A 54,229-nucleotide genomic window follows, 5' to 3' on the forward strand; every position below is an offset into this window, starting at 1 on the left:
GACCTTGCCGTCGACGTGGGTGACGTCCTCGTCGCGGAAGACGCGGGTCACCTGGCAGATGGCCGAGGACTCCCGGATGTGGGAGAGGAACTTGTTGCCCAGGCCCTCCCCCTGGGAGGCGCCGGCGACGATGCCGGCGATGTCGACGAACTCCACCGTGGCGGGCAGCACCTTGGCCGAGGAGAAGATCCCGGCGAGCACGCCGAGACGGCTGTCGGGCACCCCGACGACGCCGACGTTGGGCTCGATCGTCGCGAAGGGGTAGTTCGCCGCGAGCACGTCGTTCTTGGTGAGCGCGTTGAAGAGGGTCGACTTGCCGGCGTTGGGGAGTCCGACGATCCCGATGGTGAGGGCCACGGGCGGCGAGTCTACGAGCGCAGGGTCCGGGTCGCCGAATCGCCGCCGTACGCCCGGACGGGTGGGACCCGACCGGTGTGGCGCGCGTCACGACGGGGTAGACAAGGGGCATGACGAACCTGGCCGACAACCTGACCGCGACCGCCGAGCGGTTCCCCGACCGCCCCGCCATCAAGCTCGACGACCTGGTTCTGACGTGGTCCGACGTGCAGGCCGGGGCCCAGCGCGTCGCCGGGATGCTGCGCAGCAAGGGCATCGGGCCGGGCGACCGGGTCGGGATGGTGCTGCCCAACGTGCCGCCGTTCCCGGTGATCTTCTACGGCGCCCTCACGGTCGGCGCGGTCGTGGTCCCGATGAACCCGCTGCTCAAGGGCCGCGAGGTGAAGTACTACCTCGAGGACTCCGGCGCCTCGATCGTCTTCGCGTGGAAGGACATGGCCGAGGAGGCCGGCAAGGGCGCCTCGGAGGTCGGCATCGAGTGCGTCGAGGTCGGCACCGACTTCGCCGACGTGCTGGCCCAGCACGACCCCGTCACCGAGGTGGTCAGCCGCGAGGACGACGACGACGTCGTGCTGCTCTACACCTCCGGCACCACCGGGCAGCCCAAGGGGGCCCAGCTGACGCACCACAGCATGAGCACCAACGCCGCGACCAGCGCCGAGACCCTCATCGAGATCACCGAGGACGACGTCGTCATGGGCTGCCTGCCCCTCTTCCACGTGTTCGGGCTGACCTGCGGTCTCAACGCCTCGGTCCTCAAGGGCTCCTGCCTGACCCTGGTCCCGCGCTTCGACCCCGAGAAGGCGCTCGAGGTCGTGGGCCGCGACAAGGTCACCGTCTTCGAGGGCGTCCCGACCATGTACGCCGCGCTGCTGCACGCCAAGGGCGCGGACGCAGCCGACATGTCGAGCCTGCGCACCTGCATCTCCGGCGGCTCGGCCATGCCCGTGGAGGTGATGAAGAGCTTCGAGAAGAAGTTCGACTGCATCGTGCTCGAGGGCTACGGCCTGTCCGAGACCTCCCCGGTCGCCTCCTTCAACCAGCCCGGCCAGGAGCGCAAGCCCGGCTCGATCGGCACCGAGGTCCGGGGCTGCGAGATGAAGGTCGTCGACGACGACGGCAACGAGGTCCCCCAGGGCGAGAAGGGCGAGATCGTCATCAAGGGCGAGAACGTCATGAAGGGGTACTGGGGACGGGACGAGGCGACCGCCGAGTCGATCAAGGACGGCTGGTTCGCCACCGGGGACGTCGCCACCCGTGACGAGGACGGCTACTTCTTCATCGTCGACCGCAAGAAGGACCTCATCATCCGCGGGGGTTACAACGTCTACCCGCGCGAGGTCGAGGAGGCGCTCTACGAGCACGAGGCCGTCCGCGAGGTGGCCGTGATCGGCATCAAGGACGACTCGCTCGGCGAGGAGGTCGGCGCCGCCGTCGCGCTCAAGGAGGGCGCCTCGGTCGAGGTCGAGGAGCTGCAGGCCTTCGCCAAGGACCGGCTGGCCGCCTACAAGTACCCCCGCGCGGTGTGGATCGTCGAGGAGCTCCCCAAGGGCCCCACCGGCAAGATCCTGCGCCGCGAGGTCAACGCACCCGAGAACGGATCCTGATGACAGCCACGACCGAGAAGCCGGCCGTCGAGACCCCCGCGCAGCGGGCCTCCGAGGAGCAGCCGGCGCAGAAGAAGCCGGCGGCGAAGAAGTCCTCGCCGACCACGAAGGCAGCTGCGAGGAGGACGAGCCGGAAGGGCGCGGCCAAGGCGAGCGAGAAGGCGTCGGGGGCGGCGTCGGGGGCGGCGGAACGTCGGATGCACCGCCAGGACGAGTCGCAGGAGCAGGCCGAGACCTCGGCCAGCACCGCCCTCGCCACCCCCCTCGACCTGCTGCTGGCCGACGCCGGCACCGGGCCGCTGCGGCGGTTCGTGCCCGGGGTCTCCGGCATCAAGTTCACCGCGGGGCTCGCGCGCCACCCCGGCAAGGTCGTACGCCGCACCACCGGGCTCGCCGCCGAGCTGACCCGGGTCGGCCTGGGCCGCTCCCGGCTCGCCCCGGCCGAGAAGGACCGCCGCTTCACCGAGGAGGCGTGGGCCCGCAACCCGCTGTTCAAGCGCACCCTCCAGGGCTACCTCGCGCTCGGCGCGGCCGCCCGCGGCCTGGTCGACGACGCCGCGCTCGAGTGGGGCGACGACCAGCGGATCCGCTTCATCATGGACAACCTGGTCGAGGCGGCCGCACCCAGCAACAACCCCTTCCTGAACCCCAAGGTGCTCAAGCGGACCCTCGACACCGGGGGCGGCAACCTCGTCGAGGGCGGCCGTCGGCTGGTGCGCGACTTCGCGACCCCGCCGCGGGTGCCGTCGATGGTCGAGGCCGACGCCTTCGAGGTCGGCAAGGACATCGCCGTCACCCCGGGTGCCGTCGTGTTCCGCACCGACGTCTTCGAGCTGATCCAGTACACCCCGCAGACGCCCAAGGTGCGCGAGGTCCCGGTGCTGATCGTGCCGCCGACGATCAACAAGTACTACGTCATCGACCTCGCCGAGCAGCGCTCGCTCGTCGAGCACCTCGTGCAGTCCGGCCAGCAGGTGTTCTGCATCTCCTGGCGCAACCCCGACGTGCGTCACGCCGACTGGGGCCTGGACACCTACGGCCAGGCGATCCTGGAGGCGATGTCGGCCTGCGAGGACATCTCGCGCCAGGACAGGACCGCGATCTTCGGGATCTGCTCCGGCGGCATGATCGCCTCGATGGTGCTCGCGCACCTGGCCCGGACCGACCAGCTCGACCGCGTGGCGGCGTACAGCCTGGCGGTGACGGTGCTCGACCAGGAGCGCGCGGGCGTCACCAGCGCGCTGCTGTCGCACAAGTCGGCGGCCGCTTCGACGCAGGCGTCGAAGGAGAAGGGCTACCTCGACGGGCGCACGCTGGCGGAGATCTTCGCTTGGCTGCGGCCCAACGACCTGATCTGGAACTACTGGGTCAACAACTACCTGATGGGCCACGCCCCGAAGGCCTTCGACATCCTCTACTGGAACGCCGACCCGGTGCGGATGTCGGCGGCGATGCACCGCGACTTCATGGACCTGGCGATCCGCAACGCCCTGGTCGAGCCCGACGCGGCGACGATCCTCGACACCCCCGTGGACCTGTCCCGGGTCACCACCGACGCCTACGTCGTGGCCGGGATCGCCGACCACCTGTGCAAGTGGGAGTCGTGCTACCAGACGACCCAGCTGCTGGGCGGCGACACCAAGTTCGTGCTGTCGACCAGCGGGCACATCGCCGCCATGGTCAACCCGCCCGGCAACCCCAAGGCCAGCTTCCAGACCTCGCCGTCCGGAGGTGGCCAGCAGGGCACCGACAACCCGGCCGACGCCGCCGAGTGGCTCGACCGGGCGGTCAAGGTCAAGGGCAGCTGGTGGGACGACTGGACGGGCTGGCTGGCCGAGCGCACCGGCGAGGAGAGGGCCAAGCCCCGTCGCCTGGGCAACGCGTCCCACGAGCCGCTCGCGGACGCGCCCGGGACCTACGTCCATGACCGCTGAGCCGCCGCAGGGAGCCTCCGGCGACGGTGACGTGATGACGCCGCTCCGCCGCGACGTCGTGCGCCAGCTGACGGTGCGCGGCATCACGGCACGCGTGTCCGTGCGGCCCGGGGTCGGGTCCTACGCGAGCAAGCCGCCACTGCTGCTGTGCAACGGCATCGGGGTCAGCCTCGAGGCGTTGCAGCCGTTGGTCGACCAGCTCCACCCCGACCGCGGCCTGGTGCGCTTCGACGTGCCCGGCATCGGCGGGTCGGCGCTGCCGCCCACGCCGTACCCCATCGCCGCGCTGTCGTCGTGGGTCACCGCCCTGATGGCCAAGCTGGGGCACCGCCGCTTCGACGTCTTCGGGCTGTCGTGGGGCGGTGGCCTGGCCCAGCAGCTGGCGGTGCAGTCGCCGCGCAAGGTGCACCGCGTGGTGCTGGTCGCCACCGGCACCGGCTGCCTGATGGTGCCCGCCTCGCCGCGGGTGCTCGGCATCATGTCGACGCCGCGACGCCACCGCGACCCGGAGTACGCCGCTCGGGTGGCCCCCGAGATCTACGGCGGCTCGATGCGCACCGATCCCGAGCGTGGTGCCGCCCTGCTCCACGCCGCGACCCGGTCGGGCCCGAAGCGGGGCTACTACTACCAGCTCGCCGCGATGGCGGGCTGGACGAGCCTGCCGTTCCTCGGCCTGCTGCGGCAGCCGACCCTGGTGATGGGGGGCGACGACGACCCGATCATCCCGGCGGTCAACCCCCGGATGCAGGCGGCGATGATCCCGCGCGCCCGGCTGCACCTCTACCACGGCGGCCACCTCGGCATCCTGACCGAGGCCGACGAGCTGGCCCCGGTGATCGATGCCTTCCTGGACGAGCCCGACACCCTGAGGAGACCTGCATGAGCGAGCTCGACGGCCAGGTGGACGAGTCCCCCTTCTCCGACTTCCTGGGGTTCGAGCTGCTGCTCGAGGAGCAGGACCGCGAGCTGCTCAGCCGGGTGCGGGCGTGGATGACCCGTGAGGTCGAGCCGGTCATCAACGACTACTGGACCCGCGCGGAGTTCCCCCACGAGCTGCTGGGTGGCATGGCCGAGCTCGGCATCGCCGGCCTGGCGTACGACGGCCCCGGCTGTCCCGGCCGCGGCGCTCTCGTCGACGGCCTGGTCGCCATGGAGCTCGCCCGCGTCGACCCCTCGATGGGCACCTTCATGGGCGTCCACGGCGGCCTGGCGATGGGCTCGATCCAGCTCGGCGGCTCCGACGAGCAGCGCGAGCGCTGGCTGCCCGCGATGGCGCGGATGGAGCTGATCGGCGCCTTCGGCCTGACCGAGCCCGAGACCGGCTCGGCCATCTCGCAGGGCCTGGCCACCACCGCGACCCGCGACGGCGACGAGTGGGTCCTCAACGGCGACAAGAAGTGGATCGGCAACGCGACCTTCGCCGACCTGATCGTCGTCTGGGCCCGCGACACCGACGACGGCCAGGTCAAGGGCTTCGTCGTCGAGAAGGGCACCGACGGCGTCGAGCTGGTCAAGCAGGAGGACAAGATCGCCCTCCGCGTCGTCCAGAACGCCGAGATCCACCTGCGCGACGCCCGGGTCCCCGAGGCCAACCGGCTGCAGCGCGCCGAGTCCTTCCGCACCACCGCCGACGTGCTGCGCGTGACCCGGATGGGCGTGGCCTGGCAGGCCGCCGGGTGCGCCCGCGGCGCCTTCGAGCACGCGCTGCGCTACACCAAGCAGCGCGAGCAGTTCGGGCGTCCGATCGCCGGCTTCCAGATGGTCCAGGACCTGCTGGTCAAGATGCTGGCCAACGTCACCGCGTCCACCGCCATGAACGCCCGCGCCTCGCAGCTGCAGGACGCCGGCCAGCTGCGCGACGAGCACGCCTCGCTGTGCAAGGCCCACGCGACGGTCCGGATGCGCGAGGCGGTCGGCTGGGCCCGCGAGGTCCTCGGCGGCAACGGCATCCTGCTCGAGCACCACGTCGGCCGCTTCGTGGCCGACGCCGAGGCGATCTACTCCTACGAGGGCACCCGCGAGATCAACACCCTCATCGTCGGTCGGGCGATCACGGGCGAGAGCGCCTTCGTCTAGGGCTGGCCCCCCGCTGCGGTGGTGGGGCGAGCGGGGTGGCGTGGTGCGTCATGCGTCCTCGTCGTCCTGACGACCACCTCGTACGACGCTCCGAGGCCCCGCCGCCTCCCCGACGTCCCCGACGTCCCCGACGTCCCCCCGGACGTCATCAGGATCGTGGTCTGGAGGCCACGATCGCGATGACGTCCCGGGCGAGGGCAGGGACGTCGACGGGAGCGGAGGTGTCGACCTCGACGACCGGCCAGCCTCCGGCCAGCGGCGCGCGCGCCTCCGGCGGCCACAGCTCGTCCTCGGGGCGGTCGGCGTCGAAGTGACCCGGCCCCTTGGTGGCCGCGCGGGCGGCGTACCGCTCCCGCAGCGTCGGTACGTCGACCCGGCAGTGCACCTCGACGTCCACCCCGAGCTCGCCCAGCTGCTCGAGCGCCCGGGCCCGGTCGACCCACACGCTGTCCAGCACCCCCGACCGCGCCTCCCGGGCGACAGCCAGCAGCGCCACCACCGCGGCCCGTCCCAGCGCCCGCGAGATCGCGACGTCCGCCGCCCCCAGGACGTCGACCAGTCCCTGCTTCAGGGTGTCCTTGGCCAGCAGCGGCAGCCCGAGCTCGACCGCGAGCGCGGCCGCGAGGGTGCTCTTGCCGGAGGCGGGCGGACCGGTGAGGACGACGTACACCCGACCATCCCACCGCGCCGGACCACCGGCGTCCACGGGTGGCGGGGCGGCGTACGGACAAGTCGGGCGGCCGGTGCGCCGAAACTGCCCGGTGGTGCCCGTTTGCTCCCGGTTTCCCGGGCAGTTTCACCGGCTAGCCGGTGAAACTGCCCTACAGCCGCACCACCCCACCCACGACCAGCACCAGCTCACCGGCGTCGTCGGAGGCGGGGAGGTCGACGGTGGCCGTGATCCGCCAGTCGTGGTGGCCCTCGGGGTCGGCGAGCACCTGCTGGACCTCCCAGGTCGTCGCCGTCTTCTCGACCTGGAACAGCAGCGGGCTGCGGGCGTCGGCGTCGGTCGCGATCCAGGCGTGCTCGTCGAAGTAGGCGACCAGGCCGGCCTCCCAGTCGACGTCGGCGTCGAGCTCCTGCAGGTCGGCGAGGCGCCGCCGGGCCACCAGCTCGACGCGGCGGAACATCGCGTTGCGCACCAGGACGGTGAAGGCGCGGGTGTTGGCGGTGATCGCCGCCGGCGCGGGCGGCAGCACGTCGGGACCGACCTCGGCGAGCACGTGGTCGGGGTCGCTGAGCTGCTCCCACTCGTCGAGCAGGCTCGAGTCGGTCTGGCGCACCAGCAGCCCGAGCCACTCCACGATGTCGGTCAGCTCGTCGGTGCGGACCCGGTCGGGCACGGTCTGGCGCAGGGCGCGGTAGGTGTCGCCGAGGTAGCGCAGCACCAGCCCCTCGGAGCGGGTCAGGCCGTAGAACGCGACGTACTCCCCGAACGACATCGCCCGCTCGTAGAGGTCGCGCACCACCGACTTCGGCGAGAGCGCGTCCTCGCCGACCCACGGGTGGTGGGCGCGGTAGAGGCCGAAGGTGTGCTCGAGCAGCTCCTGCAGCGGCTGCGGGTGGGTGACCTCCTCGAGCAGCTCCATCCGCTCGTCGTACTCGATCCCCTCGGCCTTCATCGCGCCGATCGCCTCGCCCCGCGCCAGGTGCTCCTGCGCGCGCAGCACCGGCCCGGGGTCGTCGAGGGTGGCCTCGATGACCGACAGGATGTCGAGGGCGTACGTCGCGGACTCGGGGTCGAGGGTGTCCAGCACGTCCAGGGCGTACGCCGAGAGCGGCTGGTTGAGCGCGAAGTCGAGCTGCAGCCCCTCGGCCAGCCGGACCCGCCGGCCGTCGGGCTCGCGCGGCACCAGCCGCACCACCCCGGCCGCGAGCAGCGAGCGGTGCTGCGCGGCCGCGAGGCGCATCAGCCGCCGCTGCGAGCGCTCGTCCTCGTGGTTGTCGCGCAGCAGCCGCCGCATCGCCGCCGCCGGGTCGCCCGGCCGGGCGATGACGTTGAGCAGCATCGAGTGGGTGACCCGCATCCGGGAGACCAGCGGCTCGGGCTCGCCCTCCACGAGTCGGCGGAAGGTGTCCTCGTTCCAGGTCACCTGCCCCTCGGGCGGCTTCTTGCGCTGCACCCGCTTGAGCTTCTTGGGGTCGTCGCCGGCCTTGGCCACCAACCGGGCGTTCTCCACGACGTGGTCCGGCGCCTGCACCACGACGGTGCCGGCCGTGTCGTAGCCCGCACGCCCCGCGCGACCGGCGATCTGGTGGAACTCACGCGCCTTGAGCATCCGCTGGCGGCGGCCGTCGTACTTCGTCAGGCCGGTCAGCACCACCGTCCGGATCGGCACGTTGATGCCGACGCCGAGGGTGTCGGTGCCGCAGATGACCTTGAGCAGGCCGGCCTGGGCGAGCTGCTCGACGAGGCGGCGGTACTTCGGCAGCATGCCCGCGTGGTGGACCCCGATCCCGGCCTTGAGCAGCCGCGACAGCGTCCGGCCGAAGCCGGGGGCGAACCGGAAGTCGACCAGCCGCTCGGCGATCCGGTCCTTCTCCTCGCGGGTCGCGACCTTGACGCTGGTCAGCGCCTGCGCGCGCTCCAGCGCGGATGCCTGCGTGAAGTGGACGACGTACGCCGGGGCCTGGTGGGTCGTCAGCAGCTCCTCGATCGTCTCGTGCAGCGGCGTCACGGCCCACTCGTAGGACAGCGGCACCGGCCGCTCGGTGTGGGTGACCACCGCCGTGGCCCGTCCCGTACGCCGGGTCAGGTCGGCCTCGAAGCGGCTGACGTCGCCCAGCGTCGCGGACATCAGCACGAACTGCGCGCCGGTGAGCTCCAGCAGCGGCACCTGCCAGGCCCAGCCGCGGTCGGGCTCGGAGTAGTAGTGGAACTCGTCCATCACGACCTGGCCGACGTCGGCCGAGGACCCCTCGCGCAGCGCGATGTTGGCCAGCACCTCGGCGGTGCAGCAGATCACCGGGGCCTGCGCGTTGATGGCGGCGTCGCCGGTGAGCATCCCGACGTGCTCGGGACCGAGCACGTCGACGAGCGCGAAGAACTTCTCCGAGACCAGCGCCTTGATCGGCGCGGTGTAGAACGTCCGGCGGCCCTCGGAGAGCGCGACGGCGTGCGCCGCCAGAGCGACCAGGCTCTTGCCGGTGCCGGTCGGGGTGGACAGGATCAGGTTGGCCCCGCTGACCAGCTCGATCAGCGACTCCTCCTGCGCCGGGTAGAGCGTCAGCCCCTGCTCCCCCACCCACGTCGAGAACGCGTCGTACAGCGCATCGGGGTCGGCGGGGACGGGGGCGTCGGGCGAGCCGGGCAGCAGGTCGAGGAGGCGCATCGTGCGTCCAGTCTCCCCGACCCGCGGCCCGGCCGGTGCTGCGGTGGTGCGCTCGACCCCGAGGGTCAGCGGCGGCCGCCCAGCTTGCCGAGCAGGCCGCGCACGCCGCGGCCGATGGCCTCGTCGGAGCTGCGGCGACCGCCGGCGGCCCCGGTGCCGGGTCCCCCGACGCGCCCGGGACCCGGGGTGCCTCCGGTGCGGCGGCCGCTCGCGGCGCCGCCGGCGACCCTGTTGATGATTCCTCGCAGATTGGCCATGACGGTCTCCCTCGTAGTCACCGGGCCACGTTGCCCGATGAGGTCTCGTGCCCAGGACGCCCGTCTTGATGCATCCGCCCGGCCTCAGCGACGGGCGGCGTCGTCCACGCAGAGCACCGCCCACGGCAGCGCCTCGAGCCGCCCCGCGGGGATCTCCCGACCACACACGTCACAGCGGCCGTAGGAGTCCTCGTCGAGCTTCTCCAGCGCCCGCACGACGTCGGCCCGGACGCCCTGCAGCTGGTCGTGGACCGCCACCTGCTGCATCCGGTCGATGGCCAGCGACGTCCCCTCGCCGATCCGCTTGCCGAAGGAGATGCCGCCCGTCTCGGTCGGCGGCCGCTCCATCTCGGTCATCTGCGCGTCGATCTCGGCGAGCTTCTCGGTCAGCGTGCGGCGCGGGTCCATCGGCCCAGCATGCCCTGCGGTCGCGCCGGGGCAGGGCCGGCGGCGGTCGGTGGCGCGGCATACCCTCGCCCGGTGCGCATCGCCACCTGGAACGTCAACTCCCTCCGCAGCCGCATCGACCGGGTCGAGGCGTTCCTGCAGCGCCACGACGTTGACGTGCTGGCGCTGCAGGAGACCAAGGCCCGCGAGGAGCAGCTGCCGCTGATGGGGCTCACCAGCCTGGGGTACGACGTCGCCGCAGTCGGCCACGACCAGTGGAACGGCGTCGCGGTGATCAGCCGGGTCGGCATCGAGGACGTGGAGGTCGGGTTCGAGGGCATGCCCTCCTGGGGCGACCCGGGGGTGGCCGAGGCGCGGGCGCTGGGGGCGACGTGCGGCGGCGTGCGCGTGTGGTCGCTCTACGTGCCCAACGGGCGCAAGGTCGACGACCCCCACTACGCCTACAAGCTCGACTGGCTGGCGCGGCTGCACGAGGCCTCGCGGTCGATGAGCGGCGACGTCGCGCTCGTCGGCGACTGGAACATCGCGCCGCAGGACGAGGACGTCTTCGACGTCGCGGCGTTCGCCAGGAGCACCCACGTGACCCGGCCCGAGCGCGCCGCCTTCGAGGCGTTCCTCGACGACGACTGGGTCGACGTCGTCCGCCCGCACGCGCCGGGGCCCGAGGTCTACACCTACTGGGACTACTACCGGCAGCGCTACGAGCGCAACCGCGGCATGCGCATCGACTTCGTGCTCGGCAACCCGTCCTTCGCGGACCGGGTGCGCGGGGCCTTCATCGACCGCGACGAGCGGGCCGGCAAGGGCGCCAGCGACCACGCCCCCGTCGTCGTCGACCTCGACTGACCAGGAGCAGGAGACCGCCATGGACGACCTCGACCTCGACCTCGAGCGCGTACGCCGCGCCTTCCCCGCGCTGGCCGACGGCCGGGCCCGCTTCGACTCCCCCGGCGGCTCGCTGACGCCGACCGTGGTCGCCGACGCCGTCGCCGACACGCTGGTCGCCGGGCTCAGCAACCGCGGACCGGTGAACCCCTCGGAGCGTCGGGCCGACGAGGTCGTGACCGCCGCCCGCGCCGCGGTCGCCGACCTGGTGGGCGGCGACCCCCGCGGCGTCGTCTTCGGCCGCTCGATGACCGAGCTGACCTGGGCGTTGGCCCGCACCCTGGCGGCCGGCTGGGGGCCCGGCGACGAGGTCGTCGTCACCCGGCTCGACCACGACGCCGACGTGCGCCCCTGGGTGACGCTGGCCGAGCGCGTCGGTGCGACCGTGCGCTGGCTGGGCTTCGACCGCGACACCGGCGAGCTCGACGACGTCGCAGGCGTGCTGGGCGAGCGCACCCGGCTCGTCGCGGTCACCGGTGCCTCCAACCTGATCGGCACCCGGCCCGACGTGGCCGCGATCGCGGCCGCGGCCCACGCGGTCGGCGCGCTCGTCCACCTCGACGCGGTGCACCTCGTGCCGCACGCGGCCGTCGACCTGACGGCCCTCGGCGTCGACCTGCTGGCCTGCTCGCCCTACAAGTTCTTCGGGCCCCACCACGGCGCGCTGGTCGCCTCGCCCGACCTGCTCGAGACGCTGCGGCCCGACAAGCTGCTGCCCTCGACCGACGCCGTGCCGGAGCGGTTCGAGCTGGGCACGCTGCCCTACGAGCTGCTCGCCGGCACCACCGCGGCCGTCGACTTCGTGGCCGCGCTGGTCCCCTCCGGAGCCGCGTCCGAGCCGCCCGCCCGGCGGGAGCGGGTCCTGACCTCGATGGCGGCGGTCGAGCGCCACGAGGCGGCGCTGCTGGCCCGGCTGCTCGACGGCCTCGGGTCGCTGGGCCACGTGCGCACGCACGGCCGGGCGGCGCGTCGTACGCCCACGGTGCTGCTGGAGGTCGCGGGCCGCTCGGGGCACGAGGTCCACGAGCACCTCGGGTCGCTGGGGATCCACGCGCCGGCGAGCAACTTCTACGCGATCGAGGCCTCGCGCTGGCTCGGCCTCGGCGACGCCGGAGCGGTGCGGGTCGGGCTGGCGGCGTACTCCAGCACCGACGACGTCGACCGGCTGCTCGCCGGGCTGGACTCGCTGGGCTGAGCGACGCCGGAGCCCGGGCCGACCGTGGTCGACCCGGGCTCCGGGATGCTGCGGTGGACCTGCGGCTCAGGCCAGGTCGTAGCGGTCGGCCGTCATCACCTTGTCCCAGGCGGCGACGAAGTCACGCACGAGCTTCTCCTGCGCGTCCGAGGAGGCGTACACCTCGGCGACGGCGCGCAGCTCGGAGTTGGAGCCGAACACCAGGTCGTTGCGGGTGCCGGTCCACACGACCTCGTCGGTGCCCCGGCGCACGGCCTGGAAGGAGTCGCGGTCGTCGCCGACCTGGTGCCACTCCACGTCCATGGTGAGCAGGTTGACGAAGAAGTCGTTGCTCAGCACGCCCGGACGGTCGGTCAGCACGCCGGCGGTCGAGCCGCCGGTGTTGGCACCGAGCACCCGCAGGCCGCCGACGAGCACGGTCAGCTCGGGAGCGCTGAGGCCGAGCAGGTTGGCGCGGTCGACGAGCAGGAACTCCGCGGGGAGCAGCTGCCCCTTGCCCACGAAGTTGCGGAAGCCGTCGGCCTTCGGCTCCAGCCAGGAGAACGACTCGACGTCGGTCTGCTCGGCGGAGGCGTCGGTGCGACCGGGCGCGAACGGCACCGTGACCTCGAGGCCGGCGTCCTTCGCGGCCTTCTCGACGGCCGCGCCGCCCGCCAGCACGATCAGGTCGGCCAGCGAGATCTTCTTGCCGCCACCTGCCGTGGCGTTGAAGTCGGCCTGGACGCCCTCGAGGACGCGCAGCGCCTGGGCCAGCTCGTCGGGCTCGTTGACCTCCCAGCCGCTCTGCGGCTCCAGGCGGATGCGGGCGCCGTTGGCGCCACCCCGCTTGTCGCTGCTGCGGAAGGTCGAGGCCGAGGCCCACGCGGTGGCCACCAGGCGGGAGACCGACAGGCCGGACTCCAGGACCTTCGCCTTGAGCGCCGCGACGTCGGCGTCGTCGACCAGCTCGTGGTCGACGGCCGGCACGCGGTCCTGCCAGATGAGCTCCTCGCCGGGCACCTCGGCGCCGAGGTAGCGCTCGATCGGACCCATGTCGCGGTGGGTCAGCTTGAACCACGCGCGGGCGAAGGCGTCGGCGAACTGGTCGGGGTTGGCCAGGAAGCGACGGCCGATCTCGTCGTACACCGGGTCGACCTTGAGGGCCACGTCGGTCGTGAGCATGGTCGGCGGCCGCGAGAGCGAGCCGTCCTCCGGGTCGGGCACGGTGTTGGCCGCGGCGCCGTCCTTGGGCTGCCACTGGAACGCGCCGCCGGGGCCCTTGGTGAGCTCCCAGTCGAGCTCGTAGAGGTTCTCGAGGTACTTCATGCTCCACTGCGTCGGCGTGGCGGTCCAGGTGACCTCGATGCCGCTGGTGATCGCGTCGCGACCGGCACCGCTGCCGAAGGAGTTCTTCCAGCCGAAGCCCTGCTGGCTGATGTCGGCGCCCTCGGGCTCGGGGCCCACGTGCGGCTCGGGGTCGGCGGCACCGTGGGTCTTGCCGAAGGTGTGACCGCCCGCGATCAGCGCGAAGGTCTCCTCGTCGTTCATCGCCATCCGACCGAAGGTCTCGCGGATGTCGCGCGCCGAGGCCAGCGGGTCGGGGTTGCCGTCCGGGCCCTCGGGGTTGACGTAGATCAGGCCCATCTGGACCGCGGCGAGGGGGCCCTGCAGCTCACGGTCGCCCCGGTAGCGGTCGTTGCCCAGCCAGGTGGTCTCGGGACCCCAGTAGACGTCCTCGTCGGGCTCCCACACGTCGGCGCGGCCACCGGCGAAGCCGAACGTCGGCAGGCCCATGTCCTCGAGCGCGACGTTGCCGGTGAACACGATCAGGTCGGCCCACGACAGCTTGCGGCCGTACTTCTGCTTGACCGGCCAGATCAGGCGACGGGCCTTGTCGAGGCTGGCGTTGTCGGGCCAGCTGTTCAGCGGCGCGAAGCGCTGCATGCCGGCTCCGGCGCCACCGCGGCCGTCGGCCACGCGGTAGGTGCCGGCGCTGTGCCAGGCCATCCGGATGAAGAACGGGCCGTAGTGGCCGAAGTCGGCGGGCCACCAGTCCTTCGAGTCGGTCAGCACGTGGCGGACGTCCGCGCGCAGCTCCTCGAGGTCGATGGTGGCGAACTCGGCGGCGTAGTCGAAGTCCTCGCCCATCGGGTCCGAGGAGGGGTGGTGCTTGCGGAGGATCTTGACGTTGAGCGACTCGGGCCACCAGCGCTCGTTGGAGGACCCCTCCGTGGGGTGGCTCATCCGGCCGTGGGCGACCGGGCAGCCGCCGGCGTCCTGGTCGTTCATCTCTGCTTCGCGGGTCTCGTGGCTCTGGTCGGTCACCGGATGTCCTCTCGGTCGGGGTGGGAGGTGGGGGTGGTGCGGGTGGAGCAACGGGGGCAGGTGCCCCAGTAGACGACCTCGGCCTCGTCGATGACGAAGCCGTGGTCCTGGGAGGCGTGCAGGCACGGTGCGCCGCCGACGGCGCAGTCGACGTCGGCGATGGCACCGCACGAGCGGCACACCACGTGGTGGTGGTTGTCGCCGACGCGGGCCTCGTAGCGGGCCACGGAGCCGGTCGGCTGGATCCGGCGTACGAGACCGGCGGCGGTGAGCGCCCGGAGCACGTCGTAGACCGCCTGGTGGGAGACCTCACCGAGACGCTCCCGGGTGTGCCGGATCACCGACTCGGTGTCGGCGTGCGGATGGTCGCTGACGGCCTCCAGCACGGCGACGCGCGGCCGGGTCACGCGCAGCGAGGCCTCGCGCAGCCGACCCTCCGCCCTGGTGTCCATCGCCCCACCCTCCCGCACTTTCTGGAACGAATCAAGACTAGCGGGGTGCGTGCGCGTGACGTCCCCCGGTAGATCGGGGTTGTGGACGCACCACTCGCGCTGTGACGGGCTCGAGGCGTCCACAGACCCGCGGAGGACGGGCGAGCGGCCCGCCCGACGGTCGCGGGCCGTACGCCGCGGCGTACGCGGGGACCTGGCGAGGGTTGTGGACGGTCTCGGGGCGTCACGACCCGTGTGGAGCGTCCACAACCCCGATTTACAAGGGGACCGCGGCGGCGAGCAACGCGCGCCCGCCGGGGGCTGTCGGTGGTCGCTGGCACGCTGCGGCCATGGACCTGCTGCTGCCCGTGCTGACCCTGGTGATCGGCCTGCTCCTCGGGGCGCTCGCGACGCTGGTGTGGTCGCGGCGCGGCGGGGAGCCCGAGGTGCTGCGGGCGCTCGGTGCCCGCGGCGAGGACCAGGCGGTGCTGCGCGACGGCCTCGACCGGCTCCACGAACGGCTGCGCGACGTGGAGCACCAGCGCGCGTCGTGGCAGGGGCAGCTGCGTCAGCAGGTCGACGACGTCCGGCACAGCACCGACCTGCTGCGCCGCGAGACGGGCGCGCTGTCGACGGCGCTGCGGCGCCCGCACGTGCGCGGCCAGTGGGGCGAGCTCCACCTGCGACGCTCGGTCGAGCTGGCCGGCATGGTCGAGCACTGCGACTTCTCCGAGCAGGTCCACCTCACCGACGGCGACGACCGGCGGCAGCGGCCGGACCTGGTGGTCCGGCTCGCGGGTGGCCGGTCGGTCGTGGTGGACGCCAAGGTGCCGCTCGACGCCCACCTCGACGCGCTCACCGCCGACGACGAGGACGAGACCCAGGCCCACCTGCGCCGCCACGTGCGGCAGGTCCGCACCCACGTCGACGGGCTCTCCTCGAAGGCCTACTGGCGGTCACTGCCGGGCAGCCCGGAGTTCGTCGTCATGTTCGTCCCCGCCGAGTCCTTCCTGGCCGCGGCGCTGGAGACCGACCCCACCCTCCTGGAGTACGCCGCCGCACGCGACGTCGTCCTCGCGACCCCGACCACCCTGATCGCCCTCCTGCGCACCGTCGCCCACGGGTGGACCACCGAGCTGCTGGCCGAGCGCACCCGCGAGATCCACGAGCTGGGCCGGGAGCTGCACGCCCGGATCGGGATCATGGGCGGCCACCTCGACCGGGTCGGCCGCTCGCTCACCGCCGCCGTCGAGGGCTACAACGCCGCCGTCGGGTCGCTGGAGAGCCGGGTGCTCGTCACCGCCCGCCAGTTCGAGGACATCGGCGTGGCCCGCGAGGAGCTGTCGCGCCCGCGGTCGGTCACCTCCACCTCGCGGCCGCTGACGGCCGCCGAGCTGCTCGACGAGGTCGCCCCCACCCGTCCCGAGCTGCCCCACGACGAGGCCCCGCCCGGCGAGTCGCGCCGCGACACGGCGTGAGCCGACCTACGTTGTCGGCGTGAGCGCACCCACCCTGTGGGAAGAGGGACAGCTGAGCGGCAGCCGCGTCGTGCGGTTGGCGGTCCTGGCCGGCCTGCTCGTCCTCGCCGTCGACCTGCTCCTCGGACCCGAGCTGTCGCTGCTGTTCGACCTCGGCTTCGTGGCGCTCAGCGTCGCCGCCGCGCTGGCGGTGAGGCCGAGCGACTTCTTCCCGGTGGCCGTGCTGCCGCCCCTGCTGCTGCTCGGCCTGGTGCTGCTCGCCGCGCTGGTCGAGCCCGGCTGGGTCGCGCTGCCCGAGGACACCGTCGTCCAGGCGGTCGTCTCGGGCCTGGCCCACCGCGCCGGCGGCCTCGCCGCGGCGTACGCCCTGGTGCTGGCGGTGCTGGTGATCCGGATGCGCGTGCAGGCCCGCCACGGGGAGCGCTACGCGAAGCGCTCGGGGTCGCCGGCGCCCACCCGCGTCACCTCGGGGTAGCCCTCGGAGAAGTCCACGACGGTCGTCGGCTCCTGGCCGCACTCACCGCTGTCGAGCACCGCGTCGAGCTGGTGGTCGAGCGCCTCCTTGACGGTCCAGCCGTCGGTCATCGGCTCGGTCTCGCCCGGCAGCAGCAACGTGCTGGAGAGCAGCGGCTCCCCCAGCTCCTCGAGCAGCGCCTGCACGACGGGGTGCTCGGGGATGCGGACGCCGACGGTGCGCTTCTTGGGGTGCATCAGCCGCTTCGGCACCTCGGAGGTGGCGGGCAGGATGAAGGTGTAGGGCCCCGGGGTCGCCGACTTCACCGCCCGGAAGGCCGCGTTGTCGAGCTTGACGAGCTGCCCGAGCTGGGCGAAGTCGCGGCAGACCAGCGTGAAGTGGTGCCGGTCGTCGAGGTCGCGCAGCCGCTTGATCCGGGCGAGCCCGTCACGGTTGCCGAGCTGGATCCCCAGCGCGTAGCCGGAGTCGGTCGGGTAGGCCAGCAGGCCGTCCTCGCGCAGCAGCGCGACGGCCTGGGCGATCGTGCGCGGCTGCGGGTCGACCGGGTGGACGTCGAGGAAGCGGGCCACGGCTCAGGACTTGCCGGCGGCCCGCAGGTCGCGGCGCAGCTCGGGCGGGAGGGCGAAGATCAGCGACTCCTCGGCCGTGTGCACCGCCTCGGCGTCGGGGTAGCCGTGCTCGGAGAGCAGCTCCAGCACGCCGACCACCAGCGAGTCGGGCACCGAGGCGCCGGAGGTCACGCTCACCGTGCGCACGCCCTCGAGCCAGGCCAGGTCGACCTCCCCGGCGTCGTCCACGCGGTAGGCCGCCTTGGCGCCCGCCTCGAGGGCGACCTCGGCCAGCCGCACCGAGTTCGAGGAGTTGGCCGAGCCCACGACGATGACGAGGTCGGCGTCCTTGCCGATCTCCTTGATCGCCAGCTGGCGGTTCTGGGTGGCGTAGCAGATGTCGTCGCTCGGCGGGTCCAGCAGCAGCGGGAACCGCTCGCGGATGGCGTCGACGGTGTCCATCGTCTCGTCGACCGAGAGGGTGGTCTGCGAGAGCCAGGCGACCTTGGCGGGGTCGCGGACCACGATGTTCGGCACGTCGGCCGGGCTCTGCACGAGCTGGATGTTCTCGGGCGCCTCGCCGGCGGTGCCCTCGACCTCCTCGTGGCCCTCGTGGCCGATGAGCAGGATGTCGTAGTCGTCGGTGGCGAAGCGGCGGGCCTCGTGGTGGACCTTCGTCACCAGCGGGCAGGTCGCGTCGATGGTCTTCAGCCCCCGCTCGGCGGCGTCGGTGTGCACCGCCGGGGAGACGCCGTGGGCGGAGAACACCACGGTCTCGCCGGACGGCACCTCGTCGAGCTCCTCGACGAAGATCGCCCCGCGCGACTCCAGGTCGGCCACGACGTGCTTGTTGTGCACGATCTGCTTGCGCACGTAGACCGGCGAGCCGTAGAGGTCGAGCGCCTTCTCCACGGTGATCACGGCGCGGTCGACGCCTGCGCAGTAGCCGCGCGGCGCGGCCAGGCGGACGGCGAGGTCGGCCTGGTCGGGCGGGAGGAAGGTCGGCGTACCCAGGTCGGTCATGGGTCCCATGGTAGGCGGCGACCCTCGCCGTCGGTGCCGGCACCTAGGGTGCGGGCATGGCCCTGGAGACCTCACCCGAGCACCCAGCGCCCGTCCGCCAGATCAGCCAGGCCATCGGCGCCTGGGTGGAGCGGCTGGGGGCGGTGTGGGTGGAGGGGCAGGTCACGCAGGTCTCGCGCCGGGGCGGCCTCAACACCGTGTTCCTCACGCTGCGCGACAAGCTGGCCGACGTCTCGGTCTCGGTGACCTGCCCGCGTGGCGTGGTCGACTCGCTGCCCACCCCCCTGGTCGAGGGGGCCTCGGTGGTGGTCCACGCCAAGCCGTCGTTCTACCCCACCCGAGGCACCCTGTCGCTGCAGGTCCGCGAGATCCGGCTCGTCGGCGAGGGCGAGCTGCTGGCCCGCCTGGAGCGCCGTCGTCAGCTGCTCGCCGCCGAGGGGCTCTTCTCCGACGTGCACAAGCGGGCGCTGCCCTTCCTCCCGCGCGCCGTCGGGCTGGTCACCGCGCAGAACAGCGCGGCCGAGCGCGACGTCCTCGACAACGCGCGGCGTCGCTGGCCGGGCGTCCGCTTCGAGGTGCGGTACGCCGCGATGCAGGGCGTCCACGCGGCCCGCGAGGTGATGGAGGCGCTGACCGCCCTCGACCGCGACCCGGGCGTCGACGTGGTCGTGATCGCACGGGGCGGGGGCTCCGTGGAGGACCTGCTCCCCTTCTCCGACGAGTCGCTGGTCCGCGCCGTGCACGCGGCGACCACCCCGGTCGTCTCGGCCATCGGCCACGAGCCCGACTCGCCGCTGCTCGACCTGGTCGCCGACCTGCGGGCCTCCACCCCGACCGACGCCGCCAAGCGGGTCGTGCCCGACGTGGCCGAGGAGGCCCAACGGGTGCTGACCGCGCGCGAGCGGGGTCGCCGTGCGGTCCGTCAGCTGCTCGACCGCGAGCGCCGCACCCTGGAGTCCCTGCGCTCGCGCCCCAGCCTCGCCGACCCGCGGGCGGGCCTGGCCGAGCGCGCCCACGAGGTCGACGCGCTGCGCGACCGCGCCCGCCGCAGCTTCGGACACCGGGTCGACCGCGGCGAGGTCGACCTCGGCCACCAGCTCGCCCGCGTGCGGGCCCTGTCGCCGCTGGCCACCCTGCGCCGGGGCTACGCCGTGATCTCCGACGCCGACGGCCGGGCCCGCTCCAGCGTCGCCGACCTCGAGCCCGGCGCCACGCTCCACGTCCGCGTCGCCGACGGCCGCATCGGCGCCACCGTCACCGGCGTCGAGCGCGTCGCCCTCGTCGGCGAGACCGACCAGACCCACCCCCAGGAGGACCCCGATGAGTGAGCAGACAGAGGAGCCCGGGCCGCTGAGCTACGAGGAGGCGCGCGACCAGCTCGTCGAGGTGGTCCGCACCCTCGAGGGCGGCGGCACCAGCCTCGCCGAGTCGCTGGCGCTCTGGGAGCGCGGCGAGGAGCTGGCACGGGTGTGCCAGGAGGCGCTGGAGGGCGCCCGCGAGCGCCTCGACGCCGCGCTGGAGGACTAGCCCCCTAGTCGCCGGTGGTCAGGCCGGCCGCGAAGTCGCGGACCTCGGTGGGCGGCACCGTCCCCACCACCACGACCGAGCCGCGGCCCCCGGTGGGCTCCTCGACGGTCCGCGCCAGCGCGTAGTCGCCGCCGGCGTCGGTGAAGACCCGCCACTCCTCGCCCGCCACCGTGACCGTGCCCTCGTCCTCGGCGTCCTCGTCGACGTGCTCCTGCACGAGGTCGTCGATGCTGGCGAGGCGCTCGTAGACGCCGACGTAGAGCTGCTCGGGGTCGAGTACACCCAGGCGCCAGCTCGGCGCCGTACCGGTCTGGTACGCCGCACTGGTGGCCTTCCAGCCCTCCGGCAGGGACCTCGGCGCCGGGACGGTCAGCTTGCCGTCTGCCCGGCCGGCCCGCACCTGGGCCTCCCAGTCGACCCCGGCCACCTCGGAGGTCCGGTCGCCGAAGACGAAGGCGCGGAGCGTGACGTAGACGAGCACCAGCACGACGGTGACGACCATGGCGCCGATCAGCCCTCCGGAGCTCCGGCGGTAGCGACCGGGGCTGTTGGAGGTCTGGCTCATGAGCCCCATCCTGCCAACCTCGCCTGAGGCTACGATCACCACCATGTCCGACAGCCAGCTGCCCGACGCCCTGACCGTCGCCCCGACCTACCCCGACCGCAACCTCGCCCTCGAGCTCGTCCGCGTCACCGAGGCCGCCGCGATGGCCGCCGGCCGGTGGGTCGGCAAGGGCGACAAGAACGGCGCCGACGGGGTCGCGGTCAACGCGATGCGGGTGCTGGTCTCGACCGTCAGCATGCGCGGCACCGTCGTGATCGGCGAGGGCGAGAAGGACGACGCCCCGATGCTGTTCAACGGCGAGGAGGTCGGCACCGGCGACGGCCCGGAGGTCGACGTCGCGGTCGACCCGATCGACGGCACCACGCTGACCGCGAAGGGCATGGCCAACGCCGTCTCGGTGCTGGCGGTCTCGCCCCGCGGCTCGATGTACGACCCCTCCGCGGTGTTCTACATGGAAAAGCTGGTCACCGGGGCCGCCGCGGCCGACGTGGTCGACATCCGCTACCCCGTCGCGGAGAACGTCCACCAGGTGGCCAAGGCCAAGGGCACCAAGCCCGGCGACGTGACCGTGGTGCTGCTCGACCGCCCCCGTCACGAGGGCCTCGCCCAGGAGATCCGCGAGACCGGCGCCCGCATCAAGTTCATCACCGACGGCGACGTCGCCGGCGCCATCATGGCCGCCCGCGAGGGCACCGGCATCGACCTGCTGCTCGGGATCGGCGGCACGCCCGAGGGCATCATCGCCGCCTGCGCGATGAAGTGCCTCGACGGCGTCATCCAGGGCCGGCTGTGGCCGACCGACGACGCCGAGCGGGAGCGGGCCGTCGACGCCGGCCACGACCTCGACCGGGTGCTCCTCACCGACGACCTGGTCAGCGGCGACGACTGCTTCTTCGTCGCCACCGGCATCACCGACGGCGAGCTGATGCAGGGGGTCCGCTACGTCGCCGGCGGCGCGACGACGCACTCGCTGGTGATGCGCTCGCGCAGCGGCACGATCCGCTCCATCAAGTCCGAGCACCGGCTCTCCAAGCTCAGTGCCTACGCCGACGTCGACTTCGGCCGGTAGGGCGCGTCGTGATCGTCGTCGCTGGTGAAGCGCTCGTCGACGTCGTGGTGGACCCCGACGGCGACACCTCCGAGACCCCGGGCGGGTCCCCCCTCAACGTGGCGGTCGGGCTGGCCCGGCTCGACGTCGACGCCACCCTGATCACCCAGGTCGGGCACGACGAGCGCGGCGGCGCGGTGGTCGCCCACGTGACCGCGAGCGGCGCCGAGATCGTGGCCGTCCCCACCACCTCGGGCCGTACGTCGGTCGCCACCGCCCGGCTCGACGCCGGCGGTGCCGCGGCCTACGACTTCGACCTGGAGTGGTCGCTGCCCGCCCAGGAGCTGCCGCCCTGCCAGGCGCTGCACGTCGGGTCGCTCGGCACGCTGCTCGAGCCCGGCCGCGACGCGGTCTCCGACCTCGTCGACCAGGCCGTCGCCCGGGACCTGTTCGTGAGCCTGGACGCCAACCTGCGCGAGACCTTCGTCGACGACCGTGCCCGGGTCTGGGAGGCCGTGCGGGAGCTCGGCTCGCGCTGCACCCTGGTCAAGCTCAGCGACGAGGACGCCGACCTGCTCGACCCCGGGTCCGACGTCGACGACGTCGCCCGCGAGCTGCTGACCGGCGCCCGCACGCGGCTGGTGCTGCTCACCCGCGGCGCGGCCGGGGCCACCGCCTTCAGCGCCGAGGGGGAGCACTCCGTCGCCGGCCGGCCGGTCGACGTCGTGGACACCGTCGGGGCGGGCGACGCCTTCATGGCCGCCACCCTGGCCCAGCTCTCCGACCTCGACGCCTACGACCACCACGCCGGGGACCTGCCGACCGACGAGGCGGCGCTGCGCCGTCTCGTGGCGGGTGCGATCGAGGTCGCCGCGATCACCTGTGAGCGACGCGGCGCGAACCCACCTCGTCGATCGGAGCTGCCAGGAGGTTGGCCCGGCTGACCTGCTGGGCCCGCAGCGCGGTCAGCACGTGGTCCATGACCACGGGGTCGACCGCCATGCCGCAGTGGCTGGTGGTCACCTCCACGTGGCGCGCCGCGGGGTCCAGGCAGGCGCGGTAGTCCACGATGCCGTCGCGGCGTGAGTAGACGGCCGTGAACGCCACCGCGGGGTCGAGCAGCATCCGGCTCTCCTCCCAGCTCGCACGGGCGCACTCGCCGCCGAAGCAGTCCGCGCTCATCAGGCCACGCAGCCCGGCCGTGCTGAGCCGCGCCAGCAGCCGGGCGTCCCACGCCAGCAGCCGGTGGACCGCACCGGGGGCGAGCACCGGCGACCCGAGCGCCACGATGCCCTCGACGAGGTCCGGTCGACGGGCGGCCACCCCGCGGGCGAGCATGCCGCCGAGGCTGTGGCCCACGATCGTCACCTTGCGACCGCGCTTGACCGCGATCGCCTCGAGCCGCTGCTCGAGCCGGTCGCCGGCCTCGCGGGTGCAGCCGACGTTGACGTGGATCTGCGAGCGGTAGGTGCGGAACCCCTCCCGGCGCAGGAACGCCGACATCGCCCGCAGCGTCGAGTCGCCGGCCATGAAGCCGGGCACGAGCACGACGGGGTCGTGGGCGCTGACCCGGTGCGGACCGGCGTACGGCAGGACCGAACGTGCCCTCCGGTCCGTGCGGGTACGACGCAGCAGGCGCGCCGCCTCGGTCACGGTGCTCGCCTCACGGGCGAGCGCCCGGACCCCGGAGGGACCGCCGAAACCGTCGGGGACCAGGAACGAACCGAGTGGTGAGCTCATTCTCGGACGGTAGCGTGAGTGATCTGTCACGTGGTCGAAATCGCCCACAATCCGGCATGAGGGAAAAGAGGAACGATGACTGGCAATGCCGACGTCCCGGTCTCGCAGGAGCTGCTCGCGCCGGTCTCCCCCGGGGTCGAGCTGTGCTACCAGACCTTCGGCTCGCCCGACGACGACCCGCTGCTGCTGGTGATGGGCCTGGGCGGCCCGATGAACTGGTGGGACGACGAGCTGTGCGAGCAGCTCGCCCGCGAGGGCTTCCACGTGGTCCGCTACGACAACCGCGACACCGGCCGCTCCAGCCGCATCAAGGGACGCGTCGGCCGCGGCCAGCTGGTGCAGGCCTTCCTCGGTCGGCCGGTGCGGGCGCCGTACACGGTCTCGGACATGGCCGGTGACGCCGTCGGGCTGATGGACCACCTCGGCTGGGACTCCGCGCACGTCGTCGGCGTCTCGATGGGCGGCATGATCGTGCAGACCCTCGCCGTCGAGCACCCCGGCCGGGTGCGCTCGATGACCTCGGTGATGTCGACGTTGGGCCGGCGCACCGTCGGCTGGCAGCACCCCTCGCTGCTGCCGATGCTGCTCTCGCCGCGTGGCAGCGGCAAGGAGGCGTACGCCGACACCTCGGCCAAGATGTGGAACCTCATCGGCTCGCCGCACTTCCCCGTGTCCGAGGAGCGGCTGCGCGAGCGCGCCGCGGAGACCTTCGACCGGGGCGTCTCGACCTCCGGGGTGATGCGGCAGATGCTGGCGATCGTGAGCCAGCCCGACCGGAGCAGGTCGCTGCGGCGGCTCACGATGCCGGTGGCGGTGCTGCACGGCAGCGCCGACAAGATGGTGCACGTCTCGGGCGGGCGGGCCACCGCGCGGGCGGTCCCGGGCGCCGAGCTGCTGGTGGTCGAGGGGATGGGACACGACCTGCCGCCCCAGCTGTTCGACACGTTCGCCGACCTGGTGCGGCGTACGGCGGACCGGGCGCCTGCGACGCAGGGCACCCGGTCCGCCGACGACGTCAGTCGCTGAGCCGGTCCCCGGACTCCGCGTCGAAGACGTGGACGCTCTTGGGGTCGGTGGTGACGTGGATGGTGTCGCCCTTGTGCACCGAGTCGCGCGCCGAGACGCGGACGATGATGTTGCTGGGGGCACCCTCGACACCGCTGGTGCCGTAGACGAACGCGTCGGAGCCGAGCTCCTCGACGACCGTCACCGTCACCGGCAGGCCACCGTCCTCGGGGCCCACGAGGCGCCAGGCCTCGGGCCGGACACCGACGACGACGTCGCCGCTCATCTTGCGCGAGGCGGTCTCGTCGACCGGCACGGCGTAGTCGCCCACGACGGCTCGGCCGTCCTTGGCGGTCGCGCCCATGAGGTTCATCTGCGGTGAGCCGATGAAGCCGGCCACGAACAGGTTGACGGGCCGGTCGTAGAGGTTGAGCGGGGTGTCGACCTGCTGCAGGTAGCCGTCCTTCATGACCGCGACGCGGTCGCCCATGGTCATGGCCTCGACCTGGTCGTGGGTGACGTAGACGGTGGTGACGCCGAGGTCTGTCTGCAGCTTGGCGATGTCGGTGCGGGTCTGCACGCGCATCTTGGCGTCGAGGTTGGACAGCGGCTCGTCCATGCAGAAGACCTGCGGGTTGCGGACGATCGCCCGACCCATCGCCACGCGCTGGCGCTGACCACCGGAGAGGGCCTTGGGCTTGCGCTCGAGGTACTCGGTGAGGTTGAGGATCCGGGCGGCCTCCTCGACGCGCTTGCGCCGCTCCTCGGGCTTCATCTTCGCCATCTTGAGCGCGAAGGCCATGTTGTCGGCCACCGTCATGTGGGGGTACAGCGCGTAGTTCTGGAACACCATCGCGATGTCGCGGTCCTTCGGCGGCAGCTTGGTGACCTCCTTGTCGCCGATGAAGATCTGGCCGCTGTTCACCTCCTCTAGACCAGCCAGCATGCGGAGGGTCGTGGACTTGCCGCAGCCCGAGGGCCCGACGAGGACCATGAACTCGCCGTCCTCGATGTCGAGGTCGATGCCCGGAACGGCTGGTTTGTCAGCACCTGGATACCAGCGCTGAGCCTGCTTGAAGCTGATGGTGGCCATGCTCTTCTCCTTCACCGGCAGGTACGTGCCGGACGATCCGTCGTGAAGTGGTGCCGGTCACGGTAGGACGAGCAAGCGTTTTCGTCCAGATGTGACCCCCGTTACAAGTTCGTGACGCCAAGGCCTTGACGCGGACTGGGCGTAAACGCTTTCATCGGGCGCTAGTCAACCGTTCGGCCCACCCAGGGGCTGTCGACCAGATGGAGACTTTCGATGCGAGCAACCAGGAGATCGCGGGGTCTGGCGGCATTCGCCGGGCTCACCACCGCGGCCGTCGTGCTGTCGGCCTGTGGCGGGGGTGACGGCGACGGCGCGTCCGCCGGCGGCACCTCCCCCGGCGAGGGCAAGGCGGAGTGCGAGGGGCTGACGTCCTTCGGCGACCTGTCCGGCAAGTCGGTCAGCGTCTACACCTCGATCATCGCGCCCGAGGACAAGGCACAGAAGGCCAGCTACAAGCTGTTCGAGGACTGCACCGGCGCCAGCATCAAGTACGAGGGCTCCTCGGAGTTCGAGGCGCAGCTCAACGTCCGCGTCCAGGGCGGCAACGCCCCCGACATCGCCTACATCCCGCAGCCCGGCCTGCTCAAGACCCTGGTGCAGGACACCGGCCAGGTCGTCGAGGCACCCGAGGGCGTCGGCAAGAACGTCGACGAGTTCTGGGGCGAGGACTGGAAGGCCTACGGCTCCGTCGACGACAAGTTCTACGCGGCGCCCCTCGGCGCCAACGTGAAGTCCTTCGTCTGGTACTCGCCGAAGATGTTCGAGGAGAACGGCTGGGAGGTGCCGACCACCTGGGACGAGATGATGACCCTCTCCGAGGACATGGCCGCCCAGGACGTCAAGCCCTGGTGCGCCGGCATCGAGTCCGGCGACGCGACCGGCTGGGTGACCACCGACTGGCTCGAGGACTCGATGCTCCGCGAGGTCGGCCCCGACGTCTACGACCAGTGGGTCAACCACGAGATCCCGTTCGACGACCCGCAGGTCGAGTCCGCCCTGAAGCGGGTCGGCGAGATCCTCAAGAACGACGACATGGTCAACGGCGGCATCGGTGACGTGAAGTCGATCGCCACCACGGCGTTCCAGGAGGCCGGCCTGCCGATCCTCAAGGGCGACTGCGGCCTGCACCGCCAGGCGAGCTTCTACGCCGCCCAGTGGCCGGAGGGCACCGACGTCTCGGAGAACGGTGACGTCTTCGCCTTCTACCTGCCCACCGTGAGCGAGGAGTTCGGCCAGCCCGTGCTCGGTGGCGGCGAGTTCGTCGCCGCGTTCGCGGACCGTCCCGAGGTCCAGGCCTTCCAGACCTACCTCTCCACCGACACGTGGGCCAACGAGAAGGCCAAGGCCACGCCGGGCGGCGGCTGGGTCAGCGCCAACACCGGGCTCGACATCGCCAACCTGAGCAGCCCCATCGACAAGCTGTCGGCGGAGACGTTCCAGGACCCCGAGGCCGTGTTCCGCTTCGACGGCTCGGACCAGATGCCCGGCGCCGTGGGCGCCGACTCCTTCTGGAAGCAGATGACGGCCTGGATCACCGGTCAGGACGACGCCACGACTCTCGAGAACATCGAGAAGTCCTGGCCCTCCTCCTGACCCGCACCACCCCTGGGTGAGGACCGGGCCGCGGCGTACGCGTCGCGGCCCGGTCCCCCCTCCCCTCCCTCCCCCACGACTCCCGGAGCGGCCATGTCCACCCCAGAGAAGCTCCTCAACCTCGTCTTCGCCGTCCTGCTCTTCTTCGGCGTGATGGGCGCGATCCTGCTGCTGACCCAGAGACTGCGCTCGCGCAACGGCGAGCGCGTGCAGATCGCCGCCTTCGTGGGGCCCTCGCTGCTCCTCGTCGCGGTGGGCCTGCTCTACCCGGCCGTCACCACGATCATCCAGTCCTTCAAGAACCGCGCCCTGACCGAGTTCGTCGGGCTCGAGAACTACCGGGCGATCTTCACCGACGACTCGCAGCTGCAGGTGCTGCGCAACACCGCGATCTGGGTCATCCTCACGCCGGTGCTCGCGACCGCGATCGGCCTGGTGTACGCCGTGCTGATCGACAAGGCCCGCTTCGAGCGCTTCGCGAAGACGCTGCTCTTCCTGCCGATGGCGATCTCCCTGGTCGGCGCCTCGATCATCTGGAAGTTCGTCTACGACTACAAGGCCACCGAGCAGGACCAGCTCGGCATCCTCAACGCGATCCTGAAGTCGCTCGGGGTCGACACCTACCGCTTCCTGCTGACCGAGCCGTGGAACACGCTGTTCCTCATCGTCATCTTCATCTGGGTGCAGGCCGGCTTCGCGATGACGCTGCTCTCCGCGTCCATCAAGGCGATCCCCGACGAGATCAACGAGGCCGCACGCCTCGACGGGGCGAGCTCGCTGAAGATGTTCCGCTTCATCACCATCCCGAGCATCCGGCCGGCGCTGATCGTCGTGCTCACCACGATCAGCATCGCCACGCTGAAGGTCTTCGACATCGTGCGCACGAGCACGGGTGGCAACTTCGGCACCAGCGTCCTGGCCAACGAGTTCTACACGCAGAGCTTCCGCGCCTTCCAGCAAGGACTGGGGGCCGCCCTCGGCACGCTCATCTTCGTGCTGGTGCTCCCCATCGTCGTCTACAACATCCGCCAGATGCGCAAGCTGGAGTCCCGATGACCACGACCACGCCCACCATCGCTCCGGCCCAGGTCGAGGAGCCCACGGGCCCGCCCAAGAGCGCGGCCGCCGCGGCCCACAGCACGCTGACCAGCCGCATCGGCTCGGGTGTCGCGCTGGCCATCGCCGTGCTGTGGACGATTCCCACCTTCGGCCTGCTGGTCTCCTCCTTCCGCCCGGAGGGCGAGGTCAAGACCAACGGCTGGTGGAACGCCTTCGCCAACCCCTCGTTCACGCTCGACAACTACAAGGCCGTCATCACCGGCTCCGACGTCGACCTCGCGACCTACTTCGTGAACTCGTTCGTGATCACGATCCCCTCGGTCCTGATCCCGATCAGCCTCGCCACGCTCGCGGCGTACGCCTTCGCCTGGATGGACTTCAAGGGGCGGCACGCCCTGTTCGTCGCCGTCTTCGCGCTCCAGATCGTGCCGATCCAGGTGACGATGATCCCGCTGCTCAAGCTCTACGTGCAGCCGCCGCTGGGCCTCCCCCAGCTGGCCGGCGCCAACGCGGTGGGCGGCGGCTTCTGGACGGTGTGGCTCTCGCACTCGATCTTCGCGCTGCCGCTGGCGATCTACCTCATGCACAACTTCATGCGCGAGGTCCCGCGCGAGCTGATCGAGTCGGCCCGGGTCGACGGCGCCGGCCACGTGCAGATCTTCACGCGCATCATGCTGCCGCTGCTGACCCCCGCCATCGCGGCGTTCGGCATCTTCCAGTTCCTGTGGGTCTGGAACGACCTGCTGGTGGCGCTGGTCTTCGCCGGAGGCAACCTCGACGTCTCCCCGCTGACGGTGCGGCTCGCCGCGCTGGCGGGCCAGCGCGGCGAGGACTGGCACCTGCTCAGCGCCGGCGCGTTCGTCTCGCTCATCGTCCCGCTCATCGTCTTCCTGGCCGGGCAGCGCTACTTCGTCCGGGGTCTGCTGGCCGGAAGTGTCAAGGGCTGACGGCCCGAGCCGCCTCCCGGAGGCCGGCCGCCTCGGCGGCCAGCCACCGGTAGGACGCCTTGGGCGTCCGGGTCTGGTCGTCCGGGTCGACGTGGACCAGCCCGAAGGTCTTGGTGTAGCCCTCGGCCCACTCGAAGTTGTCGAGCAGCGTCCACACGAAGTAGCCGCGCACGTCGGCCCCCTCGCGACGCGCCTGCACGACGGCGGCGGTGTGGTCCCGCAGGTAGTCGATCCGGTCCTCGTCCACCACCACCCCGTCCTCGACGCGGTCGTCGGCCATCGCCGCGCCGTTCTCGGTCACCACGAGCGGCACGCCGGTGCCGCGGTGGGTGTCGGTGAGGACCTCGGTCAGTCCGGTCGCGTCGATCTCCCAGCCGATGTCGGTGACCGGCTCGCGCACCACGAGGTCGAACGGCGCGACGCCCGGGTAGGCCCCGCCCTCGGGGTGGGGGACGCCGTCGGGTCCGGGCACGTCGGGTCGGACCGGGGTGTAGTAGTTGACCCCGATCCAGTCCACCGAGCCCCGCACCTTCGCGAGGTCGCCGTCGCGGACGAGCTCGGGGTCGGCGAGCTCGGGTGCGACGCGCAGCAGCGCCTCGCCGTACTCCCCGTCGACCAGGGGGTCGAGCCAGACCGCGTTGCGGATGGCGTCGATGCCCGCGGCGAGCTCGCGCGCCTCGTCCCGCTCCGGACGGATCGGCGCCAGGTTGAGCACGACCCCCACGTCGCCGGAGGTGTGGGTGCGCAGCCGTTCCACGGCCAGCCCGTGGGCGAGGTTGAGGTGGTGGGCCGCACGGTGGCCGGCGGCACCCTCGCGACGACCCGGCGCGTGCACGCCGGCGGCGTACCCCAGGTAGGCGGCACACCAGGGCTCGTTGTGGGTGGCCCACAGACCCACGCGGTCACCGAGCCGCTCGCCGACCACGTCGGCGTACTCCGCGAAGGCCTCGGGCGTGCTGCGCACCAGCCACCCGCCCTCGTCCTCCAGGGCCTGCGGCAGGTCCCAGTGGAACAGCGTCGCGCTGGGTGCCAGGCCGCGCTCGAGCATCGCGTCGACGAGGCGGTCGTAGTAGTCCAGGCCCCGTCCCTCGACGCGGCCGCGTCCCTCGGGCAGGACCCGCGGCCAGGCGATCGAGAAGCGGTAGAACTCCACGCCGAGCCCTCGCACGAGGTCGAGGTCCTCCTCGGAGCGGTGGTAGGAGTCGCAGGCCGTCGACCCGTCGGAGCCGTCCCGCACCGCGCCGGGGCGAGCGGTGAAGGTGTCCCAGATCGACGCCCCCCGGCCGTCCTCGGTCGTGGCGCCCTCGATCTGGTAGGCAGCGGTGGCGGCTCCGAGGGCGAACCCTCCGGCGGCAGGCAGTCCGGTCGTCATGCCCACGAACCTAGTGGGCGCGAGAGCAGCAGGGGCTCGCGATGACCGGGATCAAGGACGTCGCGACCGAGGTCGGACTCTCCACCGCCACGGTCTCGCGTGCCCTCCGCGGTCAGCCCGGCGTGTCGCTGGCCAACCGGCGCCTGGTCGAGGAGGCCGCCACCCGGCTGGGGTACGTCGCCTCACGCACCGCCGCGGGCCTGGCCACCGGGCGCACCCGCACCGTGGCCGTCGTCGTGCCCTACGTGACCCGGTGGTTCTTCGCCGCCGTCATCCACGGCGCCGAGCAGGTCCTGAGCGAGCGCGGCTACGACCTGATGCTGTTCAACCTGGCCGGATCCGCCGAGGCGCGGCACCGGGTGCTCGAGACCCACCAGCTCAGCAAGCGGGCCGACGCCCTGATGATCCTCGGCCTCCAGCCCAACGAGCAGGAGCAGCAGTGGCTGACCGGGCACGACGCCTGCGTCGTCCTCGTCGGCGCCCACGTGCCGCTGTGGCCCAGCGTGCGCATCGACGACCACGAGGTGTCCCGCACCGCGCTGCACCACCTCACCGAGCTCGGGCACCGGCGCATCGCCTACGTCGGCGGGTCGCCGGAGGAGGCGCTCGACTTCGCGACCCCGAGGGCCCGCCACCGCGGCTACCTCGACACGGTCGCCGACCTCGGCCTCGACCGCGACCCCTGCCTCGACGTCGTCGGCGGGTTCACCGTCACCGGGGGCCTGGCCGCGGGGCACCAGCTGCTCGCGCTGGCCGACCGTCCGACCGCGGTCTACTGCGCCTCGGACGAGATGGCGATCGGGGTCCTGCGGGCGGCGCGCGACCGAGGCGTGCGCGTGCCCGACGAGCTGTCGGTGATCGGGGTCGACGACCACGAGATGGCCGAGCACCTCGACCTCACGACCGTGCGTCAGCCCGTCGTCGAGCAGGGCCGCACGGCGGCCCAGCAGCTCCTCGGGCTGCTCGACGGCAGCCCCTCCCCACCGGCCCACGTCGTGCTCGACGCCGAGCTCGTGGTGCGGGGCAGCACCGGTCCGGCGCCTGCCTGACCCCCCGCGGGTGCGGGCGGTCCCTCAGGCGTCGAGGTCGCGGTCGACCTTCGGGTCGCGGGCCTCGCCGTCGCGGGTGTAGTCCTCGTTGCGGTGGTCCTCGGCGCGGGCGCCGGTGCGGGCGTTGGGCCCCTGCCGGCCCTCCTGGACACCGTCGTCGTCGGGCTTGCCCGCCACCGACTGGTCGGGCTGGATGTCGCTGCCGTCACCGAGGTTGTCCACCTCGGAGACCTGACCGCCGGACTCCTGCTCGCTCACGTGCTCTCCTCGTTCGTCGTGTGGTCCCGACGGTACCCACCCGCCCCTCGCCGCCCCGGGGCGTCGTACGTCCTCGTCGCCCCCCACGACCATGCCGCAGGACGCCTCCAGGGACGTCATACGAGGTGGTCGCCCCGACGACCCCGGCGTATGACGCATCGCTGCGTCATACGGGGTGGTCGCCCACGCAGAGCGTCATGCGACCTCGTCGCCCCCACGACCCCGTCGTACGACGCACGGGCGGACGTCATGCGGAGCGCCTGCCCCGACGACCACCTCGTATGACGCACCGGTGGGACGGACGGCTCAGGAGGCGACTGCGCCCCCGTCGCTCCAGCCCGCGCGACGCAGCGCCTCCTCCACCTGGTCGAGGAACAGCTCGGGCACCAGACGGAGGCCGAGCACCGGGAGGCGCAGCACCACGTCGCCGTCCATCGCGACGGCGTTGTGCCTCACGGCGTCGGCCACGACGTTCTCCACCCAGCCGTGCTGCACCCCGTCGATCTCGAGCACCAGCCCCCACCGGACCCAGCGGAAGTCGAGGTAGTAGCTCCCCGAGGACGTACGCCGCAGCACCTGCTGGTCGGGCTCGGGCAGCCCCCGCCCCCGCAACGCGCGGAGCACGTCGAGCTCGCCGAGCGACCCGGCACCGCCGGCCAGCTCGAGCACCAGCCCGCCGAGCAGGGCCCGGCGCCGAGCACGCCGGATCCGCAGCAGCTCGGCCGCCAGCTCCTCGGGCGTGACCAGCCGCTGCTGCACGGCCATCGTCACCACCAGCGTGGCCTGTCGCTCGGTGCGCGCCCACAGACCGGCGCGCACGGCCGCCACGGCGGTCCGGGTGCGCGGCGGGGACGAGCCCGGCTCGACGTCGCCCGCGTCCCAGCGCCGTGTCTGCCGGATGTCGACCGAGGTGCCGCGGTGCCGGACGCGGGCGCCGCGTGGCACCGAGACGCGGATGCGCCCCGGGTCGTAGCGGGACAACCCGGCCGCGACCAGCGACGAGTCGCCGTCGAGCACGGCGCGCGGGCCGCCCTCCAGGACTGCCGACCACAGCCGCGCCAGGTCGGTCAACGGCCCGGTGTGGACGGCGACGCAGTGGCGCCCGACGGACTGCCACCGCTCGGCCCGCAGCTGCGCGCGCACCTCACCCCGGCTGAACCCGGCGGCGTACAGCTGGGTTCGGCAGAGCACCCCGCCCTGCCGGTCGGCCAGCTCGAGCGCCAGTCGACGCCGTCGGCGGCGTACCTCCGAGATCTCCACCGCCGCACCGTGCCGCAGCCGGCCCTGCCGCGAAAGCCCCCGGCCGCGACCTGTGGACGACCACGGAGGTGCGGATGGCTCCGCCGCAGGACGTCATACAGTGCGGCGGTCCGGACGACCAGCTCGTATGACGCACCACAGCACCCACCAGGAGCCCCCCATGACCGAGTACACCGAGGTGGCGCGGGCGGAGTCCGAGCGGGGCGAGGTCGTCCTGCGCAGGCGTAGGTCGGAGCACGCGGCCGACGTGCTGGAGCTGCGCGTCAACGGGGTGTTCGTGATGGACACCCAGGAGACCTCGACCGAGGAGGCGCTCGCGGCGAACGCGCTGGCGCTGGTCGAGGACCCCCGCGACGTGGTCGTCGGTGGGCTGGGGCTCGGCTTCACGGTCCAGCGCCTGCTGGCCGACCCCCGGGTCGAGCGGGTGGCCGTCGTCGAGGTCGAGGAGGCGCTGGTCGGGTGGATGCGCGACGGCACCGTGCCGCACGGCCCGGCCGTGCTGGCCGACCGGCGGGTGCAGCTGGTGACGGCCGACCTGGTGACGGCGGTCGCCGAGGCGACCCGGACCTACGACCTGGTGCTGCTCGACGTCGACAACGGGCCGGGCTACCTCGTGCACGACGCCAACGCCGAGGTGTACGACGCCCCGTTCCTCACCGAGGTGCACGCGCTGCTCGACCCCGGCGGCGTGCTGGTGGTGTGGTCCGCCGACCGGTCGCCCGCGCTGCAGGCGACGCTGCGGACGGTGTTCGGCGACTGCACCGAGCAGGCGCTGGACGTCGACCTGCAGGGCCGCGAGGAGTCCTACTACCTCTACGCCGCCCGTCGCGCCTGACCCGCACGCGATAGCGTCCGTGCCATGAACGGCGAGACGACGACCGGCAACGCGAGCGGCACCCCCACCCGCACCGAGCACGACAGCATGGGCGACATCGAGGTCCCCCGCGACGCCCTGTGGCGGGCGCAGACCCAGCGGGCGGTCGAGAACTTCCCAATCAGCGGCAGCACCCTGGAGGACTCCCACCTCGTCGCCATCGCGCGGGTGAAGAAGTCGGCCGCCCGGGTCAACGCCGAGCTGGGCATCATCTCGGGCGAGCAGGCCGAGGCGATCACCACCGCCGCCGACGCCGTCATCGCCGGACAGCACTTCGGCGAGTTCCCGATCGACGTCTTCCAGACCGGCTCGGGCACCAGCTCCAACATGAACATGAACGAGGTGCTCGCCTCGATCGCCGGCCGCGCGGGCGTCGAGGTCCACCCCAACGACCACGTCAACGCCAGCCAGTCCAGCAACGACACCTTCCCGACCTCGATCCATGTCGCCGCCGTCGAGTCGGCCGCCCACCACCTCGTGCCCGCGCTCGACCGGCTGGCGAGCTCGCTGGAGGCCAAGGCCACCGAGTTCGCCGAGGTCGTGAAGTCGGGTCGCACCCACCTGATGGACGCCACCCCGGTGATGCTCGGTCAGGAGTTCGGCGGGTACGCCGCGATCGTGCGCTACGGCATCGAGCGCGTCGAGTCCTCGCTGACCCGCGTGGCCGAGCTGCCGCTGGGCGGCACCGCGGTCGGCACCGGCATCAACACCCCGCCCGGCTTCGCCGAGAAGGTCATCGCCGACATCGCCGCCGAGACCGGGCTGCCGTTCACCGAGGCCCGCAACCACTTCGAGGCGCAGGGCTCGCAGGACGCCCTGGTCGAGCTCTCGGGCCAGCTGCGGACCATCGCCGTCGGCCTGACCAAGATCTGCAACGACCTGCGCTGGATGAGCTCGGGCCCCACCACCGGCCTCGCCGAGATCCGGCTGCCCGACCTGCAGCCGGGGTCGAGCATCATGCCGGGCAAGGTCAACCCGGTGCTGCCCGAGGCGACCCTGATGGTGTGCGCCCAGGTCATCGGCAACGACGCCACCGTGGCCCACGCCGGCGCCAGCGGCTCGTTCGAGCTCAACGTGATGCTGCCCGTGATGGCCCGCAACCTGCTCGAGTCGCTGCGGCTGCTCGGCAACGTCGCCCCGGTGCTCGCCGAGCGCTGCGTCGACGGCATCGAGGCCGACGTCGAGCGCTGCCGGGCGTACGCCGAGTCCTCCCCGTCGGTGGTCACCCCGCTCAACAAGCACATCGGCTACGAGGCGGCCTCCAAGGTCGCCAAGGCGGCGCTCAAGGAGGGTCGCACCATCCGCGAGCAGGTGCTCGAGATGGGCTACGTCGAGCGCGGCGAGCTCACGCAGGCCGAGCTCGACGACGCCCTCGACGTCGCGGCCATGACCAGCCCGCGGGTCTGATCCCGGGCCCCCGGCAGGGCGGCGGGCTCAGTACCAGCCGTTGCCCTGCTTGAAGGACTCCGCGCTGCAGGCCGTGCCGTAGCGGTCGCGGATGTAGCCCAGGCCCCAGCGGATCTGCGTCTCGGGGTTGGTCGCCCAGTCGGGTCCGGCCGAGGCCATCTTGGAGCCGGGCAGCGCCTGCGGGATGCCGTACGCCGAGGACGTCGGGTTGTCCGCCGTGGTGCTCCACTCCGACTCCCCGGACCACAGGCTGTCCAGGCAGCCGAACTCCGAGGCGCTGATGCCGTACTCCGGCATCAGCCTGCGGGCGAGCACCTTGGGGTCGGCCTTCGCGAGGTCCCGGGTGCCGGTGCTGGCACGGCCCGCGGCGCTCGCGAGGTCGCGGGTCTTGGACCGGTCGGCGACCGGGCGACGCTCGTCGTCGGAGCGCGAGACGTCGCGCTCGCGCTCGGCGAGCTCGTCCGCGCTGAGGTCACCGGCCGTGGCGGCCGGGCGCGCGAGCGCGGCGGCGGCCCCGTCACCGGGGGCGGAGCCGCTCAGCACGCCGGCGGCGACGACCAGGCCGGTCGCGCCGAGCGCGACCGAGGACAGCAACGTCGTACGCCGCAGCGCGCGACGGCGGTGGCCGTCGTGCACGGGCAGGCTGCGGTGCTTGGCGTGGTGGTGGTGCGACACAGGTGGGGCCCATCGGTTGGCGACAACGTCAACCGCGCTCCGCCATCGGGGACGAACCCACCCGAGAAGGGGGTGGAGCGCAGGGGGAAGACACCTTCACCGAAGCACGCCCGGACGGGTGGTTGCAAGTCGAACGACCCGCCCGGGCGTGTGGTCCTCGCTACATCGTGACGTGCTCCAGCATCTCGGTCACGAGGGCCGCGATGGGCGAGCGCTCGGACCGGGTGAGGGTGGTGTGGGCGAACAGCGGGTGCCCCTTGAGCCGGTCGACGACCGCCACGACGCCGTCGTGACGGCCCACCCGGAGGTTGTCGCGCTGCGCCACGTCGTGGGTCAGCACCACCTTGGAGTTGGCGCCCATCCGCGAGAGCACGGTCAGCAGCACGTTGCGCTCCAGCGACTGCGCCTCGTCGACGATGACGAAGGCGTCGTGGAGCGAGCGGCCCCGGATGTGGGTCAGCGGGAGCACCTCGAGCATCCCCCGGTCGAGCACCTCGTCGACGACGTCGGGGGTGGTGATCGCGCCGAGGGTGTCGAAGACCGCCTGGCCCCAGGGCGACATCTTCTCCGACTCGTTGCCGGGCAGGTAGCCGAGCTCCTGGCCGCCCACCGCGAACAGCGGGCGGAAGACGACCACCTTCTTGTGCTGGCGCCGCTCGAGCACCGTCTCCAGGCCGGCGCACAGCGCGAGCGCCGACTTGCCGGTGCCGGCGCGACCGCCGAGGGAGACGATGCCGACCTCGGGGTCGAGCAGCAGGTCGAGCGCGATCCGCTGCTCCGCCGAACGGCCGTGGATGCCGAACGCCTCGCGGTCGCCGCGCACCAGGTGCACCTGCTTGTCGGCCTTGACCCGCCCCAGCGCGCTGCCGCGCTCGGAGACCAGCACCAGCCCGGTGTGGCAGGGCAGGTCGCGGGCCTCGTCGAGGTCGATCACCTGGTCGTCGTACAGCTCGTCGAGGTCGGCGCCGGACACCTCCAGCTCGGCCATCCCGGTCCAGCCGGCGTCGGACTCGTGGATCTGCTCGCCGCGGTACTCCTCCGCGTCGAGGCCCACCGCCGAGGCCTTGATCCGCATCGGCAGGTCCTTGCTGACCAGGGTCACGACGTGGCCCTCGTCGGCCAGGTTGCGGGCCACGGCCAGGATCCGGGTGTCGTTGTCGCCCAGCCGGAAGCCCGAGGGCAGCGACGTGGCATCGGTGTGGTTGAGCTCGACGCGGAGGCTGCCGCCGTCCTCCCCCACCGCGACGGGCTGGTCGAGCCGGCCGTTCGCGACGCGGAGCTCGTCGAGCCCCCGCAGCGCCGAGCGGGCGAAGTAGCCGAGCTCGGGGTGGTGCCGCTTGGCCTCGAGCTCGGTGATCACCACCACCGGGAGCACGACCTCGTGCTCGGCGAACCGGGAGATGGCCTTCGGGTCGGCGAGGAGCACCGACGTGTCGAGGACGTAGGTGCGACGGGAGTCGACCGGCCCGCCCTCGGGAGCCTGCTGCTGGACAGAGGTGCGCTGTGCTGGTGCCACGGTTTCCCCTAGGTGACCGACGCGCGCACTCAGCGCCCCGGTCCGTTAGTAGAGCTGCTCGGACCGGGTGGGGCGCCGGGGACCGGAGTGCCGGTTCCCGGTGCTGCTGTCGTCGTGGATCATCACGAAGATGGTCGCCCTCCTGGCATCGGACTGCTTCCCCACAGCCGATTGACCTGAAGGTAGGCCGGGCCGACGAGCGGTCGTGGACGACACGCCCGTACGCGGCGTGAACGTCGTGTGACGCCGCTCAGGAGCCGAAGCGGCGCTCGCGGGCGGCGTACGCCCGGACGGCACGGAGGAAGTCGACCTTGCGGAAGTCGGGCCAGTAGGCCTCGCAGAAGTAGAACTCGCTCTGCGCGCTCTGCCACAGCAGGAACCCGCCCAGGCGCTGCTCGCCGCTGGTGCGGATCACGAGGTCGGGGTCGGGCTGGCCCTTGGTGTAGAGGTGCTCGGCGATGTGCTCGACGTCGATCACCTCGGCGAGCTCCTCCAGCGTGGTGCCACGGCCGGCGTGCTCGTGGAGCAGCGAGCGCACGGCGTCGGCGATCTCGCGGCGCCCGCCGTAGCCCACGGCGACGTTGACCCAGATGCCGTCGACCTCGCGGGTGGACTCGGCGGCGGCCTTGAGCCGCTCGGCGACCGGGGAGGGCAGCAGGTCGAGCGCGCCCACGGGGTTGATCCGCCAGCGACCCTGCGCGGCGAGCGACTCCACGACGTCGCCGATGATGCCGAGGAGGTCCGTGAGCTCCTCGTCGGGGCGGTTGAGGTTGTCGGTGGACAGCAGCCACAGCGTGACCACCTCGACGCCGATCTCCTCGCACCACCCGAGCAGCGGCTCGATGTTGGCGGCACCGGCGCGGTGCCCGTGGGCGGTGTCGGCACCCACCGACCGGGCCCAGCGACGGTTGCCGTCGAGCATCACCCCGACGTGGTGCGGGATGCGCTCGGGCGGGAGGCGGCGCACGACCCGTGCCTCGTAGGCCGGGTACAGCACCCGCCGCAGACCCTGCTTCCACGCCGCCACGGCTGCGACTGTACTCGTCGCGAGGCCGTGTGAGGTCGACCTCAGCGCCCGCCGAAGGCGTGCCTCGGGGCGCTCCGGCTCCGTACGCTTCGGGCATGGCCCCTGACCGACCGCTGCCCGACCGAGCCCGCGACCGCGTGAGCGAGCGCGGCCACGAGGCCGCCGAGCAGGTCCGCGACAAGGTCCGCGACGTCGCCGAGGACGTCAAGCCCAAGCTGCGCGGCTGGCTGCACGCCGGCACCGCTCCCCTGGCGCTCGCGGCCGGCATCGTGCTGCTGGTGCTCTCGCCGACCGTCACCACCCGCGTCGGCTCGGCGATCTTCGCCGGCACCGCGCTGCTGCTGTTCGCGGTCTCCGCGATCTACCACCGCGGCACCTGGTCACCCCGCGCGATGGCCTTCCTGCGGCGCTTCGACCACTCCAACATCTTCCTGCTGATCGCGGGCTCCTACACGCCCTTCACGCTGATCCTCCTGGAGGACCCCGAGCGCACCGCGCTGCTCGCCATCGTGTGGACCGGCGCGGTCCTGGGCGTGCTGTTCCGGATCTTCTGGAGCCACGCGCCGCGCTGGATCTACACCCCGATCTACGTCGCGCTGGGCTGGGTGGCGATCTTCTACGCCGGCGACCTCGGCTCCGGCGGTCCCGCCGTCACCACCCTGCTCGTCGTCGGCGGCGGGCTCTACACGGTGGGGGGCCTGGTCTACGGCCTGAAGAAGCCCGACCCCTTCCCCACCTGGTTCGGCTTCCACGAGGTCTTCCACACCCTCACGATCGCGGCCTTCGTCTGCCACTACGTGGCGGCCAGCATCGCGACGTACTCCCTGCGCTGAGGGCGTCGCCCCGCTCCCGCTGGTCGGTGCGCGGCACGCCGTCACCGTCGGGAGCGGCCGCACACCACGCGCACCGAGAACCTCCCGGCAGCACGACGCCCCGCCTCCGGCGAACCGGGGACGGGGCGGCGCTGCGAGGTGGAGGTCAGCCCTTGAAGGCGTCCTTCACGTTCTCGCCGGCCTGCTTGGTAGAGGCCTTCGTCTGGTCGGCCTTGCCCTCGGCCTTGAGCTGGTCGTCGTTCTTGGCGTCGCCCAGCGCCTCCTTGGCCTTGCCCTTGAGGTCTTCAGCGGTGTTCTTGGCCTTGTCGGCGAGTCCCATGATGGTTCCTCTCGTGTCGGGTGTTGGTTGGTGCGTTCCCCAAACGTCCGGGATCGAACGTGTGGTCAGTGGGCGCGGACGAGTCCGCGGCTGCGAGCGGCGACCCGGAGCTCGACGCTGCAGCGCACGTCGTCCCGGTCGAGCACCTCGCGCAGCTGGGCCGACACGAGGTCGGCCTGCCGCGCGACGACGCCGAGGTCGGCGTCGGGCTCGATGGTCGCGGTGAGGCGGGCGACCAGCTGGCCGCGGTCGCGCACGACCGTGCCGCGGGCGCTGCGCACACCGATGGTGTCGGCCAGCGCGTCGGCAGCGGCACCGGCGACCTGGCCCGCGTTGACGTCCAGGCGGCCGCCGGAGCCTGAGCCGGAGAGGTGCAGCCGGGACACCGTGGGCCGACCCAGGTGGGCCAGGATCCAGCGCAGGCCGAGCAGCGCCAGCACGATGCCGACGAGCGCGGCGACCCACGGGAACCAGGCGGCCTCCACGGCGTCGCGGACGACCGCGAGGTCGAGCCGGTCGCCGAACGGGCTGCGCCCGCTCCACCAGTACGCCGCGGCGGCTCCGCCCGCGAGCAGCAGCAGCGAGAGCAGCAGCGTGGCGACGCGGTCGACGAACAGGGTGCGTCGGGAGGTCATGACACTCCTTCGTTGCGGACGGAGACCGAGAGCCGGGGGCCGTGCTGCAGCGCGTGCAGCGTCGGCTGGAGCCGGGACTCGATGTCGGATCGGATGGTGGCGTCGCGGTCCTTGGCGGCCACGCTGGTGGCGACCACGCGGAGCTTGCGACGCGAGGCCTTGACGCTCACGTCGGTCACGCCGTCGGTGCCCTCCACCGCCGCCTCGGCGACACGGGAGAGGTCGCCGGTGCGCAGCCGCACGCCGGTCGTGGCGTCGAGCTCGATGGCCTTGCGGGGGCGACGCTTGAAGGCGATCGGCAGGACCAGCAGGCCGAGCACGATCGCGACGATCGCCACGACGAGGACCACCGGGGTGTCGGAGCGAGTGCCGTCGACGGCGTCGACGGCACTCGTGGTCCACGGGGCCTGGCTGATCGCGCCGGTGCTGCTCAGCAGCGCCTGGACGCCGACGGCGCCGAGGGCGATCAGGCCGAGCGCCACGAGCTGGGCGACGAGCGGCGAGGCGCCCACCCCGACGGGCGGCTTGGCCGCGCGCAGGGCGTCGTCCGCCGGTGGGCGGGTCTCGCTCGCGGACTGGGTCATGACGAGAGGTCCTCTCGGGTGGTGGGGGGCCGCGTCACAGGACGCGACGGGAGGGGGCGGTGCTGTGGACCACGTCGGCGACGGTGACGTCGACCGCCGTGACCTCGACACCGGTGAGGGTGTGGACCCGCTCCCCGACGTGGTCGCGGACGCGCGCGGTGAGCTGGGAGAGCGACGCGGGCCAGACCGCCCCGACCTCGACGGAGATGCGCGAGGTGCGGCCGGCCACGACGGCCTCGGCGCTGGGGAGCCTGCCGCGGACGAGACGGCCGAAGCCGCCACGCGAGTCCACGGTCGACTCGACCTCGCCCGCAGCGGCCGAGGCGATGCGCTCCACGACCCGGTCGGCGATGACCGTGCGGCCGCGCTCCTCGGGGGCCGGCAGGGTCTCGACCTCAGCCACGGTCGCGCTTCCCGAACACCTGGCTCAGGTCGACCTCGCCGTCGAAGTGGCCGCCGATGACGTAGCCGGCGGTGCCGAGCACGAGCGCGATCAGGAAGCCGACGAGGCCGCCGGCGGCGGCGGCGATGGCCAGCAGGAGGCCGGCGATGAGGCCGATGGTGGAGGTGGTCATGTCAGGGACTCCTTGTGAGGGGACGAGAGGGGCGAGAGGGGTGGTGGGGCAGGTCAGAGGTCGGTCCAGCGACGGGCGCCGGGCCAGCCGGGTGGCAGCCGCGAGCGCAGCACTCGGGTGCGGTGGCCGACCACGCGGCGGGCGCGGGTGGCCCGCCGGGCGAGCGGCTGCCACCGTCCGGGCGGTCGCAGCTCGACCTGGGGTGAGGTGCCGGCCGGGCCGTCGTAGGCCGCGTCCACGGCCGCCAGCTCCCGCTGGAGCACCTCGGGGTCGCCGCCCACGTCGGGGTGGTGGCGACGGATGACGGCGCGCCGGGCCGCGGCCCGGGCCCTCTCGGACCCGGGCGACGCGGCCCCGCGCCGGTCGGTCACGCCGGGGACACGTCCTCGACGACGACGTGGACCTCGTCACCGGTGACCGCCTCGACGGCGGCACGCACCTGCGTGGCCGCCTCGAGGATGGCCGTGCCCATGGCGACGGTGACGTGGACCTCGGTGACGCCGTCGCGCTGCCGGACCCCGGCGACGCTGCGCCCGGGCAGGTAGGTCGCGACCTCGCCGTAGGAACCGGCGTGGAGGCCGGTCACCCCGGGGACGCGGACGACCGCGTCGGCCACCCGGTCCACGGGGTCCGGCTCACCGGCTGTCTCACCGGGCAGGTCGACGGACGTCACTGGACGCGCGGCTCGCTCGAGGTGTCCTCGGTGCGCTCCTCGGTCTCCAGGTGCACGTCCTGGATCTCGATGTTGACCTCGGTGACCTCGAGCCCGGTCATGCGCTCGATCGAGGAGATCACGTTGCGGCGGATGCCGGTGGCCAGGTCGGCCAGGCTCACGCCGTACTCCGCGACCAGCTGCACGTCGACCGCGGCCTGGCGCTCGCCGACCTCGACGGAGACGCCCTGCGAGTGGTTGGTGCTGCTGCCGGGGATGCGCTCGCGGAGCGCGCCGACGGCGCGGGCGGCGCCGCCACCGAGGGCGTGGACGCCGGCGACCTCACGGGCGGCGATGCCGGCGATCTTCGAGACCACGGTGTCGGCGATCGTGGTGCGGCCGTCCTTGCCCACGAGGGTGCTGGGGGTGGCGGTCTTCTCTACGGACTTGTCGGTCATGTGATCCGTCCTTCGCGATGTCGTGTGTGGTGTACGCAGGTTGGACGGGCCGAGGTCGCGGATCGTCACGCTACTGTGACCCACCTCACAGGTGCATGCTCGGCGTCGCCCTGGGCACACCCAGGGCCGGGGACGAGGCACCGCACCCACGTGCGGCGGAGGAGGACGACGGTGTCCGACGAGGGTGAGGCGACGACGTCCGACGTCGCCGCGGCCACGCAGCAGGCGCTCGCACGGCGCGCCGGGCTGGGCGACCGCGCGGCCTACGAGGAGCTGTTCCGTCGGCTCTTCCCCGCCACCTACCGCTTCGCGCTGCGGATGCTCGACCACGAGACCGCCCTGGCCGACGACGCGGTCCAGGAGGCCTGGGTCAAGGCCTGGCGCGGCCTGCCCGACTTCCGCGGCACGTCGACCTTCTCGACCTGGCTGTTCTCGATCGTCTCCCGCGAGGCCCTGGAGGTACGCCGCCGCCGCCGGCCGGTCGCCGTGGACAGCGAGATCCTCGAGCCGATCATCGACCGCTCCACCCACCGCGCCGCGGCCTCGCAGGACCCGGCCCAGTCGGTGCTGGCCGCGGAGCTGTGGGAGACGTTGAACCTCGCCCTGCTGGAACTACCGTGGCGACAGCGGGCCAGCTGGCTGCTGCGCGAGCTCGAGGGTTTCTCCTACGACGAGATCGCGCGGGTACTGGACACCACCCCCGGAGTCGTCCGTGGCCAGCTGCACCGGGCCCGACGAACCCTCGCGATCAGGATGGAGCAGTGGCGATGAGCGCCTCACCGCACCACCACGACGGGTCCACCCCCCTCGACCCCGCCGCCGAGGACGTCGCCCCGTCGGGCGCCCGGGCCCTCGACGACGCCACCCGGCTGCTGCGCGAGCAGCCCCCGCACCCCCGCGCCGTGGAGATCGCCGACCGCGTCCTGCAGCGCTCGCTGCGGACCCCCCGCCCCGCCGAGCTGGTCCGGGGCCGTGGCGCGATGTCCTTCCTGCGCGTCTCCTCGCTCGTGCTCGTCGAGCGCCTGCGCGAGCACGTCGACGCCCACCTCGACGGCGGCGCCGTCGGCCGGGTGCTGCTCGACGTCGAGCGCGGCGGCCGGCTCGACGCGGTCACCATCGAGCTGCTGGTGCGCTACGGCTCCGACATCCTCACCCTCGGCGACCGGACCCGCCGGCTGGCGGCCGAGGCGCTCGCCGAGACGCTGGGGGCGCCGGCCGACGGCACCGAGCTGGTCACGATGGCGGTCAGCCACGTGCACGTCAGCGACGTCACCGTCGGCGACCCCCACCTGGTGGACCCCAGCGACGAGTAGGCCCGCTCGTTAGGCTGGTGCGATGCCGACCCTCGAGCTGACCGGTGAGAACTTCGAGTCCAGCGTCTCGGAGCACGACGTCCTCTTCGTCGACTTCTGGGCGAGCTGGTGCGGCCCGTGCCGCCAGTTCGCCCCGACCTACGAGGCCGCCTCCGAGGCGCACCCGGACCTCGCGTTCGGGTCGGTGAACACCGAGGAGCAGCACGCGCTGGCCGCCGCGGCCCAGGTGACCTCGATCCCCACGCTGATGGCCTTCCGCGAGGGCGTCCTGGTCTTCTCCCAGCCCGGCGCGCTGCCGCCGGCCGCGCTCGACCAGCTGATCGCGGCGGTGCGCGACCTCGACATGGACGACGTCCGCCGCCAGCTCGCCCAGCAGCAGCAGTCCGACCAGCCCGGGCAGCAGGGCTAGGTCCGTGGACGCCGCCGCTTGGGACGAGAGGTACGCCGCGGCGCCGCTGGTGTGGTCCGCCGGACCCAACGCCTTCGTCGAGCGCGACCTCGCCGACCTGACGCCCGGCACCGCCCTCGACCTGGGCTCCGGCGAGGGGCGCAACGCCCGCTGGCTGGCCTCGCGGGGCTGGCACGTCACCGCGCTGGACTTCTCGCCCGTCGGCCTGGACAAGGGTCGACGGCTGGCCGCCGAGCACGACCCGCCCCTCGAGGTCGACTGGGTGGTCGGCGACGTGCTGAGCGCCCCGTTGCCGGGCGCGCTCGACCTGGTGGTGGTGGCCTACCTCCAGCTGCCGGCGGCCGAGCGGCGTACGACGCTGCGGCGGGCGTGGGACGCCCTGGCGCCCGGCGGCACGCTGCACCTCGTCGCGCACGACGCGACCAACCTCCACGAGGGCACCGGCGGGCCGCAGGACGCGCGCGTGCTCTGCACCGCGGCCGACGTGCTGGAGGACCTCGCCGACCAGGACCCCGAGGTCGTCCACGCGGGCCGGGTGACGCGCACGGTCGCCGCACCCGACGGGCACGGCGACGCAGGCACGGCGTACGACGCCCTGGTGCACCTGCGCCGCCGCTGACCCGTCAGCGGCGCTGCCGCGCGTCGTCCACCCGCGTCGACCGGATCGTGGTGACGGCACCGAGCTCGGCCCGCACGGGCGACGTCACGGCGTAGTCGTGACCGGTCGCGGCCAGCACCTCCAGCACCTCGTGCAGTGGCGACTCGGGGACGTTGTGGTACTCCATGTAGATCCGGGCGACGTCGCGCAGTCCTTCGCCCGCACCCCGCAGCGCGCCCAGCTCGGCGCCCTCGACGTCGAGCTTCATCAGGTCGACCGGCTCGTCGAGGAACTCCGCCAGCGGCGCGACCTGGATCTCGAGCCGGTCGGGTGTGCCGCCGTCCAGCAGCGAGCTCGCGAAGCTGGGGCTGATGGACTGGCTGGAGTCGGCCACGGCCGGGTTCACGAACAGCACCACCGTCCCGCGCTCCTCGGCGAGGCCGGTGTTGTGGGCGGTGACGCCGGTGATGCCGTTCACCTCGAGGTTGCGCACCAGGCAGGCGTACGACCGCGGGTCCGGCTCGAAGCACACGATGCGCGCGTCGGGGTGGCGGTCACGGAAGAACAGGGTCGCGAGCCCGATGTTGGCGCCGGCGTCCACGATCGAGTGCACCGGGACCTCGGGAGGCACCTCGTAGTCGCGGCTCAGGTAGACCTCGCGGAACAACCACCGCAGCGTGGCCAGGTCGGTGAAGTGGACCGTGTGCCCCGCCACCTCGACCGGGCGGCGACGCCCGGGCTGGACCTTCTCGAGCAGGCGCAGACGCAGGTAGTCGCGCAGCAGGCCACGCGCGCCCGGCACGTGGCTCCGGGTCGCGAAGCGGACGTGGAACCGGAGGTGACGCAGGGTCCGACGCAGCTCGCGAGCAGTGGCCACGGTTCCCCCTAGGCGAGACGGTGCGCCACGGTAGCGAGGCGGACCGGTCCCCGTCGAGAGCCCGTCCCTGCCGGACCAGCCCGCCCGCGCCCCACGCTCCGCTCCGGCGTCGCTCCGCTCAGGCGGTCCCGAAGAAGTCGGAGAGCGCGGGGACCCGCCGCAGCACGAACCGGTCGAGCAGCAGCACGACCACGAGGCTGACGCCGAACACCGGCAGGAACACCGCCAGCGCCACCAGCCCGGCCGCGAGCACCGGCGAGCTACGCACCGGGAGCCGACCTCGCGGGGCGCCCAACCGCGGCCCCGAGGGCCGGCGCCGCCACCACATCAGCGGCCCCGTCACGCACAGCGCGACCACACCGAGGCAGAACGCCGCGGCGAGCGCCATCGTCCAGCCGCCGAGGCTGCGGCCCTCGTGGACGCCGATCCCCTGCGAGACGACCTGGGCGAGCAGCGGGTAGTCGTCGTAGCCGTACGCCGACCGCACCTCGCCGTCGAAGCGGTCGACGTGCACCGTCCGCTCGTCGCTGGGCGCGTCGAAGGCGTAGCCGATCACCGAGAAGGTGCCGTCCTCCTGGGTCGGCAGCGCCACCGTCATCGGGTGGCGCAGGCCCTCGCCGTCGGCCACCTCGATCGCGGTGTCGACGTTGGCGACCGCCACCGTGCCGTCCTCGTGGGCCTGCGACCGGGGCACCTCGCTCTCCCCCATCCCCCACGGCACCTCGGCGTGGCTGTGCGGCAGCGACTCGTCCAGCGTCGACAGCGGCGCGGACTCCGCCCCGTGGTCCAGGCTCCACATCGAGGAGCCGGACGTGGTGGCGAGCTGCTGCACGGTGCCGCCCCACACGCCGGTCCAGGGCAGCCCGGTGACGACCATGAGCAGCAGCCCGACGCCCACGACCGAGCCGAGCACGCCGTGGCGGGCGCGCAGCCGGGCGCCGCGCTTGCCGGCCCGGGCACGCCGCCTCCGGGCGGCTCGCCCGCGCACGAACAGGTAGTAGCCGGTCAGCGACATCACGATCGCCCAGCAGGTGCCGAGCTCCATCACGAGGTCACCGGGCCGGCCCGACATCAGGTCGGCGTGCAGCCGGATCGCGTAGCCGCTGAGCGTGGTGTCGGGGTCGCGGTCGCCCAGCACCTCGGCGGTCCACGGGTCGACGAAGACGTCGCGGCCCTCGCCGTCGGGCATGGTGACCGAGACGACCGTGCTGCGCCCGGCGTCGCGCGGCTCGGCCAGCGACACCGGCTCGGCGCCCGGATGGGCCTCCTCGACGGCGCGCAGCTGCCCGGCGTACGGCTGGGCGACGTCGGTGCCGGCCGGCTTCTCGACCTGCATCAACGCCGGGTTGAGCACCGGCTCGAGCTGGAACCGGAAGAGGTAGATCAACCCGGTGACCGAGAGCACGAGCATCACGGGGACGACGACGAACGAGGCGTAGAAGTGCCAGCGCCAGAAGGCGCGGAACAGCCCGCCCGAGGACCGGGGTCGACGGGCGGGGCGGCCGGGACGGCCGGAGGGTGCGGGTGGTGGTGAGGGGGGACGGGTCTCTACGGACACGGGTGTGCTCCTGGCGTGCGGAGGGAGCGCGCAGCAGCCGCCGGCCCGGGACGGGCGGCGGTGGGGCGCGCGGGGACCTGGGTTCAGGCAGCCAGGGGTGGCCCGCGGCGGGGCACGCGGCGGGCGTGGAGCTCGGCGAAGCGGGGCGGCGGGTCGGGCAGCGCCACGGTGCGGCGCACGTCGGTGAGCAGGGTGCGCAGCACGTCCAGCAGCGCCCGCGCCCGCACGGCGAGCAGCACCGCGGCGACCGGGCGGGTCCACGCCCGGGCGGTGAGGGCGACCAGCTGCCACAGCGCCTGCTCGCCGCGGGCCAGCCACCAGCCGCACGCGGCGGCGGCGAGCAGGTGGGCGAGGGCCATCACGGGGTGGTCGACGACGTCGGTGAGGGCGTGCAGCAGCGGCGCGGGGAGGGTGAGCGGGTCACCGGAGCCGACCGGCGTCGCGTCGTACGCCACGTCGTGGAAGGACCCGCGACGCGAACCCGACCCGGCCGGGAGCGGCGGGGGCGCCGCCGCGGGTGCCGCCGTCGGGTCGCCACGGTGGCCGGCCACGACGGCCAGCACGGTGTGGACCACGCCCTGGCCGGCAGCGAGCAGCAGCACGACCCGGAGCGTCGAGGCGGGCCGGCGCAGCAGCGGCGCCACGGCGAGCGCCCCCAGGAGCAGCAGCAGCCCGAGCGCGACCGGGCCCGGCAGCAGGCCGTCGGCCTGGACGTGCGCGACGCCGCCGACCGCGAAGGCCACCGCGGACAGCGCGAGTGCCCGTCCCCACAGCACCACGCCGGCAGCGCGGGCGGTCGGGACGTGGCTCATCGCTCAGAGGGTCCGGAGCGGCTCAGTCGGTGGTGCGGTCGCGCGGGTCGGCGACCGGGCGCTGCCGCTGCGGGGGCCGCTGGGCCTCGACCCATGCAAGGCGCGCGGCCTCGCGCTCCTCGGCCTCGGCGGCCGCGGCCGCCTGGGCGTCGGCGCCGAACTTGCCGGCCGCGGTGTTCTCGCGGATCTTGCGCAGGTGGCGGGTGAGGCTCACGCACAGCAGCGCCGTCGCGGCGCACAGCGCCACGAAGATCCAGAACGCCAGCCAGCCTGCCTTGACGTCCTCGGGCTCGGGCACGGGGTCAGCGGCCGGGAGCAGCAGCAGCGCGTGGGTGAGGAGGACGGTCATGCCTCCATTGTCGCAACCCGCTCCACACCCGGCCCGGGCGGCCTGCAGGACCCCGTCGGGCCCGGGTCAGTCCAGGTCGTCGCGGCCGCGGACGCCGGCGAACAGGTCGTCCTCGGGCAGCGGCGACTCGACGCGGGAGACGACCAGCTCGAACTCCTCGGTCGGCCACACCTGCTGCTGCAGCGCGATCGGCGCCTTGAAGAAGAACCCGTCGGGGTCGATCTGGGTGGCGTGGGCGATCAGCGCCCGGTCGCGGACCTCGAAGTACTCCCCGCACGGCACCCGGGTGGTGATGCGGGCGTCGTGCGCCGGGTCGGCCTTCCACTCCTTGAGCCGCTCGGCGAAGGGCGACTCCAGCCCGGCGGCCTCCATCGCCTCGTGGATCGCCAACGAGCGGGGCCGGTTGAAGCCGTGCTGGTAGTAGAGCTTGAAGGGCTTCCAGGGCTCGCCCGCGTCGGGGAACCGGTCGGGGTCGCCGGCCGCCTCGAAGGCCGCCATGGAGACGAGGTGGCACATGATGTGGTCCGGGTGCGGGTAGCCACCGTTCTCGTCGTACGTCGTCACGACGTGGGGGCGCACCGAGCGGATCAGCCGGACCAGCGGCTCGGCCGCCTCCTCGGGGTCGACCAGCCCGAAGCAGCCCTCGGGCAGCGGCGGCTTGGGGTCGCCCTCGGGCCAGCCGGAGTCGACGTAGCCCAACCAGTGCTGGGTGACGCCGAGGATCTCGCGGGCGGCCTCCATCTCGGCGCGACGGATCTCGGTGATGTTGGCCAGGACGTCGGGGCGCTCCATCTTGGGGTTGAGGATCGAGCCCCGCTCCCCGCCCGTGCAGGTCACGACGTGCACGTCGACGCCCTCGTGGACGTACTTCACCGTGGAGGCAGCGCCCTTGCTCGACTCGTCGTCGGGGTGGGCGTGCACGTGCATGAGCCGCAGCATGCGCCCATCCTAGGGACGGGCCCGCCTGGGAGGATGGGGTGGTGACCAGCCCGAGCAGACCGGAGTCCGGCCCCGGGTCCAGCCCGACGCACGACACCGGCACCGACCTCGCCGAGCGCTACGGCCGCAGCGACGCCGCCCGACGCCGACGCCTCGTCGTCGCCGTCTCGGGGCTCGTCGGCGTGGTCGCGCTCGCGTGGCTGGGGTGGGTGGCCCTGGACTCCAGCAGCCCGGACGTGCAGTCGCGGCTCACGGCGTACGACGTGGTCGACGGGCGGACCGCCCGGGCCACCGTGACCGTCACGCTCGCCGACCCGGACGTCCGTGCCAGCTGCCTGGTGCGGGCCGTGGCGGTCGACAGCAGCCCGGTCGGCGAGCGCAGCTTCACCGTCACCGGGGTCGAGGGCCCCTCGCGGGTCGTCGTCGACGTCCGCACCGAGCGCGAGGCCGACACCGTCCGGCTGATCGGCTGCACCACGCCGGACCAGTCACGTCCCCGCTGATCCCGGCCAGGTGGACGGGGCGATCGACGGGCCGGTCATCGGGCCGCGAGACGAGGATTTCGGCTCCGGGGCGCCTGCGTTGCTAGCATCGCCTACTTGCCCGCACGACCCCCGCTGCACCCCGATGCACCAAAGGAGCACCCGATGAGCGAGCAGACCTCCGGCGCCGTCTGGCTGACGCAGGCCAAGTACGACGAGCTGAAGGCCGAGCTCGAGGAGCTGCGCGGCCCGACGCGCTCCGACATCGTCAAGCGCGTCAGCGACGCCCGCGACGAGGGTGACCTCAAGGAGAACGCCGGCTACCACGCCGCGCGCGACGAGCTCGGCAAGATCGACGGCCGGATCCAGCAGCTCACCGACATGCTCGAGAAGGCCGAGGTCGGCGAGACCCCCGCCGACGACGGCGTCGTCGAGCCCGGCATGAAGGTGACCGTCAACCTCGTCGGCCTCGACTTCGAGGAGACCTTCCTCTTCGGCGCCCGCGAGATGGCCGGCGACGACATCAAGGTCTACTCGCCGCAGTCCCCGCTGGGCCAGGCCATCCACGGCTCGCGGCGCGGCGACACCGTCACCTACACCCTGCCCAACGGCAAGGAGCAGAAGGCCGAGATCGTCGAGGCGGTCCCCTACTCCGGCTGATCCGCTGTCGGCGTACGCCGGCAGGGCCGTCGTCGAGGGCGGCGGTCGAGGATCGCGGTCGAGCGCCGAGGCTCGACGCCCCGACGCCTCGCAGGTGGTGCGAGTGGCTCCTGACCACCCCTCGCCGCGCAGCCGCCACCTCCGCGTGTCCGGGGGGGCCGCTGCGCGCGCCGCGGTCCGGTCAGTCGCGCACGGCGTAGCCGTGGTCGCGCAGCCGCGCGAGCACGGACTCGGCGTGGGGGGCGCCGCGGGTCTCGAGCTGGAGCCGCACCTCCACCTCACCGATGTGCAACGTCGTCGAGGTGCGCTCGTGCGCGACCTCCAGCACGTTGGCGCCCGAGCCGGCGAGGTCGGCCAGCAGCGTGGCCAGGCCGCCCGGCCGGTCGGGGATGACGCAGCGGATGTTGAGGTAGCGGCCGCCGGCCGCCATGCCGTGGCGGATCAGGTTGCCGAGCAGCAGCGGGTCGACGTTGCCGCCCGAGAGCACGGCCACCATCGGCGTCTCGAAGGCCTGCGGCGCGTCGAGGACGGCCGCCACCGCGGCGGCGCCGGACGGCTCGACCACCATCTTGGCGCGCTCGAGCAGCAGCACCAGCGCGCGGGAGAGCGAGTCCTCGGAGACGGTGACGACCTCGTCGACGCAGCGCTGGATCGCCTCGAAGGGCAGGTCGCCGGGCTTCGCGACGGCGATGCCGTCGGCCATCGTCGCCATCCGTTCCAGCGCGACGGGCGCGCCGGTGCGCAGCGACTCGGGGTACGCCGCGGCCTCGGCCGCCTGCACCCCCACCACGCGTACGTCGGGCCGCGAGGCCTTGATCGCCAGCGCCATCCCCGCCAGCAGCCCGCCGCCCCCGGTGGGGATGAGCACGGTGCGGACCTCGGGCGCCTGCTCGAGCACCTCGAGCCCGCAGGTGCCCTGGCCGGTCATGATGTCGGCGTGGTCGAAGGGGTGGATGAACACCGCCCCGGTCTCGTCGGAGAACTCCTGGGCGCGCACCAGCGCCTCGGTCAGCGAGAGCCCGTGGAAGCGCACCTCGGCGCCGTATCCCCGGGTCGCGTTGGCCTTGGGGATCGGGGCACCGTCGGGCATGAAGACGGTGGCCTTGATCCCCAGCAGCTGCGCGGCCAGCGCGACGCCCTGGGCGTGGTTGCCCGCGGACGCCGCGACCACGCCGCGGGCGCGCTCCTCGGGCGTGAGCCGCGAGAGCCGCAGGTAGGCGCCGCGGATCTTGAACGAGCCGGTGCGCTGGAGGTTCTCGCACTTGAGCAGCACCCGGCCACCGACCATCGCCTGCAGCCAGCGCGACTCCTCGACCGGGGTCGTCAGGGCGACCTCCCCCACGACGGCGCGGCAGGCCTCGATGTCGGCGAGCGTGACGCTCATGCGGGCTCCCCTCCGGGTTGCAGGGCCGCGTCGTCCGCCGCGGCCTCCTGGGCGTCCTCGCCCACCGCCGTGTCACGGGCGAGGTGCTGGACCACGGCGTTCAGCGAGGCCGCCAGCGGCACCGCGATCAGCGCGCCGGCGATGCCCGCGACGAGCACGCCCATCGCGATCGCGACGATGACCCCGAGCGGGTGCACCGAGACGAAGCGGCCCATCAGGAACGGCTGCAGCACGTGGGCCTCGAGCTGCTGCACGGCGATCACCACGCCGAGCATGATCGCGGCGGTCACCGGGCCCTGGGCCACCAGCGCGACGAGCACGGCCACCGCACCGCTGATGGTGGCGCCGATCATCGGCACGAACGCGCCGAGGAAGACCAGGACCGCGATGGCGCCCACGAACGGCACGCCGAGGACGGCCGCGCCGACGGCGATGCCCAGCGCGTCGACGGCGGCGACCAGCACGGTGGCCCGGACGAACTGGGTCAGCGAGGACCACGCGACCCGGCCCGAGGAGTCGGCCTTGAGCCGCCCGGCCCGCGGGAACAGCCGCACCAGCCAGGTCCAGATGAGCGCGCCGTCGGCGAGGAAGAAGTAGGTCGCGAACAGCACGATGAACACGCCGGCCAGCACGTGCCCGACGGTGGCGCCGAGCTCGCTGAGGGTGGCGTAGGCGTTGTCACCGAGCGACTGCAGCTGGGCCTGCGACTCCTGCAGCGCGGTGTTGATCTGCGAGTCGGTCACGCCGAGCGGCCCGTCGCGCAGCCAGCTGCGGATCTGCTCCAGGCCGCTGCCGACCTGGGTGGACAGGTCGCTGACGCCCTGCGCGACCTGGTTGCCCACGAAGGTCACCGACAGCGCCACCAGGGCGAGGAGCAGCAGCACCACGATGAGCGCCCCTCCCCCACGGGGCACCCCGAGCCGGCCGAGCCAGCGGACCACCGGGCTGACGAGCGCGGCGATCAGCAGCGCGATCACGATCGGCAGCACCACGACCATGAAGAACTGCAGCAGGTAGAGGATGATCAGCCCCGCCGCGCAGACGACCACGAAGCGCCAGGCCCAGGCGGCGGCGAGGTCCATGCCGTAGGGCACCTGGGCGCGCGTGAAGTTGCTGGTGCCGGCGGCCACCTCGGGGCGCCTCTCCATGGCCCGGCGGGCGGCACGGACCTCGGCCCACTGGGCGGCGATCCGCTCGCGCAGCTCCAGGCTCTCCTGCTCGCGACGGGCGCGTGCGTCCTGCTCCGCGGCCTCGTCGGCGACCGCTCCCGAGGCCCCGTCGTCGTCCCGGCCGCGCAGCCGCAGCCGGTCCCTCACCCCTCGCGTGACTCCCACGCCGTCAGGCTACGTGCCAGGGCGCCTGCCGCGGCGGCGTGGCTCTCCGCCAGCAGCCCGACCGCGGCGAGCACGTAGTCGCGGTCCACCACCACCCGCGGGGACGCCGGCAGCTGCCACCCCTCGGGCGACGTCCCGACCAGGCGCGCGAGCACCGCCTCCGCCTGCCCGGGCGGGGCGTGGCGGAGCACCCCGCCGGAGCCGACGAGCAGGCCGACCCGGCGCAGGTCGGTGCCGCTGCGCTCCACGACGCGCCCGTCCGGGCCGGTGACGACGCGGGCGCGGCCGGCGTGGCGGCGGCAGGCCAGGGTCGCGGCGGCGCCGGCCAGCGCGAGGTCGTCGGCGACGTCGTCGGGACCCTCGGGCAGCAGGTCGGGGTGCTCGGCGCGGCGTACGCCCTGGTCGCGGTCGAAGCCGGGGTCGAGCCCGGCGGCGGTCGCCGCGTCCCAGGTCGAGGCCGCGCTCCACCGCATCCCGAGGTCACCCTCGACGGTGCGGGTGACCGGCGAGCTCGCGACCACCTCGCGCGAGAGCGTGGCCTCCTCGGGGTCGAGCTGCACCACCGAGTGCACGTCGGTGGTGGCACCGCCGACGTCGACCACCACGACGTCCTGGCCGGTGACCGCGGCCAGCACCTCGACCCCGGTCAGCACGAGGTCGGGGGTGGGGCCGCGCACGAGGGAGGCGAGGTCGACGCGGGTGCTGAGGCCCTTGCCGCCGATGACGTGGGAGAGGAACAGCTCGCGCACCGCCCGGCGGGCGGGGGCGGGGGTGAGGACGCCGATGCGGGGCAGCACGTTGTCGCTGAGCAGGTACGCCGATCCGCCGGCCGCCAACCTGGCGCCGACCTCCTCGCGGGCCTCGACGTCGCCCGCGACCACGACGGGGCCGTCCCACCCGGCGGCGGCCAGCGACGCCGCGTCGGCGAGCAGCACCTCGGAGTTGCCGCCGTCGGTGCCGCCGACCAGCAGCACCACGTCGGGCCGGGCCTCCCGCAGCGTGGCGACCCCGTGCTCCCCCAGGCCGCCGCTGAGCACGGCCGCCACCGTGCCGCCGCTCGACAACGCGACCCGGCGCCCGGCCTCGGCGGTGACCAGCTCCTCGGTACCGACGACGGCGATCCGCAGGCCCCC

At 73.0% G+C, this 54,229-nt stretch carries 60 protein-coding genes (2 of these 60 only partly in view); 26 read left to right on the forward strand and 34 right to left on the reverse strand.

The window, feature by feature from the left end:
- A protein-coding gene (gene ychF / locus EDD33_RS15635; protein WP_123391915.1) for a redox-regulated ATPase YchF crosses the window boundary here: on the reverse strand, positions 1-357 show its beginning. It extends 720 nt beyond the left edge of the window; only the first 357 of its 1,077 coding nucleotides appear in the window; its start codon is at positions 355-357; the stop codon falls past the left edge of the window.
- A gap of 110 nt (positions 358-467) precedes the next feature.
- Here ychF and EDD33_RS15640 point away from each other — a divergent pair, with 110 nt between their 5' ends.
- The 4 genes from EDD33_RS15640 to EDD33_RS15660 are packed head-to-tail and all read left to right on the forward strand — an operon-like array spanning position 468 to position 5,974.
- Positions 468-1,964, forward strand: coding sequence for a long-chain-fatty-acid--CoA ligase (locus EDD33_RS15640; protein WP_123391916.1), 1,497 nt, complete (start codon positions 468-470; stop codon positions 1,962-1,964).
- Positions 1,964-3,898 (forward strand): PHA/PHB synthase family protein, encoded by a 1,935-nt coding sequence (locus EDD33_RS15650; RefSeq protein ID WP_211332569.1) that lies wholly within the window; start codon positions 1,964-1,966, stop codon positions 3,896-3,898. Before EDD33_RS15640 ends, EDD33_RS15650 begins: the two co-directional genes overlap by 1 nt.
- Positions 3,888-4,781 carry an alpha/beta fold hydrolase gene (locus tag EDD33_RS15655; protein WP_211332570.1) on the forward strand — a complete coding sequence of 298 codons (894 nt, stop codon included), beginning with the start codon at positions 3,888-3,890 and terminating at the stop codon, positions 4,779-4,781. Before EDD33_RS15650 ends, EDD33_RS15655 begins: the two co-directional genes overlap by 11 nt.
- Positions 4,778-5,974 carry an acyl-CoA dehydrogenase family protein gene (locus EDD33_RS15660; protein WP_123391920.1) on the forward strand — a complete coding sequence of 399 codons (1,197 nt, stop codon included), beginning with the start codon at positions 4,778-4,780 and terminating at the stop codon, positions 5,972-5,974. The genes EDD33_RS15655 and EDD33_RS15660 overlap by 4 nt, the downstream gene beginning before the upstream one ends.
- Positions 5,975-6,122: 148 nt before the next feature.
- On the opposite strand, the gene EDD33_RS15665 is transcribed toward EDD33_RS15660, so the two are convergent.
- The 4 genes from EDD33_RS15665 to EDD33_RS15680 all read right to left on the reverse strand — a co-directional run bounded on the left by EDD33_RS15665 (position 6,123) and on the right by EDD33_RS15680 (position 9,971).
- Entirely contained in the window at positions 6,123-6,644 is a 522-nt protein-coding gene (locus tag EDD33_RS15665) for a P-loop nucleotide/nucleoside kinase family protein (RefSeq protein WP_123391921.1), read from the reverse strand.
- A 151-nt stretch (positions 6,645-6,795) separates the two neighbouring features.
- The gene (locus EDD33_RS15670; protein ID WP_123391922.1) at positions 6,796-9,306 is read right to left on the reverse strand and encodes a DEAD/DEAH box helicase; all 2,511 of its coding nucleotides are present in this window, start codon (positions 9,304-9,306) and stop codon (positions 6,796-6,798) included.
- Positions 9,307-9,371: 65 nt separating this feature from the next.
- Entirely contained in the window at positions 9,372-9,563 is a 192-nt protein-coding gene (locus EDD33_RS15675) for a hypothetical protein (protein WP_123391923.1), read from the reverse strand.
- A gap of 84 nt (positions 9,564-9,647) precedes the next feature.
- Entirely contained in the window at positions 9,648-9,971 is a 324-nt protein-coding gene (locus EDD33_RS15680) for a TraR/DksA family transcriptional regulator (RefSeq protein WP_123391924.1), read from the reverse strand.
- A 72-nt stretch (positions 9,972-10,043) separates the two neighbouring features.
- On the opposite strand from EDD33_RS15680, the gene EDD33_RS15685 reads away from it, so the two are divergent.
- Together EDD33_RS15685 and EDD33_RS15690 are read left to right on the forward strand one after the other, a co-directional pair.
- The gene (locus tag EDD33_RS15685) at positions 10,044-10,817 is read left to right on the forward strand and encodes an exodeoxyribonuclease III (protein ID WP_123391925.1); all 774 of its coding nucleotides are present in this window, start codon (positions 10,044-10,046) and stop codon (positions 10,815-10,817) included.
- A gap of 19 nt (positions 10,818-10,836) precedes the next feature.
- Positions 10,837-12,051, forward strand: coding sequence for a cysteine desulfurase-like protein (locus tag EDD33_RS15690; RefSeq protein ID WP_123391926.1), 1,215 nt, complete (start codon positions 10,837-10,839; stop codon positions 12,049-12,051).
- Between the two features lie 66 nt (positions 12,052-12,117).
- Here the strand turns inward: EDD33_RS15690 and katG are convergent, their stop codons facing one another.
- Positions 12,118-14,319 (reverse strand): catalase/peroxidase HPI, encoded by a 2,202-nt coding sequence (gene katG / locus EDD33_RS15695; RefSeq protein ID WP_123393537.1) that lies wholly within the window; start codon positions 14,317-14,319, stop codon positions 12,118-12,120.
- A 32-nt stretch (positions 14,320-14,351) separates the two neighbouring features.
- A complete protein-coding gene (locus EDD33_RS15700; protein WP_123391928.1) occupies positions 14,352-14,807 on the reverse strand; it encodes a Fur family transcriptional regulator in 456 nt (151 codons plus the stop codon).
- 329 nt (positions 14,808-15,136) lie between these two features.
- On the opposite strand from EDD33_RS15700, the gene EDD33_RS15705 reads away from it, so the two are divergent.
- Together EDD33_RS15705 and EDD33_RS15710 are read left to right on the forward strand one after the other, a co-directional pair.
- Positions 15,137-16,264, forward strand: a complete 1,128-nt coding sequence (locus EDD33_RS15705) for a DNA recombination protein RmuC (protein ID WP_123391929.1) — start codon at positions 15,137-15,139, stop codon at positions 16,262-16,264.
- A 19-nt stretch (positions 16,265-16,283) separates the two neighbouring features.
- The gene (locus tag EDD33_RS15710; protein WP_211332571.1) at positions 16,284-16,739 is read left to right on the forward strand and encodes a DUF6542 domain-containing protein; all 456 of its coding nucleotides are present in this window, start codon (positions 16,284-16,286) and stop codon (positions 16,737-16,739) included.
- Here EDD33_RS15710 and EDD33_RS15715 read toward each other — a convergent pair.
- Together EDD33_RS15715 and EDD33_RS15720 are read right to left on the reverse strand one after the other, a co-directional pair.
- Positions 16,688-17,308 (reverse strand): L-threonylcarbamoyladenylate synthase, encoded by a 621-nt coding sequence (locus EDD33_RS15715; RefSeq protein ID WP_123391930.1) that lies wholly within the window; start codon positions 17,306-17,308, stop codon positions 16,688-16,690. The two genes, EDD33_RS15710 and EDD33_RS15715, sit on opposite strands and share 52 nt — an antisense overlap.
- 3 nt (positions 17,309-17,311) lie before the next feature.
- Positions 17,312-18,310 (reverse strand): 4-hydroxy-3-methylbut-2-enyl diphosphate reductase, encoded by a 999-nt coding sequence (locus EDD33_RS15720; protein ID WP_123393539.1) that lies wholly within the window; start codon positions 18,308-18,310, stop codon positions 17,312-17,314.
- 56 nt (positions 18,311-18,366) lie between these two features.
- On the opposite strand from EDD33_RS15720, the gene xseA reads away from it, so the two are divergent.
- Together xseA and EDD33_RS15730 are read left to right on the forward strand one after the other, a co-directional pair.
- Complete coding sequence (xseA, locus tag EDD33_RS15725; protein ID WP_123391931.1) at positions 18,367-19,638, forward strand: exodeoxyribonuclease VII large subunit; 1,272 nt, start codon at positions 18,367-18,369, stop codon at positions 19,636-19,638.
- A complete protein-coding gene (locus EDD33_RS15730) occupies positions 19,631-19,837 on the forward strand; it encodes an exodeoxyribonuclease VII small subunit (RefSeq protein ID WP_123391932.1) in 207 nt (68 codons plus the stop codon). The genes xseA and EDD33_RS15730 overlap by 8 nt, the downstream gene beginning before the upstream one ends.
- Positions 19,838-19,841: 4 nt before the next feature.
- Here EDD33_RS15730 and EDD33_RS15735 read toward each other — a convergent pair whose 3' ends face one another.
- Positions 19,842-20,402: a DUF4245 family protein gene (locus EDD33_RS15735; RefSeq protein WP_170169845.1), complete on the reverse strand. Its 561-nt coding sequence runs from the start codon at positions 20,400-20,402 to the stop codon at positions 19,842-19,844.
- A gap of 43 nt (positions 20,403-20,445) precedes the next feature.
- On the opposite strand from EDD33_RS15735, the gene glpX reads away from it, so the two are divergent.
- Together glpX and EDD33_RS15745 are read left to right on the forward strand one after the other, a co-directional pair.
- Positions 20,446-21,471, forward strand: coding sequence for a class II fructose-bisphosphatase (gene glpX, locus EDD33_RS15740; RefSeq protein WP_123391935.1), 1,026 nt, complete (start codon positions 20,446-20,448; stop codon positions 21,469-21,471).
- An 8-nt stretch (positions 21,472-21,479) separates the two neighbouring features.
- Positions 21,480-22,394, forward strand: a complete 915-nt coding sequence (locus EDD33_RS15745) for a carbohydrate kinase family protein (protein ID WP_123391936.1) — start codon at positions 21,480-21,482, stop codon at positions 22,392-22,394.
- On the opposite strand, the gene EDD33_RS15750 is transcribed toward EDD33_RS15745, so the two are convergent.
- Positions 22,327-23,190, reverse strand: coding sequence for an alpha/beta fold hydrolase (locus tag EDD33_RS15750; RefSeq protein WP_123391937.1), 864 nt, complete (start codon positions 23,188-23,190; stop codon positions 22,327-22,329). The two genes, EDD33_RS15745 and EDD33_RS15750, sit on opposite strands and share 68 nt — an antisense overlap.
- 75 nt (positions 23,191-23,265) lie before the next feature.
- Here EDD33_RS15750 and EDD33_RS15755 point away from each other — a divergent pair, with 75 nt between their 5' ends.
- Positions 23,266-24,216, forward strand: coding sequence for an alpha/beta fold hydrolase (locus EDD33_RS15755; RefSeq protein ID WP_123391938.1), 951 nt, complete (start codon positions 23,266-23,268; stop codon positions 24,214-24,216).
- Here EDD33_RS15755 and EDD33_RS15760 read toward each other — a convergent pair.
- Positions 24,206-25,288, reverse strand: a complete 1,083-nt coding sequence (locus EDD33_RS15760) for an ABC transporter ATP-binding protein (RefSeq protein ID WP_123391939.1) — start codon at positions 25,286-25,288, stop codon at positions 24,206-24,208. The genes EDD33_RS15755 and EDD33_RS15760 overlap by 11 nt on opposite strands.
- A gap of 213 nt (positions 25,289-25,501) precedes the next feature.
- On the opposite strand from EDD33_RS15760, the gene EDD33_RS15765 reads away from it, so the two are divergent.
- The 3 genes from EDD33_RS15765 to EDD33_RS15775 all read left to right on the forward strand — a co-directional run bounded on the left by EDD33_RS15765 (position 25,502) and on the right by EDD33_RS15775 (position 28,887).
- Positions 25,502-26,881 carry an ABC transporter substrate-binding protein gene (locus EDD33_RS15765; RefSeq protein ID WP_123391940.1) on the forward strand — a complete coding sequence of 460 codons (1,380 nt, stop codon included), beginning with the start codon at positions 25,502-25,504 and terminating at the stop codon, positions 26,879-26,881.
- A gap of 93 nt (positions 26,882-26,974) precedes the next feature.
- Positions 26,975-27,937, forward strand: a complete 963-nt coding sequence (locus EDD33_RS15770) for a carbohydrate ABC transporter permease (protein WP_123391942.1) — start codon at positions 26,975-26,977, stop codon at positions 27,935-27,937.
- Positions 27,934-28,887 (forward strand): carbohydrate ABC transporter permease, encoded by a 954-nt coding sequence (locus EDD33_RS15775; RefSeq protein WP_123391943.1) that lies wholly within the window; start codon positions 27,934-27,936, stop codon positions 28,885-28,887. Before EDD33_RS15770 ends, EDD33_RS15775 begins: the two co-directional genes overlap by 4 nt.
- Here EDD33_RS15775 and EDD33_RS15780 read toward each other — a convergent pair.
- Complete coding sequence (locus tag EDD33_RS15780; protein ID WP_123391944.1) at positions 28,877-30,259, reverse strand: GH1 family beta-glucosidase; 1,383 nt, start codon at positions 30,257-30,259, stop codon at positions 28,877-28,879. The genes EDD33_RS15775 and EDD33_RS15780 overlap by 11 nt on opposite strands.
- A 41-nt stretch (positions 30,260-30,300) precedes the next feature.
- Here EDD33_RS15780 and EDD33_RS15785 point away from each other — a divergent pair, with 41 nt between their 5' ends.
- Entirely contained in the window at positions 30,301-31,308 is a 1,008-nt protein-coding gene (locus EDD33_RS15785; RefSeq protein ID WP_123391945.1) for a LacI family DNA-binding transcriptional regulator, read from the forward strand.
- A gap of 24 nt (positions 31,309-31,332) precedes the next feature.
- Here the strand turns inward: EDD33_RS15785 and EDD33_RS15790 are convergent, their stop codons facing one another.
- Together EDD33_RS15790 and EDD33_RS15795 are read right to left on the reverse strand one after the other, a co-directional pair.
- Positions 31,333-31,566, reverse strand: coding sequence for a hypothetical protein (locus tag EDD33_RS15790; RefSeq protein ID WP_123391946.1), 234 nt, complete (start codon positions 31,564-31,566; stop codon positions 31,333-31,335).
- A 306-nt stretch (positions 31,567-31,872) separates the two neighbouring features.
- Complete coding sequence (locus EDD33_RS15795) at positions 31,873-32,826, reverse strand: DUF559 domain-containing protein (RefSeq protein WP_123391948.1); 954 nt, start codon at positions 32,824-32,826, stop codon at positions 31,873-31,875.
- A gap of 160 nt (positions 32,827-32,986) precedes the next feature.
- On the opposite strand from EDD33_RS15795, the gene EDD33_RS15800 reads away from it, so the two are divergent.
- Positions 32,987-33,661 carry a spermine/spermidine synthase domain-containing protein gene (locus EDD33_RS15800; protein WP_123393540.1) on the forward strand — a complete coding sequence of 225 codons (675 nt, stop codon included), beginning with the start codon at positions 32,987-32,989 and terminating at the stop codon, positions 33,659-33,661.
- Positions 33,662-33,685: 24 nt separating this feature from the next.
- Positions 33,686-35,107, forward strand: coding sequence for a class II fumarate hydratase (locus tag EDD33_RS15805; protein WP_123391949.1), 1,422 nt, complete (start codon positions 33,686-33,688; stop codon positions 35,105-35,107).
- A gap of 27 nt (positions 35,108-35,134) precedes the next feature.
- On the opposite strand, the gene EDD33_RS15810 is transcribed toward EDD33_RS15805, so the two are convergent.
- From EDD33_RS15810 to EDD33_RS15820, 3 genes are all read right to left on the reverse strand, one after another.
- On the reverse strand, positions 35,135-35,782 hold the full coding sequence (locus EDD33_RS15810) for an aggregation-promoting factor C-terminal-like domain-containing protein (protein ID WP_123391950.1): 648 nt from the start codon (positions 35,780-35,782) through the stop codon (positions 35,135-35,137).
- 160 nt (positions 35,783-35,942) lie between these two features.
- Positions 35,943-37,298 (reverse strand): RNA 5'-3' helicase PhoH2, encoded by a 1,356-nt coding sequence (gene phoH2, locus EDD33_RS15815; protein WP_123391951.1) that lies wholly within the window; start codon positions 37,296-37,298, stop codon positions 35,943-35,945.
- 250 nt (positions 37,299-37,548) lie between these two features.
- Complete coding sequence (locus EDD33_RS15820; RefSeq protein ID WP_123391952.1) at positions 37,549-38,325, reverse strand: isoprenyl transferase; 777 nt, start codon at positions 38,323-38,325, stop codon at positions 37,549-37,551.
- Positions 38,326-38,420: 95 nt separating this feature from the next.
- Here EDD33_RS15820 and trhA point away from each other — a divergent pair, with 95 nt between their 5' ends.
- Positions 38,421-39,158, forward strand: a complete 738-nt coding sequence (gene trhA, locus EDD33_RS15825) for a PAQR family membrane homeostasis protein TrhA (protein WP_123391954.1) — start codon at positions 38,421-38,423, stop codon at positions 39,156-39,158.
- 145 nt (positions 39,159-39,303) lie between these two features.
- On the opposite strand, the gene EDD33_RS15830 is transcribed toward trhA, so the two are convergent.
- From EDD33_RS15830 to EDD33_RS15865, 8 genes are all read right to left on the reverse strand, one after another.
- On the reverse strand, positions 39,304-39,477 hold the full coding sequence (locus EDD33_RS15830) for a CsbD family protein (protein ID WP_082534045.1): 174 nt from the start codon (positions 39,475-39,477) through the stop codon (positions 39,304-39,306).
- Between the two features lie 65 nt (positions 39,478-39,542).
- Positions 39,543-40,112: a hypothetical protein gene (locus tag EDD33_RS15835; RefSeq protein WP_123391955.1), complete on the reverse strand. Its 570-nt coding sequence runs from the start codon at positions 40,110-40,112 to the stop codon at positions 39,543-39,545.
- Positions 40,109-40,696, reverse strand: coding sequence for a DUF6286 domain-containing protein (locus EDD33_RS15840; protein ID WP_123391956.1), 588 nt, complete (start codon positions 40,694-40,696; stop codon positions 40,109-40,111). The genes EDD33_RS15835 and EDD33_RS15840 overlap by 4 nt, the downstream gene beginning before the upstream one ends.
- Before the next feature lie 34 nt (positions 40,697-40,730).
- Positions 40,731-41,099, reverse strand: a complete 369-nt coding sequence (locus EDD33_RS15845) for an Asp23/Gls24 family envelope stress response protein (protein WP_123391957.1) — start codon at positions 41,097-41,099, stop codon at positions 40,731-40,733.
- On the reverse strand, positions 41,092-41,271 hold the full coding sequence (locus EDD33_RS15850) for a hypothetical protein (RefSeq protein ID WP_056541612.1): 180 nt from the start codon (positions 41,269-41,271) through the stop codon (positions 41,092-41,094). The genes EDD33_RS15845 and EDD33_RS15850 overlap by 8 nt, the downstream gene beginning before the upstream one ends.
- Positions 41,272-41,324: 53 nt before the next feature.
- On the reverse strand, positions 41,325-41,642 hold the full coding sequence (locus EDD33_RS15855) for a hypothetical protein (RefSeq protein WP_123391958.1): 318 nt from the start codon (positions 41,640-41,642) through the stop codon (positions 41,325-41,327).
- A complete protein-coding gene (locus tag EDD33_RS15860) occupies positions 41,639-41,896 on the reverse strand; it encodes a hypothetical protein (RefSeq protein ID WP_123393542.1) in 258 nt (85 codons plus the stop codon). Before EDD33_RS15860 ends, EDD33_RS15855 begins: the two co-directional genes overlap by 4 nt.
- Positions 41,897-41,940: 44 nt before the next feature.
- Positions 41,941-42,381 carry an Asp23/Gls24 family envelope stress response protein gene (locus EDD33_RS15865; protein WP_123391959.1) on the reverse strand — a complete coding sequence of 147 codons (441 nt, stop codon included), beginning with the start codon at positions 42,379-42,381 and terminating at the stop codon, positions 41,941-41,943.
- A gap of 171 nt (positions 42,382-42,552) precedes the next feature.
- Between EDD33_RS15865 and EDD33_RS15870 the strand changes: the two genes are divergently transcribed.
- Genes EDD33_RS15870 through EDD33_RS15885 form a run of 4 tightly spaced genes read left to right on the forward strand, consistent with a single transcriptional unit; the run spans position 42,553 to position 44,722 of the window.
- On the forward strand, positions 42,553-43,152 hold the full coding sequence (locus EDD33_RS15870) for an RNA polymerase sigma factor (RefSeq protein WP_123391961.1): 600 nt from the start codon (positions 42,553-42,555) through the stop codon (positions 43,150-43,152).
- Positions 43,149-43,694 (forward strand): hypothetical protein, encoded by a 546-nt coding sequence (locus tag EDD33_RS15875; protein WP_148077114.1) that lies wholly within the window; start codon positions 43,149-43,151, stop codon positions 43,692-43,694. Before EDD33_RS15870 ends, EDD33_RS15875 begins: the two co-directional genes overlap by 4 nt.
- Positions 43,695-43,716: 22 nt before the next feature.
- Entirely contained in the window at positions 43,717-44,103 is a 387-nt protein-coding gene (locus EDD33_RS15880) for a thioredoxin family protein (protein ID WP_123391963.1), read from the forward strand.
- A 4-nt stretch (positions 44,104-44,107) separates the two neighbouring features.
- Positions 44,108-44,722: a class I SAM-dependent methyltransferase gene (locus EDD33_RS15885; protein WP_123391964.1), complete on the forward strand. Its 615-nt coding sequence runs from the start codon at positions 44,108-44,110 to the stop codon at positions 44,720-44,722.
- Between the two features lie 4 nt (positions 44,723-44,726).
- Here the strand turns inward: EDD33_RS15885 and EDD33_RS15890 are convergent, their stop codons facing one another.
- The 5 genes from EDD33_RS15890 to mca form a co-directional block, all read right to left on the reverse strand.
- A complete protein-coding gene (locus EDD33_RS15890; protein ID WP_123391965.1) occupies positions 44,727-45,578 on the reverse strand; it encodes an FkbM family methyltransferase in 852 nt (283 codons plus the stop codon).
- 118 nt (positions 45,579-45,696) lie between these two features.
- Entirely contained in the window at positions 45,697-47,136 is a 1,440-nt protein-coding gene (locus EDD33_RS15895; RefSeq protein WP_246003549.1) for a PepSY-associated TM helix domain-containing protein, read from the reverse strand.
- 83 nt (positions 47,137-47,219) lie between these two features.
- Positions 47,220-47,948 (reverse strand): hypothetical protein, encoded by a 729-nt coding sequence (locus EDD33_RS20130; RefSeq protein WP_170169846.1) that lies wholly within the window; start codon positions 47,946-47,948, stop codon positions 47,220-47,222.
- Between the two features lie 22 nt (positions 47,949-47,970).
- Positions 47,971-48,297 carry a hypothetical protein gene (locus EDD33_RS15905; RefSeq protein ID WP_123391966.1) on the reverse strand — a complete coding sequence of 109 codons (327 nt, stop codon included), beginning with the start codon at positions 48,295-48,297 and terminating at the stop codon, positions 47,971-47,973.
- Positions 48,298-48,363: 66 nt separating this feature from the next.
- Positions 48,364-49,236 (reverse strand): mycothiol conjugate amidase Mca, encoded by an 873-nt coding sequence (gene mca / locus EDD33_RS15910; RefSeq protein WP_123391968.1) that lies wholly within the window; start codon positions 49,234-49,236, stop codon positions 48,364-48,366.
- Between the two features lie 41 nt (positions 49,237-49,277).
- Here mca and EDD33_RS15915 point away from each other — a divergent pair, with 41 nt between their 5' ends.
- A complete protein-coding gene (locus EDD33_RS15915; RefSeq protein ID WP_170169847.1) occupies positions 49,278-49,739 on the forward strand; it encodes a DUF4307 domain-containing protein in 462 nt (153 codons plus the stop codon).
- 144 nt (positions 49,740-49,883) lie between these two features.
- On the forward strand, positions 49,884-50,378 hold the full coding sequence (gene greA, locus EDD33_RS15920) for a transcription elongation factor GreA (protein WP_123391970.1): 495 nt from the start codon (positions 49,884-49,886) through the stop codon (positions 50,376-50,378).
- A gap of 181 nt (positions 50,379-50,559) precedes the next feature.
- Here the strand turns inward: greA and ilvA are convergent, their stop codons facing one another.
- The 3 genes in view from ilvA to EDD33_RS15935 are tightly spaced (each overlapping or abutting the next) and all read right to left on the reverse strand, a layout consistent with a single transcriptional unit that may run on beyond the window.
- Positions 50,560-51,762 carry a threonine ammonia-lyase gene (gene ilvA / locus EDD33_RS15925; protein WP_123391971.1) on the reverse strand — a complete coding sequence of 401 codons (1,203 nt, stop codon included), beginning with the start codon at positions 51,760-51,762 and terminating at the stop codon, positions 50,560-50,562.
- On the reverse strand, positions 51,759-53,096 hold the full coding sequence (locus tag EDD33_RS15930) for an AI-2E family transporter (RefSeq protein ID WP_246003550.1): 1,338 nt from the start codon (positions 53,094-53,096) through the stop codon (positions 51,759-51,761). Before EDD33_RS15930 ends, ilvA begins: the two co-directional genes overlap by 4 nt.
- A protein-coding gene (locus EDD33_RS15935) for a glutamate mutase L (RefSeq protein WP_123391972.1) crosses the window boundary here: on the reverse strand, positions 53,075-54,229 show its 3' portion. It continues 210 nt past the right edge of the window; the window shows 1,155 of its 1,365 coding nt (coding positions 211-1,365); the start codon falls outside the window, past its right edge — the gene reads right to left on this strand; its stop codon occupies positions 53,075-53,077. The genes EDD33_RS15930 and EDD33_RS15935 overlap by 22 nt, the downstream gene beginning before the upstream one ends.

The sequence above is a fragment of the Nocardioides aurantiacus genome (assembly GCF_003752505.1).
Lineage (GTDB): Bacteria > Actinomycetota > Actinomycetes > Propionibacteriales > Nocardioidaceae > Marmoricola > Marmoricola aurantiacus.

Excerpts from the sequence above, each read along its gene's own strand:
- EDD33_RS15640 (WP_123391916.1), top strand. The coding sequence starts at position 468 with ATGACGAACCTGGCCGACAACCTGACCGCGACCGCCGAGCGGTTCCCC.
- EDD33_RS15650 (WP_211332569.1), top strand. The coding sequence starts at position 1,964 with ATGACAGCCACGACCGAGAAGCCGGCCGTCGAGACCCCCGCGCAGCGG.
- EDD33_RS15655 (WP_211332570.1), top strand. The coding sequence starts at position 3,888 with ATGACCGCTGAGCCGCCGCAGGGAGCCTCCGGCGACGGTGACGTGATG.
- EDD33_RS15660 (WP_123391920.1), top strand. The coding sequence starts at position 4,778 with ATGAGCGAGCTCGACGGCCAGGTGGACGAGTCCCCCTTCTCCGACTTC.
- EDD33_RS15670 (WP_123391922.1), bottom strand. The coding sequence starts at position 9,306 with ATGCGCCTCCTCGACCTGCTGCCCGGCTCGCCCGACGCCCCCGTCCCC.
- EDD33_RS15675 (WP_123391923.1), bottom strand. The coding sequence starts at position 9,563 with ATGGCCAATCTGCGAGGAATCATCAACAGGGTCGCCGGCGGCGCCGCG.
- EDD33_RS15680 (WP_123391924.1), bottom strand. The coding sequence starts at position 9,971 with ATGGACCCGCGCCGCACGCTGACCGAGAAGCTCGCCGAGATCGACGCG.
- EDD33_RS15690 (WP_123391926.1), top strand. The coding sequence starts at position 10,837 with ATGGACGACCTCGACCTCGACCTCGAGCGCGTACGCCGCGCCTTCCCC.
- katG (WP_123393537.1), bottom strand. The coding sequence starts at position 14,319 with ATGAACGACCAGGACGCCGGCGGCTGCCCGGTCGCCCACGGCCGGATG.
- EDD33_RS15700 (WP_123391928.1), bottom strand. The coding sequence starts at position 14,807 with ATGGACACCAGGGCGGAGGGTCGGCTGCGCGAGGCCTCGCTGCGCGTG.
- EDD33_RS15705 (WP_123391929.1), top strand. The coding sequence starts at position 15,137 with ATGGACCTGCTGCTGCCCGTGCTGACCCTGGTGATCGGCCTGCTCCTC.
- EDD33_RS15720 (WP_123393539.1), bottom strand. The coding sequence starts at position 18,310 with ATGACCGACCTGGGTACGCCGACCTTCCTCCCGCCCGACCAGGCCGAC.
- xseA (WP_123391931.1), top strand. The coding sequence starts at position 18,367 with ATGGCCCTGGAGACCTCACCCGAGCACCCAGCGCCCGTCCGCCAGATC.
- EDD33_RS15730 (WP_123391932.1), top strand. The coding sequence starts at position 19,631 with ATGAGTGAGCAGACAGAGGAGCCCGGGCCGCTGAGCTACGAGGAGGCG.
- EDD33_RS15735 (WP_170169845.1), bottom strand. The coding sequence starts at position 20,402 with ATGAGCCAGACCTCCAACAGCCCCGGTCGCTACCGCCGGAGCTCCGGA.
- glpX (WP_123391935.1), top strand. The coding sequence starts at position 20,446 with ATGTCCGACAGCCAGCTGCCCGACGCCCTGACCGTCGCCCCGACCTAC.
- EDD33_RS15750 (WP_123391937.1), bottom strand. The coding sequence starts at position 23,190 with ATGAGCTCACCACTCGGTTCGTTCCTGGTCCCCGACGGTTTCGGCGGT.
- EDD33_RS15755 (WP_123391938.1), top strand. The coding sequence starts at position 23,266 with ATGACTGGCAATGCCGACGTCCCGGTCTCGCAGGAGCTGCTCGCGCCG.
- EDD33_RS15760 (WP_123391939.1), bottom strand. The coding sequence starts at position 25,288 with ATGGCCACCATCAGCTTCAAGCAGGCTCAGCGCTGGTATCCAGGTGCT.
- EDD33_RS15765 (WP_123391940.1), top strand. The coding sequence starts at position 25,502 with ATGCGAGCAACCAGGAGATCGCGGGGTCTGGCGGCATTCGCCGGGCTC.
- EDD33_RS15770 (WP_123391942.1), top strand. The coding sequence starts at position 26,975 with ATGTCCACCCCAGAGAAGCTCCTCAACCTCGTCTTCGCCGTCCTGCTC.
- EDD33_RS15775 (WP_123391943.1), top strand. The coding sequence starts at position 27,934 with ATGACCACGACCACGCCCACCATCGCTCCGGCCCAGGTCGAGGAGCCC.
- EDD33_RS15780 (WP_123391944.1), bottom strand. The coding sequence starts at position 30,259 with ATGACGACCGGACTGCCTGCCGCCGGAGGGTTCGCCCTCGGAGCCGCC.
- EDD33_RS15785 (WP_123391945.1), top strand. The coding sequence starts at position 30,301 with ATGACCGGGATCAAGGACGTCGCGACCGAGGTCGGACTCTCCACCGCC.
- EDD33_RS15800 (WP_123393540.1), top strand. The coding sequence starts at position 32,987 with ATGACCGAGTACACCGAGGTGGCGCGGGCGGAGTCCGAGCGGGGCGAG.
- EDD33_RS15805 (WP_123391949.1), top strand. The coding sequence starts at position 33,686 with ATGAACGGCGAGACGACGACCGGCAACGCGAGCGGCACCCCCACCCGC.
- trhA (WP_123391954.1), top strand. The coding sequence starts at position 38,421 with ATGGCCCCTGACCGACCGCTGCCCGACCGAGCCCGCGACCGCGTGAGC.
- EDD33_RS15830 (WP_082534045.1), bottom strand. The coding sequence starts at position 39,477 with ATGGGACTCGCCGACAAGGCCAAGAACACCGCTGAAGACCTCAAGGGC.
- EDD33_RS15835 (WP_123391955.1), bottom strand. The coding sequence starts at position 40,112 with ATGACCTCCCGACGCACCCTGTTCGTCGACCGCGTCGCCACGCTGCTG.
- EDD33_RS15840 (WP_123391956.1), bottom strand. The coding sequence starts at position 40,696 with ATGACCCAGTCCGCGAGCGAGACCCGCCCACCGGCGGACGACGCCCTG.
- EDD33_RS15850 (WP_056541612.1), bottom strand. The coding sequence starts at position 41,271 with ATGACCACCTCCACCATCGGCCTCATCGCCGGCCTCCTGCTGGCCATC.
- EDD33_RS15865 (WP_123391959.1), bottom strand. The coding sequence starts at position 42,381 with ATGACCGACAAGTCCGTAGAGAAGACCGCCACCCCCAGCACCCTCGTG.
- EDD33_RS15875 (WP_148077114.1), top strand. The coding sequence starts at position 43,149 with ATGAGCGCCTCACCGCACCACCACGACGGGTCCACCCCCCTCGACCCC.
- EDD33_RS15880 (WP_123391963.1), top strand. The coding sequence starts at position 43,717 with ATGCCGACCCTCGAGCTGACCGGTGAGAACTTCGAGTCCAGCGTCTCG.
- EDD33_RS20130 (WP_170169846.1), bottom strand. The coding sequence starts at position 47,948 with ATGAGCCACGTCCCGACCGCCCGCGCTGCCGGCGTGGTGCTGTGGGGA.
- EDD33_RS15905 (WP_123391966.1), bottom strand. The coding sequence starts at position 48,297 with ATGACCGTCCTCCTCACCCACGCGCTGCTGCTGCTCCCGGCCGCTGAC.
- mca (WP_123391968.1), bottom strand. The coding sequence starts at position 49,236 with ATGCTGCGGCTCATGCACGTGCACGCCCACCCCGACGACGAGTCGAGC.
- greA (WP_123391970.1), top strand. The coding sequence starts at position 49,884 with ATGAGCGAGCAGACCTCCGGCGCCGTCTGGCTGACGCAGGCCAAGTAC.
- ilvA (WP_123391971.1), bottom strand. The coding sequence starts at position 51,762 with ATGAGCGTCACGCTCGCCGACATCGAGGCCTGCCGCGCCGTCGTGGGG.